The organism is Scandinavium sp. UTDF21-P1B, assembly GCF_040750395.1.
Classification (GTDB): Bacteria; Pseudomonadota; Gammaproteobacteria; order Enterobacterales; family Enterobacteriaceae; genus Scandinavium.
In genome coordinates, this window is the sequence record NZ_JBFLVD010000018.1 from 267,451 (window position 1) to 314,213 (window position 46,763).

At 55.5% G+C, this 46,763-nt stretch carries 49 protein-coding genes; 33 read left to right on the plus strand and 16 right to left on the minus strand.

Annotated features, from left to right (window positions below; genetic code table 11):
- Window positions 1-67 precede the first annotated feature (67 nt).
- The 4 genes from hslO to AB1287_RS16375 are packed head-to-tail and all read right to left on the minus strand — an operon-like array spanning window position 68 to window position 4,255.
- A complete protein-coding gene (gene hslO, locus AB1287_RS16360; RefSeq protein ID WP_312628420.1) occupies window positions 68-946 on the minus strand; it encodes an Hsp33 family molecular chaperone HslO in 879 nt (292 codons plus the stop codon).
- A 23-nt stretch (window positions 947-969) separates the two neighbouring features.
- A complete protein-coding gene (hslR, locus tag AB1287_RS16365) occupies window positions 970-1,371 on the minus strand; it encodes a ribosome-associated heat shock protein Hsp15 (protein ID WP_312628422.1) in 402 nt (133 codons plus the stop codon).
- 10 nt (window positions 1,372-1,381) lie between these two features.
- Window positions 1,382-2,050: a GMP/IMP nucleotidase gene (yrfG, locus tag AB1287_RS16370; RefSeq protein ID WP_435618446.1), complete on the minus strand. Its 669-nt coding sequence runs from the start codon at window positions 2,048-2,050 to the stop codon at window positions 1,382-1,384.
- Window positions 2,051-2,107: 57 nt separating this feature from the next.
- Complete coding sequence (locus tag AB1287_RS16375) at window positions 2,108-4,255, minus strand: intracellular growth attenuator family protein (RefSeq protein ID WP_435618447.1); 2,148 nt, start codon at window positions 4,253-4,255, stop codon at window positions 2,108-2,110.
- Window positions 4,256-4,591: 336 nt separating this feature from the next.
- Here AB1287_RS16375 and nudE point away from each other — a divergent pair, with 336 nt between their 5' ends.
- Window positions 4,592-5,152 carry an ADP compounds hydrolase NudE gene (gene nudE / locus AB1287_RS16380; protein ID WP_312628425.1) on the plus strand — a complete coding sequence of 187 codons (561 nt, stop codon included), beginning with the start codon at window positions 4,592-4,594 and terminating at the stop codon, window positions 5,150-5,152.
- A 105-nt stretch (window positions 5,153-5,257) separates the two neighbouring features.
- Here nudE and mrcA read toward each other — a convergent pair whose 3' ends face one another.
- Entirely contained in the window at window positions 5,258-7,810 is a 2,553-nt protein-coding gene (gene mrcA / locus AB1287_RS16385; RefSeq protein WP_435618448.1) for a peptidoglycan glycosyltransferase/peptidoglycan DD-transpeptidase MrcA, read from the minus strand.
- A gap of 118 nt (window positions 7,811-7,928) precedes the next feature.
- Between mrcA and AB1287_RS16390 the strand changes: the two genes are divergently transcribed.
- From AB1287_RS16390 to trpS, 12 genes are all read left to right on the plus strand, one after another.
- The gene (locus AB1287_RS16390; protein WP_435618449.1) at window positions 7,929-8,651 is read left to right on the plus strand and encodes a pilus assembly protein; all 723 of its coding nucleotides are present in this window, start codon (window positions 7,929-7,931) and stop codon (window positions 8,649-8,651) included.
- Between the two features lies 1 nt (window position 8,652).
- Window positions 8,653-9,192: a PilN domain-containing protein gene (locus tag AB1287_RS16395; RefSeq protein WP_435618450.1), complete on the plus strand. Its 540-nt coding sequence runs from the start codon at window positions 8,653-8,655 to the stop codon at window positions 9,190-9,192.
- A 49-nt stretch (window positions 9,193-9,241) separates the two neighbouring features.
- A complete protein-coding gene (locus AB1287_RS16400) occupies window positions 9,242-9,607 on the plus strand; it encodes a hypothetical protein (protein WP_312628431.1) in 366 nt (121 codons plus the stop codon).
- Window positions 9,600-9,998 carry a HofP DNA utilization family protein gene (locus tag AB1287_RS16405; protein ID WP_312628432.1) on the plus strand — a complete coding sequence of 133 codons (399 nt, stop codon included), beginning with the start codon at window positions 9,600-9,602 and terminating at the stop codon, window positions 9,996-9,998. Before AB1287_RS16400 ends, AB1287_RS16405 begins: the two co-directional genes overlap by 8 nt.
- Window positions 9,913-11,148: a DNA uptake porin HofQ gene (gene hofQ, locus AB1287_RS16410; protein WP_435618451.1), complete on the plus strand. Its 1,236-nt coding sequence runs from the start codon at window positions 9,913-9,915 to the stop codon at window positions 11,146-11,148. Before AB1287_RS16405 ends, hofQ begins: the two co-directional genes overlap by 86 nt.
- A 268-nt stretch (window positions 11,149-11,416) precedes the next feature.
- Window positions 11,417-11,938, plus strand: a complete 522-nt coding sequence (gene aroK / locus AB1287_RS16415) for a shikimate kinase AroK (protein ID WP_312628434.1) — start codon at window positions 11,417-11,419, stop codon at window positions 11,936-11,938.
- Window positions 11,939-12,107: 169 nt separating this feature from the next.
- A complete protein-coding gene (aroB, locus tag AB1287_RS16420; protein ID WP_312628435.1) occupies window positions 12,108-13,196 on the plus strand; it encodes a 3-dehydroquinate synthase in 1,089 nt (362 codons plus the stop codon).
- Window positions 13,197-13,285: 89 nt separating this feature from the next.
- Window positions 13,286-14,617, plus strand: coding sequence for a cell division protein DamX (damX, locus tag AB1287_RS16425; protein ID WP_435618452.1), 1,332 nt, complete (start codon window positions 13,286-13,288; stop codon window positions 14,615-14,617).
- A gap of 121 nt (window positions 14,618-14,738) precedes the next feature.
- A complete protein-coding gene (dam, locus tag AB1287_RS16430; protein WP_435618453.1) occupies window positions 14,739-15,560 on the plus strand; it encodes an adenine-specific DNA-methyltransferase in 822 nt (273 codons plus the stop codon).
- 21 nt (window positions 15,561-15,581) lie between these two features.
- A complete protein-coding gene (rpe, locus tag AB1287_RS16435) occupies window positions 15,582-16,259 on the plus strand; it encodes a ribulose-phosphate 3-epimerase (protein ID WP_312628438.1) in 678 nt (225 codons plus the stop codon).
- Entirely contained in the window at window positions 16,252-17,013 is a 762-nt protein-coding gene (gene gph, locus AB1287_RS16440) for a phosphoglycolate phosphatase (RefSeq protein ID WP_435618454.1), read from the plus strand. The genes rpe and gph overlap by 8 nt, the downstream gene beginning before the upstream one ends.
- Window positions 17,006-18,010 carry a tryptophan--tRNA ligase gene (gene trpS, locus AB1287_RS16445; protein WP_312628440.1) on the plus strand — a complete coding sequence of 335 codons (1,005 nt, stop codon included), beginning with the start codon at window positions 17,006-17,008 and terminating at the stop codon, window positions 18,008-18,010. The genes gph and trpS overlap by 8 nt, the downstream gene beginning before the upstream one ends.
- 155 nt (window positions 18,011-18,165) lie before the next feature.
- On the opposite strand, the gene cysG is transcribed toward trpS, so the two are convergent.
- The 3 genes from cysG to nirB all read right to left on the minus strand — a co-directional run bounded on the left by cysG (window position 18,166) and on the right by nirB (window position 22,467).
- Complete coding sequence (cysG, locus tag AB1287_RS16450; protein WP_435618455.1) at window positions 18,166-19,539, minus strand: siroheme synthase CysG; 1,374 nt, start codon at window positions 19,537-19,539, stop codon at window positions 18,166-18,168.
- A gap of 61 nt (window positions 19,540-19,600) precedes the next feature.
- Entirely contained in the window at window positions 19,601-19,927 is a 327-nt protein-coding gene (gene nirD, locus AB1287_RS16455) for a nitrite reductase small subunit NirD (protein ID WP_435618456.1), read from the minus strand.
- Window positions 19,924-22,467 carry a nitrite reductase large subunit NirB gene (nirB, locus tag AB1287_RS16460; protein WP_312628443.1) on the minus strand — a complete coding sequence of 848 codons (2,544 nt, stop codon included), beginning with the start codon at window positions 22,465-22,467 and terminating at the stop codon, window positions 19,924-19,926. The genes nirD and nirB overlap by 4 nt, the downstream gene beginning before the upstream one ends.
- A gap of 241 nt (window positions 22,468-22,708) precedes the next feature.
- Between nirB and AB1287_RS16465 the strand changes: the two genes are divergently transcribed.
- Window positions 22,709-24,025 (plus strand): cytosine deaminase, encoded by a 1,317-nt coding sequence (locus AB1287_RS16465; protein WP_312628444.1) that lies wholly within the window; start codon window positions 22,709-22,711, stop codon window positions 24,023-24,025.
- 9 nt (window positions 24,026-24,034) lie between these two features.
- Here AB1287_RS16465 and tsgA read toward each other — a convergent pair whose 3' ends face one another.
- Window positions 24,035-25,219, minus strand: coding sequence for an MFS transporter TsgA (gene tsgA, locus AB1287_RS16470; protein ID WP_435618457.1), 1,185 nt, complete (start codon window positions 25,217-25,219; stop codon window positions 24,035-24,037).
- Window positions 25,220-25,499: 280 nt separating this feature from the next.
- On the opposite strand from tsgA, the gene ppiA reads away from it, so the two are divergent.
- The 5 genes from ppiA to argD all read left to right on the plus strand — a co-directional run bounded on the left by ppiA (window position 25,500) and on the right by argD (window position 28,830).
- Window positions 25,500-26,072 (plus strand): peptidylprolyl isomerase A, encoded by a 573-nt coding sequence (ppiA, locus tag AB1287_RS16475; protein WP_312628446.1) that lies wholly within the window; start codon window positions 25,500-25,502, stop codon window positions 26,070-26,072.
- Window positions 26,073-26,178: 106 nt separating this feature from the next.
- Window positions 26,179-26,346, plus strand: a complete 168-nt coding sequence (locus tag AB1287_RS16480) for a YhfG family protein (protein WP_312628448.1) — start codon at window positions 26,179-26,181, stop codon at window positions 26,344-26,346.
- On the plus strand, window positions 26,336-26,938 hold the full coding sequence (locus AB1287_RS16485) for a putative adenosine monophosphate-protein transferase Fic (RefSeq protein WP_435618458.1): 603 nt from the start codon (window positions 26,336-26,338) through the stop codon (window positions 26,936-26,938). The genes AB1287_RS16480 and AB1287_RS16485 overlap by 11 nt, the downstream gene beginning before the upstream one ends.
- Before the next feature lie 31 nt (window positions 26,939-26,969).
- Window positions 26,970-27,533, plus strand: a complete 564-nt coding sequence (gene pabA / locus AB1287_RS16490) for an aminodeoxychorismate synthase component 2 (protein WP_435618459.1) — start codon at window positions 26,970-26,972, stop codon at window positions 27,531-27,533.
- 79 nt (window positions 27,534-27,612) lie between these two features.
- Window positions 27,613-28,830, plus strand: a complete 1,218-nt coding sequence (gene argD / locus AB1287_RS16495) for a bifunctional acetylornithine/succinyldiaminopimelate transaminase (RefSeq protein ID WP_435618460.1) — start codon at window positions 27,613-27,615, stop codon at window positions 28,828-28,830.
- 3 nt (window positions 28,831-28,833) lie between these two features.
- On the opposite strand, the gene AB1287_RS16500 is transcribed toward argD, so the two are convergent.
- Together AB1287_RS16500 and crp are read right to left on the minus strand one after the other, a co-directional pair.
- Complete coding sequence (locus tag AB1287_RS16500) at window positions 28,834-30,906, minus strand: YccS/YhfK family putative transporter (RefSeq protein WP_435618461.1); 2,073 nt, start codon at window positions 30,904-30,906, stop codon at window positions 28,834-28,836.
- A gap of 59 nt (window positions 30,907-30,965) precedes the next feature.
- The gene (gene crp / locus AB1287_RS16505; RefSeq protein WP_000242758.1) at window positions 30,966-31,598 is read right to left on the minus strand and encodes a cAMP-activated global transcriptional regulator CRP; all 633 of its coding nucleotides are present in this window, start codon (window positions 31,596-31,598) and stop codon (window positions 30,966-30,968) included.
- A gap of 306 nt (window positions 31,599-31,904) precedes the next feature.
- Between crp and AB1287_RS16510 the strand changes: the two genes are divergently transcribed.
- Window positions 31,905-32,309, plus strand: a complete 405-nt coding sequence (locus AB1287_RS16510) for an OsmC family protein (protein ID WP_097163476.1) — start codon at window positions 31,905-31,907, stop codon at window positions 32,307-32,309.
- 94 nt (window positions 32,310-32,403) lie between these two features.
- Here AB1287_RS16510 and AB1287_RS16515 read toward each other — a convergent pair whose 3' ends face one another.
- From AB1287_RS16515 to AB1287_RS16530, 4 genes are all read right to left on the minus strand, one after another.
- Complete coding sequence (locus tag AB1287_RS16515; RefSeq protein ID WP_312628454.1) at window positions 32,404-33,270, minus strand: phosphoribulokinase; 867 nt, start codon at window positions 33,268-33,270, stop codon at window positions 32,404-32,406.
- Between the two features lie 36 nt (window positions 33,271-33,306).
- Entirely contained in the window at window positions 33,307-33,525 is a 219-nt protein-coding gene (locus tag AB1287_RS16520; RefSeq protein ID WP_312628456.1) for a YheU family protein, read from the minus strand.
- Entirely contained in the window at window positions 33,522-34,544 is a 1,023-nt protein-coding gene (locus tag AB1287_RS16525) for a hydrolase (RefSeq protein ID WP_435618462.1), read from the minus strand. The genes AB1287_RS16520 and AB1287_RS16525 overlap by 4 nt, the downstream gene beginning before the upstream one ends.
- A gap of 98 nt (window positions 34,545-34,642) precedes the next feature.
- Window positions 34,643-36,547 carry an ABC transporter ATP-binding protein gene (locus tag AB1287_RS16530; RefSeq protein ID WP_435618463.1) on the minus strand — a complete coding sequence of 635 codons (1,905 nt, stop codon included), beginning with the start codon at window positions 36,545-36,547 and terminating at the stop codon, window positions 34,643-34,645.
- Window positions 36,548-36,727: 180 nt separating this feature from the next.
- Between AB1287_RS16530 and kefG the strand changes: the two genes are divergently transcribed.
- From kefG to slyD, 4 genes are all read left to right on the plus strand, one after another.
- Window positions 36,728-37,279, plus strand: coding sequence for a glutathione-regulated potassium-efflux system ancillary protein KefG (gene kefG / locus AB1287_RS16535; protein ID WP_312628511.1), 552 nt, complete (start codon window positions 36,728-36,730; stop codon window positions 37,277-37,279).
- A complete protein-coding gene (gene kefB, locus AB1287_RS16540; RefSeq protein ID WP_312628461.1) occupies window positions 37,279-39,084 on the plus strand; it encodes a glutathione-regulated potassium-efflux system protein KefB in 1,806 nt (601 codons plus the stop codon). The genes kefG and kefB overlap by 1 nt, the downstream gene beginning before the upstream one ends.
- An 11-nt stretch (window positions 39,085-39,095) precedes the next feature.
- Window positions 39,096-39,296 carry a YheV family putative zinc ribbon protein gene (locus AB1287_RS16545; RefSeq protein WP_312628462.1) on the plus strand — a complete coding sequence of 67 codons (201 nt, stop codon included), beginning with the start codon at window positions 39,096-39,098 and terminating at the stop codon, window positions 39,294-39,296.
- 94 nt (window positions 39,297-39,390) lie between these two features.
- Complete coding sequence (gene slyD / locus AB1287_RS16550; protein ID WP_312628464.1) at window positions 39,391-39,975, plus strand: peptidylprolyl isomerase; 585 nt, start codon at window positions 39,391-39,393, stop codon at window positions 39,973-39,975.
- Between the two features lie 65 nt (window positions 39,976-40,040).
- On the opposite strand, the gene AB1287_RS16555 is transcribed toward slyD, so the two are convergent.
- Complete coding sequence (locus AB1287_RS16555) at window positions 40,041-40,259, minus strand: protein SlyX (protein WP_312628466.1); 219 nt, start codon at window positions 40,257-40,259, stop codon at window positions 40,041-40,043.
- 215 nt (window positions 40,260-40,474) lie between these two features.
- On the opposite strand from AB1287_RS16555, the gene fkpA reads away from it, so the two are divergent.
- The 9 genes from fkpA to AB1287_RS16600 all read left to right on the plus strand — a co-directional run.
- On the plus strand, window positions 40,475-41,323 hold the full coding sequence (gene fkpA, locus AB1287_RS16560; RefSeq protein WP_312628468.1) for an FKBP-type peptidyl-prolyl cis-trans isomerase: 849 nt from the start codon (window positions 40,475-40,477) through the stop codon (window positions 41,321-41,323).
- A 170-nt stretch (window positions 41,324-41,493) separates the two neighbouring features.
- Entirely contained in the window at window positions 41,494-42,216 is a 723-nt protein-coding gene (locus AB1287_RS16565) for a helix-turn-helix transcriptional regulator (protein WP_312628470.1), read from the plus strand.
- A complete protein-coding gene (tusD, locus tag AB1287_RS16570; RefSeq protein ID WP_435618464.1) occupies window positions 42,216-42,602 on the plus strand; it encodes a sulfurtransferase complex subunit TusD in 387 nt (128 codons plus the stop codon). Before AB1287_RS16565 ends, tusD begins: the two co-directional genes overlap by 1 nt.
- On the plus strand, window positions 42,602-42,961 hold the full coding sequence (gene tusC / locus AB1287_RS16575; RefSeq protein ID WP_435618465.1) for a sulfurtransferase complex subunit TusC: 360 nt from the start codon (window positions 42,602-42,604) through the stop codon (window positions 42,959-42,961). The genes tusD and tusC overlap by 1 nt, the downstream gene beginning before the upstream one ends.
- Before the next feature lie 7 nt (window positions 42,962-42,968).
- A complete protein-coding gene (gene tusB, locus AB1287_RS16580; RefSeq protein ID WP_435618477.1) occupies window positions 42,969-43,256 on the plus strand; it encodes a sulfurtransferase complex subunit TusB in 288 nt (95 codons plus the stop codon).
- A 120-nt stretch (window positions 43,257-43,376) separates the two neighbouring features.
- Window positions 43,377-43,751, plus strand: a complete 375-nt coding sequence (gene rpsL, locus AB1287_RS16585) for a 30S ribosomal protein S12 (protein WP_435618466.1) — start codon at window positions 43,377-43,379, stop codon at window positions 43,749-43,751.
- 94 nt (window positions 43,752-43,845) lie between these two features.
- Window positions 43,846-44,316: a 30S ribosomal protein S7 gene (gene rpsG / locus AB1287_RS16590; RefSeq protein ID WP_008807044.1), complete on the plus strand. Its 471-nt coding sequence runs from the start codon at window positions 43,846-43,848 to the stop codon at window positions 44,314-44,316.
- Window positions 44,317-44,413: 97 nt separating this feature from the next.
- A complete protein-coding gene (fusA, locus tag AB1287_RS16595) occupies window positions 44,414-46,528 on the plus strand; it encodes an elongation factor G (RefSeq protein ID WP_312628476.1) in 2,115 nt (704 codons plus the stop codon).
- Between the two features lie 70 nt (window positions 46,529-46,598).
- On the plus strand, window positions 46,599-46,763 hold a 165-nt coding region (locus tag AB1287_RS16600; RefSeq protein ID WP_001326213.1), incomplete at its 3' end, for a GTP-binding protein.

Here is a 46,763-nt window from a genome sequence, read left to right on the forward strand (position 1 = left end):
ACTCCGGTTGTCGTTTTTAGTCTTTGCACCCTCACCCTGTGGGAGAGGATCGGCCTGACCGGACCTATCAGTGCACCTGAGGATCCGCCGGAGAAGCGTTGTTACGGATCTCGGCGATATCCATGGCGTTAAACACGTAATGGCTACCGCAGTAGTCGCAGTGCATGTCGATTTCGCCGTCGTCCGCCAGAATGCTGTCCACTTCTTCGTCCGGCAGGGTTTTCAGCGCACCGGCGCAGCGTTCACGTGAACAGGTGCATTTGAACTCGACCGCCTGAGGTTCATAGACCGTCACTTCTTCTTCGTGATAAAGACGCCACAGCACATCGTTTGCCGGCAGGCTGAACAGCTCTTCGCCTTTGATGGTGTCGGTCAGCGTGGCGAGATGCTCAAAGTCTTCGGCCTGCGCGTTCTGAGCAGGCATCACCTGCAGCAGGATCCCGCCTGCGGCCATTTTCCCTTCATGCTCGCCGGTACGAATGATAAGACGCGTCGGCAGCTGCTCTGAGCGCAGGAAGTAATCTTCCAGACAGGCGGCCAGCGTATCGCCTTCCAGGCCCACCACGCCCTGATAGCGCTCGCCTTCTTCCGGCGCAATGGTGATCACCAGATAGCCATTGCCGACCAGCGTTTTCAGATCGGCGTTTTCCGGGATATCGCCCTGAACGCGCGCCACACCGCGCAGCTGCTGATTGTTGTTGCCGTTGATAACCGCAAGCGACATTGGGCCGTCACCCTGAAGCTGCACGGTAATGTCGCCGGCAAACTTAAGCGTAGCGGTCAGCAGACTGGTGGCGACCAGCAGTTCGGCCAGCACGTTTTTCACCGGCTGCGGATAGTTGTGGTTAGCCAGCACCTGCTCCAGCGTCTCAGAGACGGTGACCAGTTCGCCGCGAACGGCCACGTTTTCAAACAGATAGCGGTGCATTTGATCGTGTTGAATCATCTTTTTCTCTCTTAAGGGAACCGTTACTCACTGTCCCCATGTTTAAATCTCATCAGGTCACGCCGCTCTTTTTTATCAGGGCGGCGATCCGGGTGTGGCATGGTCAGCGCGTTCAGCTTGCGGGCAAGGGCCACTTTTTCCCTTTTTTCGATGCTCTCAGCCGTTTCTTCATACAGCAAAACGGCTTCCGTGGCCGGGCGGCGCTGTTCGGTGATGCCTTTGATAATCACCGTGCGCTCATCGTTGCCCTGGCGTAGCGTCAGCGTGGCGTTCATCTCCACCACTTTGCTGGGTTTGCTGCGCTGTCCGTTGTAGTGCACCTTCCCGCCTTCCACCATTTCTCGTGCAACCGCACGGGTTTTGTAAAAGCGGGCCGCCCAGAGCCACTTATCCAGCCGGACGGCATCAGCGGGTTTCTCTTTCATGGCTTCTCCTTCACCGGATCCCGGGGATCAGGCGACGATAATCATTCAATGCCGGGTGGCGCTGGTACTGCTTTTCCGCGACGCCAGAATCTGGATTCGTAACGCCAAGGCAGTAACGAATCCCAAACAGCGCGGCGGCATCCAGGATCGGTTCGCTGTCATCAATAAACAGCGTCTTATGCGCATCAAGCGTGGTTTCTTCGGCAACGGCCTGCCACAGGCGCTGATCTTCTTTCGGATAACCAAATGTGTGGGTGGAAAGTAATAAATCAAGGTGCGAGGCCAGACCGGTGTGTTCCAGCTTCACCGCCAGGTTATGCGGATGCGCGTTGGTTAACAAAATACGGCGTTTGCCGCTGGCTTTGAGCGCATCCAGAAACGGCACGGTATCTTCGCGCAGCACGGCGCGGGGGCCTTGCTGGGTGGTCATGGCGCAAATATCCAGACCGAGCCGCTCGCTCCAGTAATCCAGACAGTACCAGTTTAGCGTATGCTGCACGGCGTGATATTCCTGACCGATACGCTCGCGAGCGTCCGCCAGGCTCAGGCCGTGCTGAGCGCCGTAGGTTTCCGGCACCAGCTGCTGCCAGAAATAGCTGTCGAAGGCGAGATCAAGAAGGGTGCCGTCCATATCCAGCAGAACGGTGTCTACTTCCTGCCAGGCGATATCAAAATGCATGCTGCGTCTCCAGCCAAAAGAATGCGCGTCAGGGTAGCACAGCGGGAGCCGGGCGACTTAGCGCTCTTCGGCATCCTGATGCAGCAGATCCTGAGACGTTAACAGGCTCGGGTTGAGGCTACTTTCGTAGTAGGCGTGGATTTCCGCCATGCGGATGCGATGGCGCTGATAGCGACGAATCGCCTGGATCCCGTTCCAGATAACGCACACCAGCATGGTCAACATGAGCAGCGTGGTGCTGATATAGCGCCAGAGTCCGGCGCTGTCCGGGATGCGGTGCAGATTGATATGTTTGGTGCCGTTGGCGTCGATGGTGAGGTTGGTGACGATGCCCTCAGCGGTAAACGGCGTGTGCATCAGCATGCCTGCCAGGCGCTGGAATTCACGCCACTGTTCGTGCGCCGGGAAATCATACAGGCTGACGGATGGCCACGGCTGCGTGACCAGATCGCTCCCTTCATCGCTGGCGATCAGGAAACCGCCCGGCGCCGGGCTGTTTAACGCCTGGGCGGCGCGAGCCGTTTCACGCATCACAAACGGTGCGGTGGATGTTGTCACCAGATTATCGAGTGATTCGGCACTCACCGGGCGCAGCAGCACGTTCACACCATCAAGTTTTCCGGAGCGGGCGCGCTTGGTCAGCGTTTCCCAGTCGCGGGTATTGCCGAGGTTGACCAGCGCCGTTTTCAGGCGTGAGCAGTCGTCTTCAGCAGAGCAGAGATCCTGCGTTTTCATCACGATATCGGCGAAATCATCCAGCAGAACCATCCCTGATTTTTGAATGGCTGAACGCAGCGCCGGACTGACGCGCGAGCTGTCGTCCGGGCTCGGGTGCAACTGACGGTTTACCGCCTGCATCAGCGCTGTGGCTTTCGTGACGATATCGGATTCCGGCAGCGGCAACGGTGGGGCGTCGTTCCAGATAATCTGCGAGCAGTCAAAGGGCGTGAACGGCGAACTATTCTGCGCGGTCCACGTGCCCTGCGAACGGATATTACACATGCCAGTGCCCGAAATGTGCAGCGTATCGCCGACACGCACGTTTGCCCGATCGAGCTGAGTCACCGTGGTGGCTTCGATAGTCTGCGCGCCCTGCAGCCAGGAAAGCGTAAATTTGAACGGCATGCTGAGCGGCACGCTAATCCACAGCATCGCGCCAATCAGCAGGGCGCCGATGGCAATAATGGCGCTGCGCAGCCAGTGCTGAAGCGGGAAATGTTTGACTTCGTTATGCAGCGATAAAAAGCGCCCCTGACGGACCACATGGCGATCGAGGTAGATATCAATGTCCGTTTGCTGGCCGAGATCCTGAGCGATAAACGGCTGCCAGTGGCGCGGATAAATCAGGTCGATAATGCCGAGCGAAATGTTGTTGATTTGCTCCTGGTCATTCTCGCCAAACAGCCCCCAGCGTTTCGGGGTTCCGCGCAGGCAGTGAATTTCCCGCAGCGAGGTTTTGGACGGCGGAGCAAACACGCCCCAAAGGCCAAACCCCAGCAGCAAAGTTGCGATACCGGTCACCCACGGGACAAAGACTTCGGGCGCCATTAATGCGCAGAAAAACAGGAAAAATGCGCCAACTATAAGCAGCGCTTCACGCAGACCGTCCGGGCGGCTTAATGCATATTCTTCGCGGCTTTCCTGACGAATGTTCAGCAGTTCGATCTGCTCGCTCTCTTCACCGCGAATAGACGCCTGCGTCGACGAGCGCTGCTCCAGGGCGTAGCCTTTCGCTTCCTGCCTGGCGTCACCCAGAGTGTGGCCGTTCAGGGAGATCACCAGCGGCAGAGAGTCCGTGTGGATCAGTTCGACTTCGTTTTCGTCATTGATGTACTGCTCCCAGAAGGGAGGCAGGTGAATTTCAACGGAATCCAGGAAGTAGCGCCACTTGTTCAGATCGTCGGTTGTGATGCCGTAGCGGGTAATCGACTGGGTGAAGCTATAGACGGTATTACTCTGGGCGTTTAGCGTGATGGCGCCAGGGGCGACAGAGGAGCCGGAAGCGGGCACTTCCAGAATGCGGGTCATGCCTTCCAGATAATGTTCAACGGCGGCACGTTCATCCTGGGTCAGTTTACGCGTGGTCGCACCGCTGAAGGCGTGCAGGAGGGGGAGTCGTCCATGCTGTCTGCGCTGTCGATAAAACCACCCTGCAAGCAATGCGCAGGCCAGCATAGCAGCGAAAAAAATCAAAAAGGTGCCCATGCTTTTCCCATCATACTTATTCTTACAGGTTTCGTCTTCTTACAGGTTTCGTCGGTTGCTCGTTAACCCAGAACGTGAGCCCGTAGTTAGCTATCGGCACGCATCATCAGGATCTTGAAAGATTTCTTACGTTCTGACGCAACTTTTGAGCATATCAGAGGTCAATGCAAGCGAATATCAGCAAATTCTCAAATCCATTGCAAGGTATTGACTTTTTATTCAAAAAAGTGGCTGATGCTGAAAGTTACGCAAATGTAAATACATGACGCCAGGAATTGCCTAAACTGTGCGGCATGTCGCACAATTACCCTGTTACCACAGCAAACACAGGTCATCATGGATAAACCATTAATAAAACCCATCATCCACAAAGTTGAAACGGTTGCCCGTTCGCGGCTGTTTAATGTGGAAAGTGTGGACCTGGAATTCAGCAATGGCGAGCGCCGCGTTTATGAAAGGATGCGTCCTTCCACGCGTGAGGCAGTGATGATTATCCCCATTGTTGACGATCATTTGATTCTGATCCGTGAATATGCCGTCGGCACCGAGTCCTATGAGCTCGGTTTTTCCAAAGGGCTCATCGATCCAGGCGAAAGCGTTTTCGAGGCCGCCAATCGCGAGCTGAAAGAAGAAGTGGGCTTTGGGGCCAATGACCTGACGTTCCTGAAGAAGCTCAGCATGGCCCCGTCATACTTTTCCAGCAGAATGAACATCGTGGTCGCAGAGAACCTTTATCCGGAATCTTTGCCTGGCGATGAGCCAGAACCGTTGCCTCAGGTACGCTGGCCGCTGGCGCAACTGATGGATTTACTCGAAGAGCCTGATTTCCATGAAGCACGCAACGTCAGCGCGCTGTTTCTGGTGCGGGAATGGTTGAAAGAGCAGGGGCGTCTGTAGCCCTCTGAGCGGAATACAAAAAAACGGCAACCCTGGGTTGCCGTTTTTTTGTGCCTTGCAGGCCGGGTCAGGCCATAGTCGCCACCCGGCACTTTTTCTTAATGGTCAGAACAGTTCGTGAGTTTCGCCGTTATCAATCAGCGTGGTGCCCACTTCATGCACTGCCTGCTGGGTCGGCTGCGTACCGTCGATGAAGTACTCTTCACGGCTGTTGCCGCCGTTCGCCAACTGACCGGTGCTCCGATCGATGTTGACGGTTACCACACCCGGCGGTGGCGTCAACGGCTGTTCAGGCACGCCGTCCAGCGCTATCTTCATGAACAAATCCCAGGCCGGCTGAGCGCTCTTGGCCCCGCCTTCATAACCAGAAATCTGATCTTTGATCGCGCCGGATGCGGTGGTGCGGCCAAGATCGCGGCGGTGATCGTCAAAGCCAATCCACACCGATGTCACCACGCCCGGGCCGTAACCCGAGAACCAGGCGTCCTTCGAGCTGTTGGTTGTGCCGGTTTTTCCGCCGATATCGTGGCGCTTCAGGTCGCGCCCTGCGCGCCAGCCTGTCCCCTGCCAGCCAGGCTCGCCGAAGACGTTGGTGTTCAGCGCACTTTTGATCAGGAAGGAAAGCGGCGTGCTGATCACGTGCGGGGCATATTCCTGGCCACCGCTACGGGCCACCAGCGCCTGGTTAGCCTGTTCAAGGCTTGGCATCGGCACGGTGGAGTTTTGCGGCTCCTGGGAGGTTGTGACGTTTTCAACGTCTTTATTTTCCAGCACGTTGGATTTTGGCGTATCGCCATAAATCACCGGAATGTCGCACTCAGCGCAGGCAATTTTAGGTTTGGCTTCAAAAAGCACGCCGCCGACATCGTTCTCGATCTTACTGATAAAGAACGGATCGATGAGGAAGCCACCGTTTGCCATGACGGAATACCCGCGTGCGACCTGTAAAGGCGTAAAGGAGGCGGAACCCAGCGCCAGCGATTCGGTGCGAACGATGTTTTCAGCCGGGAAACCGAAGCGTTGCAGATATTCTGCGGCGTAATCAACGCCCATTGCGCGCATGGCGCGAACCATCACCACGTTTTTCGACTGACCTAAACCCTGACGCAGACGAATCGGCCCCGCATATTGTGGTGGGGAGTTCTTTGGACTCCAGTCGGAGCCAGCACCTGCATCCCAACGCGAAATTGGCACGTCGTTCAGAATGCTTGCCAGCGTCAGACCTTTGTCCATTGCCGCGGTATAGAGGAACGGTTTGATGTTGGAACCAACCTGGCGCAGCGCCTGAGTCGCGCGGTTAAATTTGCTCTGATTGAAGTCGAATCCACCGACCAGCGCAATAATGGCCCCGTTTTGCGGATTAATAGACACCAGGGCGGAGTTCACGTCCGGCACCTGGGCCAGCCACCAGGATTCATTCACCTGACGCACCCAGATTTGCTGACCTGTTTGCACGACATCCGTCACTTTGCGTGGCGTTGGGCCTTGCTGAGTGTCCGAGCGATACGCACGCGCCCAGCGCATGCCGTCCATCGTCATGGAAACTGAGGTGCCGTCTGCCAGCATTGCCGTGGCTCCCTGCGGCGTGGCGGCCGTCACGACGGCTGGCACCAGAGGCCCGTAGGTTGGCAGGCTTTTCAGGGTATCGGTGATTTTTTTGCTGTCCCACGGGGTCTCACCAATTTTCCACAGCACGTTCGCCGGGCCGCGATAGCCGTGGCGCATATCGTAATCCATCACGTTAGTGCGCAGCGCCGTCTGAGCCGCCAACTGATCCTTACGGCTGATGGTGGTGTAAACGCGGTAACCATCTTCGTAGGCCTTATCGCCATAGCGGGTCACCATTTCCTGACGCACCATTTCCGTCAGGTACGGGGCGGAGAAGGCAATTTCCGGGGCATGGTAGCTGGCGTTGATGGGCTCGCGAATAGCTTCGTTGTACTGCGCCTGGGTGATGTCGTTTTCGCTCAGCATGCGGGACAGCACCACGTTGCGGCGTGCGGTCGCTCTGTCCATAGAATAAAGCGGGTTGAAGGTTGACGGCGCTTTTGGCAGGCCTGCGATGACCGCCATTTCACTCAACGTCAGCTGATCGACCGTTTTACCGAAGTAGACCTGCGCAGCGGCACCTACGCCGTAGGCGCGGTAGCCGAGGTAAATCTTGTTCAGATAGAGATCGAGAATTTCATCTTTGCTGAGCAGCTGCTCGATGCGGATAGCCAGGAAGACTTCTTTGATTTTGCGCGTCAGCGTCTTTTCCGGGCTCAGGAAGAAGTTACGTGCCAGCTGCTGGGTGATGGTACTTGCACCCTGAGAGGCGTGGCCGGAGAACAGCGCTACGCTAGCCGCACGGAAAATCCCCACCGGATCGATACCGTGGTGCTCGTAAAAACGGCTGTCTTCCGTGGCGATGAAGGCTTTGGTCAGCTCGGGCGGCATTTGGCTCAGGGTGACCGGAATCCGGCGTTTTTCCCCATATTGCGCAATCAGTTCGCCATCGGCGCTGTAAATTTGCATTGGGATCTGCAGGCGCACATCCCTGAGCGTGGCTACGTCAGGCAGCTGCGGCTCAATAAATTTGTAGAGGCCATAGATCGAGCCTGCTCCCAGCAGAATGCAACAGACTGCAAGGATGAATAAATACTTTACGAACTTCACCGGAGATTTCCCATTTAGTGGCGATTGGGCAGTTTATAAACAAGCGCGCGGTAGTATAAAGGCAACCCAATGGCATTGATATAGCTCGAATGGGTTGATGGATAAGGAGATCGTAAGAATGGCTTACAGTCAGTGGCTGGCAGGATTGCATTTTCAGCAGAATAGCCTCGTCTGCGTGGCGTTACAGAAAGCACGTTCAGGCTTCGCGCTTCGGCGCTGGTGGCAATTGCCGGTGGCAAGCGATGCCAGCGAAGAGGCCTTGATTGCGGTACTGCACCGCATCCAGCGAGAAATGCCGCGTTTCCATCGGCTTGCCGTGGCGCTTTCGGCAGCGGACACGCTGCAAAAAAACCTTCCGCCGCCGCAGATGGCGCTGCGAGAAAGCGAGTGCGCACAATGGGTAGCCAGTACTGTAGCAAAGCAGCTGGAGATGCCCGCCGATACCCTCACGTTCGATTACCAGAATGCCGAACAGAATGTTTACAGCGTCACGGCCGCCAGACGGCGGGATGTGGATCTTCTGCAAAAACGTCTGCATGCAGCGGGGCTGAACGTGGAGGCCATCACGCCGGATGCCAGCGCACTGCAACATTTTCTCCCGTGGATAGCGCAAGACGAGCAAGGCCTGTGCTGGTATGACGGCCAGCAATGGCTATGGGCTACGCGGGAGGCCTGGGGGAGCTGTGCGGAGCAACCAGAAGCGCTTTTGCTCTGTACCACGCAGCAGGCTGGCATGAAGAGCTTCAATCCCTGGTTTCCACTGATGCAGCTTCAGCCACCGCTGCCGGAAAACGGCGATGCGTTTGCTATCGCTTTGGCACTGGCGCTGGGAGTGCGCTGAAATGGCGCGTCCAGTGAATCTTCTGCGATGGCGTGAGAAGCGCCGCCGCGACTGTCTGCGTTTTTGGGCCTGGCTGTTTGTGGGAGCGTGGCTGATAGCCCTGATAGGGTTTGTGGCAAATCGGTCAGAGGGTGTGCATCAACATCAAAAACAGGTTTTATGGCAGGCGAGCGATAACGCGGTTTATCAGGCCCTGGTGCAGCGTGAACGGCAGTTCAAAGATGAACAGCAGCGCAGAATGCTCTGGCTGACGCATGAAAAAGAGCGGGAAGCCACCCGGCAGTGGCAATCACGGCTGCTGGCACTGGCAGAAAACATGCCGGAACAGGCCTGGCTCACCGCCCTGGAGTGGGAAGGTCATTCGCTGAGCTTTACCGGGCTGGCGAACCGTTTTCTCTCCTTGACCGAACTGGATGCCTCGGTGCGCCATATCGCAGGCTCTCAGATCGTCAATCCGGGCCCCGTCAGGCGGGATGCGCAAGGGCGCTGGGAGTTCAGTTACAGAATGCTGGCGGAGGTGGAAAATGTTGCTTCTCGCTGAACGATGGTGTGATTGCTCCCCACGTATTCGGTGTGGATTTTGGCTGAGCATGCTTTTGCTGCTGGTGCTGATGGTTAGTTTTGCCCGTAACACGCAGCCAGGTAGTGCATCGCCCATACCCCTTGCCGCGCAGTGGCAAAAAACACTACCGCTGCGTGGTCCGGTGATTCCGTTATCCGACATGATTTCGGCGCCTTTTTCTGCACTTGATTTTGACCGTCCGGAAAGCAGCCTGCTGAGCTGGCAGCCGTCAGGGCACGGCGGGGAGCTGGCGTTGTCGACTGACTGGGCGGCTATTCCCGCCCTGTTTGCACGGCTCGCAGAACGCCGTCAGGCCATACGGGGGTTTAGCATTAAACCGGAACAACAGCGTCTGACGCTGACGTTACAACTCGAGGCAATCGGCGATGACTGATCGGCACGGGCTCATCGTACTTTTGCTTCCTTTACTATTGGGGATGCGCGATCCCTTCCTGCCTGCGGAAGATCGCTGTAGCAGTGCGCAGATAACGCTCTGGCATTACCGTGGGATGGTGAGCCTTGGAGAGCAACGAACGGGTATCGTGCTCGATGCCAGTGGCAAATGGCAACGACTGACGCAGGGGCAGACGCTGAGTAACGGCTGGACGGTTGTCGCTGTTCAGCCCGACCGTATGGATATGACTGCCGGAACCGACTGCGAGCCTTCGCAGTGGCGCTGGATAAAAGAAGGAACGCAACATGATTCGAAGGATAGCGTTGGGGTTAATAATGATGGTCTTCGGCGCCCTGGCCAAAGAAAAAACCGTCTCGCTGATGGTGGATGACGTTCCGGTCACGCAGGTCATACAGACGCTTGCGACGCTCGGGGAACGCAATATCGTTATCGCCCCGGAAGTCAGTGGGCAGATTTCACTTCAGTTGAATGATGTCTCATGGAAGCAGGCGTTACAGACGGTGATGAGCAGTGCCGGTCTGGTGCTCGACACGCAGTCCAGCATCCTGTTTGTGCACACCAAAGCCTGGCTTGCAGAAAAGAGTGCGCTGAAGGATGCCGAGCGGCAGAAGCGTTCACAGGCTTTGCCGTTGCAGGGGAAGAGCGTCATTTTGCATTACGCCGATGCTGCTGAGCTGGCGAAAGCCGGGGAAAAGCTACTGAGCGCGCGAGGTGCGATGACGGTCGATAAACGTACTAATCGCCTGCTGGTGCGTGACGATAACCAGCACCTTGCCGATTTGCTCGCCTGGGCGCAGGAGATGGATATACCGGTAGGTCAGGTCGAGCTGAGGGCGCATATCGTCACTATAAATAAGAAGAGCCTGCGTGAGCTTGGGGTGAAATGGAGTCTGGCTGATGCTGAGAATGGTCAGGGATCCGGGAAGGTAGCGGCTATAAACAGCGATCTTTCTGCCGCTAATGCTACGACCTACGCCGGGTTTAACATCGGTAAAATCAGTGGGCGACTGCTGGAGCTGGAGCTTTCGGCACTGGAGCAAAAGCAGGAACTGGAGATCATCGCCAGTCCACATTTGCTGGCCTCGCATCTGCAGCCTGCAAGTATCAAGCAGGGAACAGAGATTCCTTATCAGGTCTCCAGCGGTGAGAGCGGGGCAACATCAGTGGAGTTTAAGGAGGCCGTGCTGGGTATGGAGGTGACGCCGACGGTGCTACAGAAAAACCGGGTGCGGCTTAAGCTAAAAATTACCGAAGACATGCCCGGGCAGGTATTGCAGCAGGCTGACGGCGAAGTGCTGGCAATTGATAAACAGGAAATTGAGACCCAGGTCGAGGTAAGAAGTGGCGAAACGCTGGCTCTGGGCGGCATCTTCTCACAGAAGAATAAGTCTGCCAGAAGCGGTATTCCGCTGCTGGGCGACATTCCCTGGCTTGGACGGCTGTTTCGCCATGATGGAAAAGACAGCGAGCGGCGTGAACTGGTCGTGTTCATCACCCCGCGTATTATTTCTGCACAATAAGCGTTTGACGGGCGACCTTTTCTTACTGAACACGTTTCAGGTGTTTGACGTGAGGCCGGATTTAGCATACAAGGAGTACCGATTTGAGAGTCGGTCCCCTGGACAGTCCGGTGATGATTAGAGTTGCCAAACCTGCCGGAGTATTGAGATAATTTTCGGTCTGACTCTCGCACTATCGCATATGAGGTTTCAGTTCATGCCTGGCGTCGCCGTGTGGTTCGCGTCGCGGGTTTATTATTAACGAAATAGTCTTAGTAGTACCGAAAAAATGGCAGAGAAACGCAATATCTTTCTGGTTGGGCCTATGGGTGCCGGCAAAAGCACTATTGGGCGCCAGTTAGCTCAACAGCTCAACATGGAATTCTACGATTCTGATCAAGAGATTGAGAAACGCACCGGCGCCGACGTGGGCTGGGTCTTCGATGTCGAAGGCGAAGAAGGTTTCCGTGATCGCGAAGAAAAAATCATCAACGAGTTAACGGAGAAACAGGGTATTGTGCTGGCGACTGGCGGCGGCTCTGTGAAATCTCGTGAAACGCGTAATCGTCTCTCCGCCCGCGGCGTCGTGGTGTATCTGGAAACGACGATTGAAAAACAGCTGGCGCGCACGCAGCGTGATAAAAAACGTCCCCTGCTGCAGGTTGAAACGCCACCTCGTGAAGTCCTGGAAGCGCTGGCAGGCGAGCGTAATCCTTTGTACGAAGAAATTGCCGATGTCACGATCCGCACTGACGACCAGAGCGCGAAAGTGGTGGCCAACCAGATTATTAATATGCTGGAAAGTAACTGATTCTGGTCAACGCTATACGACATCGTTCAAGCTGCATTCAGGCGGCAACGGCGTGAACTCTTGCAGGTCATCTCTGCAACCGGGCGCGAAAGCCGCCGACCAGTAAACAGCCTGAAGGATGGCGTGTACATCACCAGAGAATGCAAGTAACCAAGGTGGACGTCGCGTTATGGAGAGGCTTACAGTAACTCTCGGGGAACGTAGTTACCCGATTACCATCGCGGCTGGTTTGTTTAACGATCCAGCTTCCTTCCTGCCACTGAAGTCGGGCGACCAGGCCATGCTGGTCACCAACGAGACGCTGGCACCTGTTTATCTGGACAAAGTACGTCACGTGCTCGAACAGGCTGGCGTAAAAGTCGACAGCGTCATCCTTCCGGACGGTGAAAAGTACAAAACGCTGGCCGTGATGGACACCGTTTTCACCGCGTTACTGCAAAAACCTCACGGTCGTGACACGACGCTGATTGCCTTAGGCGGCGGTGTTGTTGGCGATCTTACCGGATTTGCGGCGGCGAGCTATCAGCGTGGCGTTCGCTTTATCCAGGTACCGACCACGTTATTATCACAGGTCGATTCTTCCGTTGGCGGCAAAACAGCCGTTAACCACCCGCTCGGTAAAAACATGATTGGCGCCTTCTGGCAGCCGGTGAATGTGGTTGTTGATCTGGACTGTCTGAAAACCCTGCCCGCGCGCGAACTCTCTTCCGGCCTGGCAGAGGTCATCAAATACGGCATCATCCTCGATGCAGAATTCTTCTCCTGGCTTGAAAACAACATTGATGCGCTGATGGCGCTTGATGAAAAAACCATGGCGTACTGCATTCGCCGTTGTTGTGAGCTGAAAGCCGAAGTTGTGGCGGCAGACGAGCGAGAATCCGGCTTACGTGCTTTACTGAATCTGGGACACACCTTTGGTCACGCTATCGAAGCTGAAATGGGCTACGGTAACTGGCTGCACGGCGAAGCCGTCGCCGCCGGTATGGTCATGGCGGCTCGTGCTTCAGAACGTCTTGGTCAGTTTGAGGCAAAGGATACTCAGCGGATTATTACCCTGTTAGAACGGGCGAAATTACCGGTTTCCGGTCCGCGTGAAATGTCTCCCGATGCGTACCTGCCGCATATGATGCGCGATAAAAAGGTGCTCGCCGGTGAGATGCGTTTGGTTTTGCCGCTTGCTATTGGAAAAAGTGAAGTGCGTGGCGGTGTTGCGCACGATGTGGTTCTTGGCGCTGTGGCTGATTGTCAGCAGGCGTAACTAATAAGAAAGGTCATGCCGCTCGCGCGGCGTTTAGCTTCAGGTGACGTGCAGGTGTCGTTAGCATAAGCCTTTTAGTGGGGTGTTAAATGGATGAATTCAAACCAGAAGACGAGCTGAAACCCGATCCCAGCGATCGTCGTGCTGGTCGTTCCCGTCAGTCTTCCGATCGTGAAAGCGATCCGCAGATCAACTTCGATGACGTCGACCTTGATGCCGATGAACGCCGCCCGGCGCGTGCCCGTAAAGTACGCGAAGAGCGCGAAGAAGAGTATGACGAAGAGGCGTATTACGAGTCTGAAGAAGACGAAGAGGTGCAAGAGCAGCCTGAACGTCGTCCACGCAAGCGCAAAAAAGCGCCGGCAAAACCGGCTTCCCGCCAGTACATCATGATGGGTGTTGGTATTCTGGTTCTGCTGCTGCTGATTGTGGGCATTGGCTCCGCGTTGAAAGCACCGTCTTCCTCCAGCGAGCAGGCCTCCAGCGATGTGAAGAACATCGACCTTTCCGGAGATAACAGCGCTTCAGCCGGCCAGAGCAACGGTCAGGCAACCGATCAGGCCAATGGTGCTCAGCCAGCGCCAGGTACGGCGCCTGCGAACCAGACTGCCACAAATCCGCAGCAGGATGTTTCTCTGCCACCGATTTCCTCTACCCCGACTCAGGGCCAAAACACCGTTGCGCCAGAAGGCCAGCAGCGTGTGGAAGTGCAGGGTGACCTGAACAATGCGCTGAACCAGCAGCAGGGCCAGATTGACGGCGCTGTCGCCAACTCAACGCTGCCAACTGAGCCGGCGACGGTTGCCCCTGTTCGCGGCGGGAGCACGCCTCGTCAGGCGACGACTCACACGGCGGAAAGTGCCCCAGCGGCAACAACTCGCCCGGAGCGTAAGCATGCAGTGATTGAGCCGAAGCCGCAGAGCAAACCGCAGGCGACGGTAAAAGCAAGTGAACCAAAAGCGGTTGCTCAGCCTAAGCGTACTGAAACGGCCGCTACTGCTGCGCCAGTCAAAACGACTGCACCGGCGGCAGAAACCGCGAAGCCTGCGGCCACCGCCAGCGCGGCGAAACCTGCGGCGACTACGGCTGCACCAGCCGCAACCGCTGCGGCAAGCTCCGCCGCCAAAGAAACGGGTGATGTCAGCTCGCTGAAATCTGCACCGGGCAGCCACTACACTCTGCAGCTCAGCAGCTCGTCAAACTATAACAACCTGAACAACTGGGCGAAGAAAGAGAACATCCAGAAGTACGTGGTCTATCAGACCACCCGCAACGGTCAGCCATGGTATGTGCTGGTCAGCGGTGTGTATGCGACGAAAGACGATGCGAAACGCGCCGTCACCGCGTTGCCTGCCGATGTCCAGGCGAAAAACCCTTGGGCGAAGCCGCTGCATCAGGTGCAGTCCGATCTGAAACAATAGCAGTACATGACACAGCGCCTTCAGTCTGCCAGTGCGGGCTGAAGGCGAATGTGTTTTTAAGCGCAGGATGCTGCAGGAGCGTTTTCTCCTCAGCCGGAGAAAGTGTAAGTTGCCAGACAGCATGAAAAAAAATCGCGCTTTTTTGAAATGGGCAGGGGGGAAATATCCTCTGCTGAACGATATTGAAAAACATCTGCCGAAAGGTGAATGTCTGATCGAGCCCTTCGTCGGGGCCGGTTCCGTATTTCTCAACACCCATTACGATCGCTATATCCTCGCGGATATCAACAGCGATCTGATTGATCTCTATAACATTGTCAAAACACGCACTGCCACCTATATCGAGCAGGCGAAGGCGATGTTTGTGCCTGCCAATAACAATGCTGAAATCTATTACCAGCTGCGGGCCGAATTCAATCAGTGCAGCGACAAGCTGCGCCGTGCGGTGCTGTTCCTCTATCTGAATCGTCATGGTTACAACGGCCTGTGTCGTTACAATCTGAAAGGCGAGTTCAACGTGCCGTTTGGCCGCTACAAAAAGCCTTACTTCCCGGAAGCCGAGCTGAATCATTTTGCGCAGAAGGCGCAGAGTGCCGAGTTCCTGTGCCTGTCTTACGAGGAGTGCATGGAGAAGGCCTGTCAGGATTCGGTGGTTTACTGCGATCCGCCTTACGCGCCACTCTCCGCGACGGCCAATTTTACCGCCTACCACACCAACAGCTTCACGCCAGATCAGCAAAAGCATCTGGCGGAAATGGCGGAAAAACTGGTCAGCAACCAAATTCCAGTGTTAATTTCGAACCATGACACGCCCGATACGCGTGCGTGGTATCACGCCGCCCAACATTTCAAAGTGAAAGTCCGGCGCAGCATTAGCAGCAACGGCGGCACGCGCAAAAAGGTGGATGAACTGCTGGCGCTGTATCGCCCGACCCCACCATAAATCGTTTTCAAGGAGATGCGGATGAAACAGTATTTGATTGCCCCTTCGATTCTGTCGGCCGACTTTGCCCGTCTGGGTGAAGATACTGCGAAAGCCCTGGCCGCAGGCGGCGATGTGGTTCACTTCGACGTGATGGACAACCACTACGTACCGAACCTGACGATGGGCCCGATGGTGCTGAAAGCGCTGCGCAAATACGGCATCACCGCCCCGATTGACGTGCATCTGATGGTCAAACCCGTTGACCGCATCATTCCTGATTTCGCGGCGGCGGGTGCCAGCATTATCACCTTCCACCCGGAAGCGTCTGAGCATGTTGATCGCTCCCTGCAGTTGATTAAAGAGCACGGCTGCAAAGCGGGGCTGGTGCTGAACCCGGCCACGCCGCTGAGCTACCTCGATCACGTAATGGATAAACTTGACGTGATCCTGCTGATGTCCGTCAACCCGGGCTTTGGTGGCCAGTCTTTCATTCCGCACACGCTTGAAAAGCTGCGTGAAGTTCGTCGTCGAATTGATGTGTCTGGTCTGGATATTCGCCTGGAGGTTGACGGCGGCGTGAAGGCGAACAACATCGGCGAAATTGCGGCGGCGGGTGCGGATATGTTCGTTGCCGGGTCGGCGATCTTCGATCAGCCAGACTACAAGAAAGTGATTGATGAAATGCGCAGTGAACTGGCAAAGGTAAGTCATGAGTAAATCAGAAACAATTCGGAGCGTAGCTTTCGACCTCGACGGTACGCTGGTCGACAGCGCGCCTGGATTAACCGCCGCGGTGGACAGCGCGCTGTACGCGCTCGAACTGCCCACCGCGGGCGAAGAACGCGTGATTACCTGGATTGGTAATGGTGCCGATGTGCTGATGGAGCGAGCGCTGAAGTGGGCTCGCCAGGAGCGTGCTACGCTGCGTAGTCAGCAGGGAAAACCTTCCGTCGATCATGCGGATATCCCACAGGAAGAGCAGCTGCGCGTGCTGCGCAAACTGTTTGACCGCTATTATGCTGAATTTGCCGAAGAGGGCAGTTATCTGTTCCCGGCAGTTGCCGAAACTCTGGCAGTGCTGCATGCGAAAGGTTTGCCGCTGGCGCTGGTGACGAATAAGCCATCACCGTTCGTGGCACCGATTCTTGAAGCATTAGATATCGCTAAATATTTCTCCGTTGTCGTCGGTGGCGATGACGTGCAGAACAAAAAGCCGCATCCGGAGCCGCTGCTGCTGGTGGCCAATAAGCTTGGCCTCACCCCGGAAGCGCTTCTGTTCGTTGGTGATTCGCGCAATGACATTCTTGCCGCCTCTGCGGCCGGTTGTTGTTCCGTAGGCCTGACATACGGCTACAACTACGGTGAAGCTATCGCCGACAGCAACCCCGACTTCGTATTTGACCATTTTAACGATTTGTTGCCCTTGCTCGGGCTCCCGCACAGTGAAACTCAGGAAGTGAAAAATGACTAAGCCCATCGTATTTAGTGGCGCACAGCCGTCCGGTGAATTGACCATTGGTAACTACATGGGTGCGCTGCGTCAGTGGGTGAACATGCAGGATGACTATCACTGCATCTACTGCATCGTTGACCTGCATGCCATCACCGCTCGTCAGGATCCGGAAAAGCTGCGTAAGGCAACGCTGGATACGCTGGCGCTCTATCTGGCCTGCGGTATCGACCCGCAAAAGAGCACTATTTTCGTTCAGTCTCACGTGCCGGAGCACGCACAGCTGGGCTGGGCGCTGAACTGCTACACCTACTTCGGTGAACTGAGCCGCATGACCCAGTTCAAGGATAAATCCGCACGTTACTCCGAAAACATCAACGCCGGTCTGTTTGACTACCCGGTGCTGATGGCCGCCGACATTCTGCTGTATCAGACTAACCAGGTACCAGTGGGTGAAGATCAGAAGCAGCATCTGGAGCTGAGCCGTGATATCGCCCAGCGCTTTAACGCCCTGTACGGTGACGTATTTAAAGTGCCTGAGCCGTTCATTCCGAAATCCGGCGCGCGCGTGATGTCGCTGCTGGAGCCGACCAAGAAAATGTCCAAGTCAGACGATAACCGCAACAACGTGATCGGCCTGCTGGAAGATCCGAAATCCGTGGTGAAGAAGATCAAGCGTGCAATGACCGACGGCGACGAACCGCCAGTAGTGCGCTACGACGTGCAGAACAAAGCAGGGGTTTCCAACCTGTTGGATATTCTCTCCGGCGTCACCGGGCAGAGCATTTCTGAGCTGGAGCAGCACTTCGAAGGGAAAATGTACGGTCACCTGAAGGGCGAAGTGGCCGAAGCGGTGTCCGGCATGCTGACTGAGCTGCAGGAGCGTTATCACCGCTTCCGCAACGACGAAGCGCTGCTGCAGCAGATCATGCGTGACGGTGCGCAGAAGGCGAGCGCGCAGGCTGCAGAAACGCTGAAAGCGGTGTATAAAGCGATTGGTTTTGTTGCGAAACCGTAACTGAGATTGCCCGGGGCACTTCGTCTGCACGGGCATTGCCGGATGGCGCTATGCTTATCCGGTCTACGTTTGATTGCGAAACCTAACTTCTATGACGGGCGTGCTTCAGCGCCATCCGGCAAGAAAAAAGGCAGGGAAACCTGCCTTTTTGCGTTTTAGTGGTGAGAGAACCAGTTCAGCTTTTCCCTGAGGGCCACCACGCGCCCGACGATAATCAATGCCGGACTGGCAACCTGCTGCGCCAGCTCGCTGAGCTGTGACAGTTCGCCGCTCACCACGCGCTGGCTGATGGCCGTTCCGTTTTCCACCAGGGCGACGGGCATATCCGACGGCATGCCATGCTCCAGCAGCTTTTGCTGAATGGTTGCCGCCTGATTCAGGCCCATATAGAACACCAGCGTCTGTTTTTCGGCGGCCAGGTTATTCCAGTCGAGCTCGGCCCCGGTTTTCAGGTGGCCGGTGACCAGCCGCACGCTTTGGGCGTAATCGCGGTGCGTCAGCGGAATGCCTGCATAGGCTGAACAGCCTGACGCGGCGGTGATCCCTGGCACCACAGAGAAAGGGATACCCGCGTTGCACAGCGTTTCCAGTTCTTCGCCGCCGCGGCCAAAGATAAACGGATCGCCACCCTTCAGGCGCACCACGCGTTTTCCTTTTTGCGCTTCACGCAGCAGGATCTGGTTAATTTCTTCCTGCGGCACGCAGTGATAGCCCGCGCGTTTGCCGACGAACACGCGATCGGCATCGCGGCGAACCAGGTTCATGATGTCATCGGAGACCAGGCGGTCGTAGACCACGATGTCCGCCTGCTGGATCTGCTGTAAGCCTTTGAGCGTCAGCAGTCCGGCATCTCCCGGTCCGGCGCCGACCAGCACCACCTCACCCCGGTTGTCCAGTGGTTCGCTGAGTAAACGCTCTGTGGTTTCAGCGATGGCCTGTTCGTCCTGATTTGCCAGCGATTGTGCCAGGCGATCGTTCACAAACAGCTTTTCCCAGAAGCGGCGACGCTCGCTCATGCCCGCAAACTGCTGTTTCACTCGCCCGCGCAGCTTACCTGCGTAGTGAGCAACCTGGCCAAGATGCTGAGGCAGGATCGCTTCGAGTTTTTCTCGCAGCAGGCGTGCCAGCACCGGCGATGTACCGCCGGAAGAGACGGCCACCATCAGCGGCGAACGGTCGATGATTGACGGCATGATAAAGCTCGCCTGCTTTGGCGCGTCGACCACGTTGCAGAAAATACGGCGTTTTTCGGCCTCTGCGCTGACGCAGGCGTTCACCGCATCGTCATCGGTCGCGGCAATCGCCAGCCAGCAAGGATCCAGCAGCGAGGAATCAAACTCCCCTTCGACCAGAGTCAGAAGGCCCGCTTCGGCCCACACGCGAAACTGGGGAACGAAGTCGAGTGCGTTTACCGTCAGGCGTGCGCCTGCATCCAGCAGCAGTCGGGCTTTGCGTTCCGCAACATCGCCACCGCCAACGAGCAGGCAGTCACGATCGCGCAGCTGGCAGAAAATGGGTAAGTGATCCATGGGAATCTCGCCGATAGAAGGGGAAAACAAATCCGGCGGCAGAGCGCCGCCGGAGGGGACATCAGGCTTTTAATTGTACCTGACCGTCTTTAACACGCACATCAAAATGCGCAACGGAGTGGCTTTCATCTTCCATGCACAGACCGTCGCTGAGGCGGAAGCGCTGTTTTTTCAGCGGGCTGGCTACCCACAGCTCACCGTTGTGTTCGGCGATCACCCCGCGGGAGAGGACGCTGGCGCGGAAGAACGGATCGATGTTGCTGATAGCGAAGATTTGCTCGTCATGATACGGGCGGAAAAGCGCCACCTGCTCGTGGCCAACCAGCGCACACACGCCGGTCTGCGGCAGGATGTCGTTGATGTGGCAAATGTTTACCCACTGGCTCATGCGTTTTCCTCCACCAGAGTGACCGGGATACGTTCGAACGGCGTGGCCGGACGATGCTGTTCGCGCTCAGGCACGATCTGCACGTTCGGGTCACGCTGCTTGCTGTTCACAAAGTGCTGGAAGCGAGTTTGCGCAGCCGGGCTGTTGACGGTTTCCGTCCACTCGCAGGCGAAAGCATCGCGCAGGCGCGCCAGCTCTTCTTCCAGATGGTCGTTCAGGCCGAGCTTGTCGTCGATGATGACCGCTTTCAGGTAGTCGATACCGCCTTCGAGGTTATCGAGCCATGGTGCGGTACGGGTCAGTTTGTCGGCGGTACGGATGTAGAACATCATGAAGCGGTCGAGATATTTGATCAGCGTTTCTTTATCGAGATCGGCCGCCAGCAGGTCTGCGTGGCGCGGTTTCATGCCACCGTTACCACAAACGTACAGGTTCCAGCCTTTTTCTGTCGCGATAACGCCGACGTCTTTGCCCTGGGCTTCCGCACATTCACGGGTACAGCCCGACACGCCAAACTTCATTTTGTGCGGGGTGCGGATGCCTTTATAGCGGTTTTCCAGCTCAACGCCGAAGCCGACGCTGTCGCCCACGCCGTAGCGGCACCAGGTGCTGCCGACGCAGGTTTTTGCCATGCGCAGCGCTTTTGCGTATGCGTGGCCGGTTTCGAAGCCCGCCTCAATCAGCTGACGCCAGATTTCCGGCAGGTCGTCCTTCTGGGCACCGAACAGGCCGATACGCTGGGAGCCGGTGATTTTGGTGTAGAGATTAAATTCCTGCGCGATACGGCCAACGACCATCAGGCCTTCTGGCGTAATTTCACCACCAGCGGAGCGTGGGATCACCGAGTAGGTGCCGTCTTTCTGGATGTTGGCGAGGAAGTTGTCGTTGGTGTCCTGCAGCGGCGTGTGCTGCGGTTTGAGGATGTACTCATTCCAGCAGGAAGCCAGCAGGGAACCAACGGTAGGCTTACAAACTTCGCAGCCGTAGCCTTTGCCGTATTTTTTCAGCAGTTCGTCGAAGGTTTTGATGCCTTCGACGCGGATCAGGTGGTACAGCTCCTGGCGGGAGAAAGCGAAGTGCTCGCAAAGGTTGTTATTAACTTCAATGCCTTGTTTCGCCAGTTCGGCGTTCAGCACCTGGGTAACCAGCGGAATACAACCACCACAGCCGGTGCCAGCTTTGGTTTCGGCTTTCAGCGCGGCAACGGTATGGCAGCCCTTGTTGATGGCGCTGACCAAATCGCCTTTGGTCACGTCGAAGCAGGAGCAAATCTGCGCGCTATCCGGCAGTTTGTCGACGCCGATAGCCGGCTTGCCGCTTGCGGCATGGGCGGGTAGGATCAGCGCATCCGGGTTTTCAGGCAGCTCAATGGCGTTCAGCACCAGCTGCAGCAGGTTGCCGAAGTCGCTGGTGTCGCCAACCAGCACCGCGCCGAGCAGGGTTTTGTTATCCGGGCTGACGATCAGGCGTTTGTAGACTTCTTTGCTTTCGTCGAGATAAACGTAGCTGCGTGCGCCCGGCGTGCGGCCATGCGCATCGCCGATACCGCCAACGTCCACGCCCAGCAGCTTCAGCTTGGCACTGAGGTCTGCGCCTTCAAAGGCATTTTCTTTGCCGAGAATGTGGTCGACTGCAACCTGAGCCATTTTGTAGCCCGGTGCCACCAGGCCGTAAACGCGGTTGTTCCAGCTGGCGCATTCGCCGATGGCATAGATATCCGGGTCGGAGGTTTGGCAGGTGTCATTCACCATGATCCCACCGCGCTGACCGGTTGCCAGGCCGCACTGGGTTGCCAGCTTGTCGCGTGGACGAATGCCGGTGGAGAAGACGATGAAGTCGATTTCGAGTTCGCTGCCGTCGGCGAAGCGCATGGTTTTACGCGCTTCCGTGCCTTCCTGCACGATCTCCTGAGTATTTTTGCCGGTATGGACCTTCACGCCCATGCTTTCGATTTTACGCTTCAGCTGGTCGCCGCCCATTGGGTCGAGCTGTTCTGCCATCAGCATCGGAGCAAATTCGATGACGTGGGTTTCAACACCGAGGTTTTTCAGGGCACCTGCGGCTTCGAGGCCTAGCAGGCCACCGCCGACGACCGCGCCGCGCTTGCTGCGACGGGCGCAGGCTTCAATGGCATTCAGATCTTCAATGGTGCGGTAAACGAAGCAATCCTGCGTTTCAGAGCCTTTGATCGGTGGGATCCACGGGTAAGAGCCGGTGGCCATGATCAGCTTGTCGTAAAACACGGTACGACCCGCACTTGAGTGAATCACCTTCTCCTGGCGGTTAATAGTGATGGCGCGTTCGCCCACCAGTACTTTTACGCCGTGCTTCTCATAAAACCCTTCACGTACCAACGAAAGTTCTTCCGCCGTGTGGTGAGAGAAGTAAGATGAAAGATGGACGCGGTCGTAGGCGATACGGGGTTCTTCACAGAAGACGGTAATCTCAAACTGATCGGCGGGGGCTTTATCGAGAAGATCCTCAATAAAGCGGTGGCCGACCATGCCGTTACCGATAATTGCGAGTCTGACTTTGCTCATTTTTGCCTCGATTTCTTTTCTATTACCGCCTACCTTAACGATTCAGCATGGTGACTTATTGATATACATCAATTACGCCTTTATCTACTCCTTAATGGGTAGTTTATTGATTTATCAGGATTTTTATAAGTTTCGGAAATGTCAGACTTTTCTGTTCTGGTGAAATAACAGACAAAAAGTGCGGGTTTTAACCTACGGCTGGATCAGAGCGTTCAGCGCGTCGATTCGCGGGAGAATAAAAATGGGTACAACACCGTTGTGGCTGATTGAAAACGTGCGTTTGCCGGGGCGCGAAGGATTGTGGCAGCTGGGGATTGAGGAGGGACGCTTCCACTCGATTATCCCGATGGGGGAAACCCGGCACGAAAGTTTAGAGGTCCTCAATGCCCGCGGCGGCCTGGCCATTCCACCGTTTATCGAGCCGCATATTCATCTGGATACAACGCAGACCGCCGGAGAGCCGAGCTGGAACCAGTCCGGGACGCTGTTTGAGGGCATTGAGCGCTGGGCGGAACGTAAGTCGATGCTCACCCACGAAGACGTAAAAGCGCGCGCCTGGAAAACCCTGAAGTGGCAAATCGCCAACGGTATCCAGTTTGTGCGCACGCATGTGGACGTATCCGATCCGACGCTGACGGCGCTCAAAGCGATGCTGGAAGTGAAGAAAGAAGTCGCGCCCTGGGTTGACGTGCAGATCGTCGCCTTCCCGCAGGAGGGGATTCTTTCCTATCCCGACGGCGCGGTGCTGCTGGAAAAAGCGCTTCAGCTTGGGGCGGATGTAGTCGGTGCTATCCCGCACTTTGAATTCACGCGCGAATACGGCGTGGAGTCGCTGCATATCGCGTTCGCACTGGCGAAAAAATACAACCGGCCGCTCGATATCCACTGCGATGAAATCGACGATGAGCAGTCGCGCTTTGTCGAAACGGTTGCCGCGCTGGCGCTGAAAGACGGCATTGGCCCACGCGTGACCGCCAGCCACACCACGGCGATGCATTCCTATAATGGCGCGTATACCTCGCGACTGTTCCGACTGCTGAAGATGTCGGGTATCAACTTTGTTGCCAACCCGCTGGTGAATATTCATCTGCAGGGCAGGTTTGACGATTACCCGAAACGCCGTGGCATCACTCGTGTGAAAGAGCTGCTTGCCGCGGGCATTAACGTCTGTTTCGGTCATGACGACGTATTTGACCCGTGGTATCCGCTCGGTACCGGCAACATGCTTCAGGTACTGCATATGGGGCTACACGTTTGCCAGATGATGGGGTATCAGCAAATCAACGATGGGCTGAACCTGATTACGCACAACAGCGCACGCACGTTTGGCCTTGCGGATTACGGCATCGAAGTGGGGAATACGGCGAACCTGATTATTTTACCTGCGGAAAATGGCTTTGAAGCGGTGCGCTGCCAGGTGCCGGTGCGCTGGTCGATTCGTCAGGGAAGAGTGATTGCGACGACGCAGCTGGCGCAAACCTGGGTGCAGATGGACAACGGCGGGGAAGAGGTGTTCTTTACGCGAAACAGCCCCTTCACGGAACGCAAAGGGGCGTAGGGTCTGACCTTAGTGGGTCGCTGCTGCCGTGTTGTGCTGGCGGTGGCGACTGACAAAGCCAAGAACGAAGCACATTACGAACACCACGGCGTAGAGGCCGTTGGCGGTGTGCAGGGCGGCCAGCGGGCCGCTATGGGCGACAATCGGGCCGGTGACCACGAAGGTCAGCATGGTGCCGATGGTGCCGCAGGTGAGGACGAAATTCACCAGTTTTGGCGAAGCCACTTTGGTCTGCAGGGAACCCAGCGTAATGATTGAGGTGTAAATCGCGCTGGAGAAGAAGCCCAGAGTCAGAATGAACCACGGCATGTTGTCCGGCGAACCATTAATGAACAGATACATCAGGACGGTAGCGAGGCCTGCCAGCAGGGTCAGAATGCGCTGCAGGTCGAAGAAGCGCAGGATAAAGCTGAACGCCCACATGCCGAACATATAAGACATCCAGAAGTCACTTACCAGCTTGCCCGCATCGCCGAGGCTCATGCCCAGACCTTTCGCATACTCAGGTACCCAGGAGATAAAGCCCAGCTGGCCGAGGATATAGCACAGGGCTGCAATCGACAGGAACAGCACGCCGATGCCCCATTTTTCTTTGGCGACAGGTTGTGCATTCTGTTCTGCTTTTTTCCCCAGCACCGGGAATTCACAGCCGAAGGTCAGGATGAAAATCGCCACGTAAACCAGTCCGATACAGGCATAAACCCAGTACCATTCGATGCTGCGCGCCAGCAGATAAGCGGCAACCATCGGGAAGATCATGCCCGCCATGCTGAAGAAGGAGTCAGTAAACAGCAGGCGTGCGCCACGCTGGCGGCCTTCATACATATGGGTAATCAGGAAGGTCCCGATCGACATGGTGATCCCGCTGACGAGTCCGAGCACGAACATCGAGGCAGAGAACAGCGCGAGGCTGTGGCTGGTCATCAGACCGGCGACGGCGAGCACCATCAGAATAAAGCCAAAGCGCAGCTGGGTTTTCAGCGGTACGATTTCCATCAGCCAGGCGTTGAGGAAGATAGAAATGAGAATACCGGCGTTCAGGAAGGTGAAGGTGTTGCTCATGCTGGAAACCGGCAGATGGAAATAATCTGCGATATTGCCCATCACCATTCCGGTGACGATCACCAGCGCCCCGGTCAGGGCGTAGGAGAAGAAGCTGATCCATGTGAGCTTGATGCGATTGCTGTTAGTCATGACTGGCCTGTGAATAGAACTGTAAGACGCATTGACAATGCGTGGGGTGGACAGATTTTATGCATAACAGTGACCGAGGCAAATGTTTATTATGAAATCGATGAAATAATTCCTAATGTTAAGTGACTTCTATCACATTCCTGCAGTGCAGGGGCTGCCGTCTGCCAGGTTACAACTGTTTCTGTTACGTAAACTTGAGTAAAAGGCTGGTCTGCGAGTCGAGAGCCTTTTAGAATCAAGCGATTCGCAGACTCTCTCGTTCCCGTTTTAAGGAATTCACATGCTCAAATCTACTCTGGCTGCCGTGGCGGCTGTATTTGCACTTTCGGCCGTTTCCTCTGTGGCACTGGCCGCAAAAGCCGACCCGCACGTCCTGCTGACAACGTCTGCCGGTAATATTGAGCTTGAGCTGAACAGCGAAAAAGCGCCTGTTTCCGTGGAAAACTTTGTGAACTACGTCAACAGCGGGTTTTACAGCAATACCACGTTCCACCGCGTGATCCCGGGCTTTATGATTCAGGGCGGCGGCTTTACCGAACAGATGCAGCAGAAGCAGCCGAACCCGCCGATTAAGAACGAAGCCGACAACGGCCTGCGTAATACCCGTGGCACCATCTCCATGGCGCGTACCGCCGACAAAGACAGCGCAACCAGCCAGTTTTTCATCAACGTGGCGGACAACGCTTTCCTCGATCACGGCCAGCGTGATTTCGGCTATGCGGTATTTGGTAAAGTTGTGAAAGGGATGGATGTGGCCGATAAGATTTCTCAGGTGCCTTCTCACGACGTTGGCCCGTACCAGAATGTGCCGACAAAACCTATAGTTATCCTCTCTGCAAAAGTTCTGCCGTAAATCTGTCCTGTGCGGGCTGCCGAGCCCGCTCTGTGCTGGCCTTTCTGCGTAACCTGAAATTGCTGCTTATACTTGTGGCAAAAGGGGAACCGTCAGGGAGGTCCAGATGAAAAAGCTTACCGATAAGCAAAAATCCCGCCTCTGGGAGAAGACCCGTAACGCTAATTTCCAGGCCAGTCGCCGTCTGGAAGGCGTTGACACGCCGTTAGTGACGCTGAGCAGCGACGAGGCGCTGGCGCGCATTGAGGAACTTCGGAGGCACTATGAGCGATAAAATCGGTGACGATCGCGATCCTTACCTCTATTCCGGCCTCAATGTTATGCGCAATCGTCTCGGTATTCATGAGGCGCACCGACTGGAACAGGCCGCCTACGAGTTAACATCGCTTCGTGCGGCAACACTGGGTCTTGGTCCAGCCACTCGTGGCCTGCCCTGGCTCTGCGCCATTCACCAGCAGCTCTATCAGGACGTGTTTGACTGGGCCGGGAAATATCGGGAAGTCGATATCTATCAGGGCGACACGCCGTTCTGCCATTTCGCCTGGATTGAAAAAGAGGGCAATGCGCTGATGCGTGACCTCGAAGAAGAGGCATATCTGACGGGGCTTGGGCGCGAGGAGTTTGTCGCCCGGCTGGCGCATTATTACTGCGAAATAAATGTTCTGCATCCGTTCCGTCTTGGGAATGGCCTGGCGCAACGCATCTTCTTTGAGCAACTGGCCATCCATGCCGGATACGTGCTGCACTGGGGCGATATCTCACCGGATGCCTGGAGCCAGGCGAACCAGAGCGGGGCGATGGGGGATTTGCAGCCGCTAATAACGCTGTTTGCTAAAGTGGTCAACGAAGCGCAGGAAACTGGGTAGAATAGCGCGGTTTGATGTCACCGGAGCCGCCATGATCCTGCTTATTGATAACTATGATTCGTTTACCTGGAACCTTTACCAGTATTTTTGTGAGCTCGGTGCAGAGGTGCTGGTCAGGCGTAACGATGACATCACGCTGGATGAAATAGCTGCGCTTGCTCCGACTAAAATCGTCATTTCTCCCGGCCCCTGCACGCCGGATGAATCCGGTATTTCGCTGGAGGTAATCCGCCACTATGCCGGCAAAACGCCCATTCTTGGCGTCTGTCTGGGTCATCAGGCCATTGCCCAGGTCTTTGGTGCCACCATCGTGCGCGCAGCAAAAGTTATGCACGGGAAAACCTCCCCGATTACGCACAGCGGCCAGGGCGTTTTCAGCGGACTGAATAACCCACTCACCGTCACGCGCTACCATTCTTTGGTCATCGATCCGCCAACTCTTCCACCTCTCTTTGACATCAGCGCCCGTAGCGACACCGGTGAAATTATGGGGATTCGCCATCGGGAATGGGACCTTGAGGGCGTTCAGTTCCATCCCGAAAGCATTCTCAGTGAGCAGGGGCACAGGCTGCTGGAAAACTTCCTCCTGCGATAATACGCCTTGCCATGGTGTGATTTATTATGCATATTTCGTGATTATATTTTCATAATCATTGCTGCGTAAGAGGATTGTCATGGCGACTGAACAAGCTGCAATTACCCGTGCCACGTTTGATGAAGTGATCCTGCCTATTTATGCCCCGGCAGAATTTATCCCGGTGAAGGGCAAAGGTAGCCGCATCTGGGATCAGCAGGGCAAAGAGTACGTTGATTTCGCCGGGGGAATTGCGGTGACCGCGCTGGGGCATTGTCATCCCGCGCTGGTCGAAGCGCTGAAAACTCAGGGCGAAACGCTGTGGCATACCAGCAATGTGTTCACCAATGAACCCGCATTGCGCCTGGGCCGTAAGCTTGTGGCTGCCACGTTTGCCGAACGCGTGGTGTTTATGAACTCCGGCACTGAAGCCAATGAAACGGCCTTCAAGCTGGCGCGCCATTATGCCTGCGTACGCCACAGCCCGTTCAAAACCAAAATCATTGCTTTCCACAACGCGTTCCATGGCCGCTCGCTGTTTACCGTGTCGGTTGGCGGACAGCCAAAATATTCTGACGGCTTTGGGCCGAAGCCCGCCGATATCATTCACGTGCCGTTCAACGATCTGCACGCGGTGAAAGCGGTGATGGATGACCATACCTGTGCGGTTGTTGTGGAGCCTATTCAGGGTGAAGGTGGCGTTATGGCGGCCACGCCGGAGTTCCTCAAAGGGCTGCGCGCGCTGTGCGACGAACATCAGGCTTTGCTGGTGTTTGATGAAGTGCAGTGCGGCATGGGGCGTACCGGCTCGTTGTTCGCTTATCAGCATTACGGCGTGACGCCGGACATCCTTACCAGTGCTAAAGCGCTGGGTGGCGGCTTCCCGGTTAGCGCAATGCTTACCACTGAAGAGATTGCCAGCGCATTCCATGTCGGCTCACATGGTTCGACCTACGGCGGTAATCCGCTGGCGTGCGCGGTGGCTGAAGCGGCGTTCGATATTATCAATACCCAGGACGTGCTGAACGGCGTGAATGCCAAACGCGAACTTTTTGTGAAGCATCTTCAGCAGATTGACGCTGAGCTGGACGTATTCAGCGACGTGCGCGGTATGGGCCTGCTGGTTGGCGCCGAGCTGAAGCCGCAGTACAAAGGGCGGGCGCGTGATTTTCTGCACGCTGCGGCGCATGAGGGCGTGATGGTGCTCAATGCTGGGCCGGATGTGATGCGCTTCGCGCCATCGCTGGTGGTGGATAACGCAGATATCGAAGAAGGGATGAAACGCTTTGCTGCGGCGGTTAAGAAGATAGTGGGATGATTTTTATGCCCGACGCTTCAACCAAATCCCATGATGTGGACGCTGGCGCCATGCCACCGACGAAATGGTGTGCATGGTGCTGAGGTGGCCCAGAATCCGCTGTAAATGCTGCTCCACGGTGCTTAACGGCCCGTGGGTCAGCACCTCCGCTGACTCCATGATGTTCGTATCTCCGCTACCGCCCGGCTCGTCATACTCCAGCCGCTGCTGACAGCGCTGCAGCGCAATTTCACAGGACTGTAAATAGCGCTCCGCCAGATCTTCCGTCAGCATGTTGTGCTCGCGCGCAAGCGTGGTCATCGCGTTGATGTGCTCAACGATGAACTGGCTGTGCGTCACCCACAGTTTCATATCTGCCAGATAGTGAGAGTTGAAGCCGGGCTCCTGCATCGCCTGATTTAGCGAGTTAAACAGCGCGTTGTGCGCCTGATTCACCCGCATACGTTGATACGCCAGCGCGGGTGCCTGCGGGTCGTTGCTGAGGATGAGGCGAATGGCTTCCTGATCCGCTTCCAGCGCCTGCTGGGCATTCTTTCGCAGCAATCCGCTTTGCCACTGCGGCCAGAGCCAGACCATGCCACCAAAGGCAATCAGGCAGCCTATCAGCGTGTCGATCAGGCGGGCGACAATGAACTGATCGCCATTCAGCGTCAGCAGCTGAATGGTATACACCGCGGTGACCGTAAAACCGACGGTCGCCCAGCCGTAGCTTTTACGGATAATCAAATAGCTCACCAGCGTAATAATCAGCATGGCCGCCAGCGCGTAGCCTTCAGGGGCATGAAAGTGCAATGTGATACCGGCGATGGTCAGCCCGGCAAGCGTGCCTGCTGCGCGGTGAAAAATTCGTACCCTCGTTGCGCCGTAGCCGTTCTGCGTGACCAGAAGAACCGTCATCAGGATCCAGTAAGGTTTGGGCAGGTGCAACGCGGACCCCATCAGGCTGGCGATGCTCAGCATGACGCTGATGCGCGCCGCATTGCGCAGTGCAGCTGATTTTAGTGACAGATAACTTTTCAGCGCGGCAAACAGCGGCAGGCGTCGCTCGTTATCAGCCATCAGGTTGCGTGGGTAGAGCGGTCTTTGCATGCGTAGTACCCGCGCAATGCGGCCAAAGTGCCAGACGCAAAACTGCCCGACGGGATTATCCGGATGCTGGCGGGCGATCTTTTCCAGCGCGCCGATCTGCTTATCCATGCTAAAGCGTAGCGGAAAGCGGTGATACAGAATGTCATCGGCCATCACCCGCAGACGTGCGGCGATGGTTTGTGCGTTCCAGCGGATCACCGCTTCGGCGTGGCTACGCTCGACCAGCTTTTGCACCTCGGCGGGCTGATGCAGGCTGACGGAGATGTGCTCCTGTAAATCGAGCCCCATCTGAAAGGCGCGCAGCAGGCGTTTATAATCGTGGTTTTTGTTAGCGGCGAGCATATGCAGCTGCTGATAGCACTGGGTAATGAGATCAACGGCCTTTTGCTGGCGAGTCAGCAGCGGTGGCAACGCTTTTTCCGGATCGGTGTGCTGGGTCAGCAGGCTGTATTTGGCTTCGCAGTAATCGGCCAGCTGGCGGTAAAGCAGGCTCAGGGACTCGCGCAGGGGCTGTTCGCGCCACATCCAGAACCAGAACCAGTTAAACAGCCCGTACCACAGCGTGCCCAGCGCGTAGATAAGCAGCGGCTGCCAGACAGGCATGTTACCCGCGAGGCTCAACGTAAAAATCGAGGCGATCAGCGATGCGGGCAGCAGACGCGCATGCAGCGAACTGATTTCGGCGGTAACGCCCAGGGTCATTGCCAGGACGGTCAGAATTAAGGGCAGCGGCACGGTGTGTGCCAGCAGCAGCTGTACCGCCAGGCTGCATCCGGCAAACAGCGAACCACCAACAATCAGGCGTTTAAAGAAGCGCTTGTGGGGCGTGTCGAGACCGGCAATGTTGCAGCAGGCCGGGACTAAGGAGAACAGCAGACCGTACTTGAGATACCCCAGCACCAGGCCGATAGCCACAGGGGTGCATAACACCAGGGTTTGCCGCAGTGCGTAGTTAATTTCCGGGTGATAAATTAGCCTGCGCCACATAGCAATAGCAGTAGAGACAAAAACGGCGTACTGCAGGAGCAATACGCCGTCAAGCGAACTTAGCGGGTGCCGTAAACGACGATGGTTTTGCCGTGCGCGGAGATCAGGTTCTGATCTTCCAGCATTTTCAGGATACGGCCAACGGTTTCACGGGAGCAGCCCACGATCTGACCGATTTCCTGACGGGTGATTTTGATTTGCATACCGTCCGGGTGGGTCATGGCATCGGGCTGTTTTGCCAGGTTCAACAGCGTCTGCGCGATACGACCGGTAACGTCGAGGAAGGCAAGGTTACCTACTTTTTCAGAAGTGACCTGCAGGCGACGTGCCATCTGAGAAGAGAGGCGCATCAGAATATCCGGATTCACCTGGATAAGCTGACGGAATTTTTTATAGGAAATTTCAGCCACTTCACAGGCGGTTTTCGCCCGGACCCATGCACTACGCTCCTGGCCTTCTTCGAACAGGCCAAGCTCACCGATGAAATCGCCCTGGTTGAGGTAAGAGAGAATCATCTCTTTGCCTTCTTCGTCCTTGATGAGTACTGCCACAGAGCCTTTCACGATGTAGTACAGCGTTTCTGCTTTTTCACCCTGGTGAATCAGCGTGCTCTTGGAGGGGTACTTATGAATATGGCAATGAGACAAGAACCATTCAAGGGTAGGGTCTGTTTGCGGTTTGCCAAGCACCATGCGCGGTTATCCTCTGTTATAAGCTGACTCCAGCGGCAGACACGACACTGCCACTGGCTTTGCATTCATATCCTTCCCTGTACCTGGGAAGTCGGCTGTCGGATTTGACTGCAGCCTGTTGTCTGATGTCCTCTGCATACATGCATTACTTCAATGTATTACTGTAGCATCCCGACTGTTTTAGCATAGCTTTTGCCGCGTGTCTCCTGGTGTCTCGCTTCAGCATGACGCACGTCGCCTTCCGTTGCGAGATTTGTTATGTGCGCGTAATCTGTCAGGAAAATTGCAACTCTGGAGTTAACAATTATGCAAGCGCGTGTGAAATGGGTTGAAGGCTTAACCTTCCTCGGTGAGTCAGCTTCTGGCCACCAGATCCTGATGGACGGCAACTCCGGGGATAAAGCGCCAAGCCCGATGGAAATGGTGCTGATGGCAGCAGGGGGGTGCAGTGCGATAGACGTTGTTTCCATCCTGCAAAAGGGCCGTCATGACGTGACGGACTGTGAAGTGAAGCTCACTTCAGAGCGTCGCGAGGAAGCGCCGCGCCTGTTTACCCACATCAACCTGCACTTCATCGTGACCGGTAAAGATCTGAAAGAAGCTGCGGTATCGCGTGCGGTGGATCTGTCTGCGGAAAAATACTGCTCTGTGGCGCTGATGCTGGAGAAAGCGGCGAAAATCACCCACTCGTTTGAAGTGGTGGAAGGGTAATGCCCTCTACGGCCTGATGCCCTCACCCCGATCCTCTCCCCGTGGGAGAGGGAGCAAACATTAAAAACCTTCTCTTCAGAGAAGGTTTTGCAATTTATATCGCCCGACCTTCTATTAACCGCTCGACCAGCGGCGTCATAATCAGCTCCATCGCCAGCCCCATCTTCCCGCCCGGCACCACCAATGTATTCATGTGAGAAATGAATGAGCCCTGCAGCATCGCCAGCAGCCAGGGGAAATCAATGTCGCCCAGGTTCTGGAAATGGATCACCACAAAGCTTTCATCCAGCGACGGGATGCTTTTGGCGGCAAACGGGTTTGAGGTATCTACTGTCGGTACGCGCTGGAAGTTGATATGCGTGCGGGAAAACTGTGGGGTAATGAAGTTGATGTAGTCTTCCATGGAGCGGACGACGGAATCCATTACCGCTTCACGCGAATGCCCGCGCTCGCTCATATCGCGGGTAAGTTTCTGGATCCACTCGAGGTTCACAATAGGCACGACGCCGACCAGCAAATCGACGTGTTTCGCCACATCATGTTGAGGCGTCACCACGCCGCCGTGCAGCCCTTCATAAAACAGCACGTCGGTGGGTTCTGGAAGCGGCTGCCACGGCGTAAAGGTGCCCGGTACCTGATTCCACGGTACGGCTTCGTCATAGGTGTGCAGATATTTTCGTGACTGGCCTCGCCCGCTCTGGCCGTAGGTGAGAAACGTCTGCTCCAGCAGGCCGAAGTCGTTAGCGTCCGGGCCGAAATAGCTGATGTGGCGACCCATATCGCGGGCTTTGCGGATGGCCATGTCCATTTCGGGGCGGGTATAGCGGTGAAAGCTGTCGCCTTCGACTTCCGCGGCCTTCAGGTTGAGCTGGGCGAAGATTTTACGGAAGGCGAGGCTGGTGGTGGTAGTTCCTGCGCCGCTGGAGCCCGTTACGGCGATCACCGGGTGTTTGGCAGACATGACGACTCCCTGAATCAGCAATAGTGATGAGTATAGTCAGCCGTGGAATTGAGTGCGGGGGAGGATATTCACCGTTTCGTGCAGTTCGGACCACACCAGAACGACGTCCCCACGCTGCAATTGTTGTTTTACATCGGCGACTTTATCTTCAAGCGAACGTTCATGTTCACCATAATCGGTGCCTTCGCGCAACACAAAGGTTTCAATCAGATTATCAAGCGTTTCGGGAGCCAGATCCTGCCAGGGGATAATCATGCCACTTTCCCCAGAAAGCGGCTCAGCCAGTCCGGAATGCGCTTTTCGAGCCACATTTCCGGGCGACGGATCGTGCCGCCAATAAACCCGACGTGGCCGCCGTATTCCGTCAGCTGATACAGAATATTCGGCGGAAGCTCTTCCTGCGCGGGGATGGAGTGGTGATCCATAAACGGATCGTCCTTGGCGTGAATGATCAGCGTCGGTTTCGTTATCTTGCTCAGTACAGGCATGGCACTGCACTGGCGGTAATAGTCGATCGCATCGGCGAAGCCGTGGATTTTCGAGGTGATTAAATCGTCAAACTCCCGGATGCGGCGTACGCTCTTCAGGCGTTTGAGATCCACCGGCAACGTACCGGGATAGGCTTTCAGCTTACGGGCGGCGTTTGCCTTCAGCAGGTTCAGTAGATAGCGCTGATACACACGTGAGAAGCCTTTATCGATGTGGTAGCTACAGGCTTCCAGCATAAAGGGGGCGGAAACGATAACGGCGGCATCCAGCGGCGTATTCTCACCTTCTTTCGCCAGCAGGCAGCCGAGCATGTTACCGCCGAGTGAATAGCCAACGGCGGCGGTTGGCACTTCGCCAAACTCCCGGCGTAGCCAGGAGAGGAACCAGGTGCCGTCTTCGGTTTCGCCGGAGTGATAGATGCGCTCTTTGCGGTTGGGCTCGCCGCTGCAGCCGCGAAAATGCATCACCACGCCGAGCCAGCCTCGCTGTTTAGCCGCGTTGATCAGACCGTGGGCGTAAGGGCTGTACAGGCTACCTTCCAGGCCATGAAACACCACAAGGCGTGGTTTGTGCCGTGCCTGATTGGGATCTTCACTCCAGGCCAGATCGACAAAATCCCCGTCCGGCAACTCCAGGCGCTGCCAGTGAGGCGTGAACAGCACTTTGCGGCGAAGAAGACGCGGCAGCATGGTCTGCAAATGGCAGTTGCTGACGCCTTTCATCGGCACAAAGGTGTCACTCTCTTGTGGAGGGACGTCGAACTCTATGGGGGTGATCTGAGCCATTACACCTACTACTGTCGTGAAAAAAACCTGTCTACTATACCGTCAGGAAGGTTTGATGTTTATGAAAATGAGCTTCAGTGTGCTTTTGTTGAGCTTATTCACTCTTCCTGAAGCATCTGTTCGAGCTGCTCGTGAGCCTCAAGCCATGCCATTTCACACTCTTCGAGCCCGGACTTCGCGCTGGCCTGCTGTTGGAGGCACTCGGTAAGTTCAGCTTTGCGGGCCTGATCGTACAGGCCGCTGTCGCCGAGTTTCTCTTCCGCTGCTGACAGCTTCGCGTTGAGTTTCTCCATCTCTTTTTCGAGGCGCGTAATCTCTTTACGCAGCGGCTGCGTCAGGGTGCGAAGTTCCGCTTCACGGCGCTTTTGATCCTTACGTGCCTGGGCGCTGTTGGCATTCTCTTTCGGTGCTTCGTCAGGCTGATTTTCCTGTTTCTGCACATCGCTCAGCCACTGCTGATAATCTTCCAGATCGCCATCGAAAGGTTCCACTTTTCCATCGTGAACCAGATACAGATCGTCGGTGGTGGAGCGCAGCAGATGGCGGTCGTGCGAGACAACAACCAGCGCGCCTTCGAATTCGATTAACGCTTCGGTCAGCGCCTGACGCATGTCGAGATCCAGGTGGTTCGTCGGTTCATCGAGCAGCAGCAGGTTCGGTCGCTGCCAGACAATCAAAGCCAGCACCAGACGGGCTTTCTCACCGCCGGAGAAACGACGCGTCTCTTCGCTGACTTTGTCACCCTGGAAGCCGAAGCCGCCGAGGTAATCACGCAGCTGTTGTTCCAGCACCTGCGGTGCCAGGCGCGCCAGATGCTGCAACGGTGATTCGTCGGCGCGTAAAAATTCCAGCTGATGCTGTGCGAAGTAGCCGAGCTTGATGCCTTTCGCCAGGCCAATCTCTCCGCTCTGTGCGGCCAGTTCGCCCGCCAGCAGTTTAATCAGCGTGGATTTACCGGCTCCATTTCGGCCTAACAGACCGATACGTGAACCTGGCACCAGGTTGAGCTTAATGGAGTCCAGAATGGTGCGGTCGCCATACCCGGCGCTCACTTTTTCCATTTTAAGCAGCGGGTTGGGCAGGCTTTCCGGCTGGCGGAAGCTGAAGTGGAACGGGTTATCGACGTGCGCCGGGGCAATCAGCTCCATGCGCTCCAGCATTTTCACGCGGCTTTGCGCCTGCTTGGCTTTTGAGGCTTTGGCCTTAAAGCGGTCGATAAAGCTTTGCAAATGCGCCACTTTTTGCTGCTGGCTTTCATACATCGACTGCTGCTGAGACAGTCGCGTGGCGCGCTGGATCTCAAACGAAGAGTAGTTGCCTGTGTACTCAAACATCGACTGCTGCTCGATGTGAATAATTTTGCCAACGACGGGATCGAGGAAATCGCGGTCGTGGGAAATCAGGATCAGCGTGCCCTGATAGCTCTTTAGCCATTTCTCCAGCCAGATAACCGCATCGAGATCGAGGTGGTTAGTAGGCTCATCAAGCAGCAGCAGATCGGAACGGCAAATCAGCGCCTGCGCCAGGTTCAGACGCATCCGCCAGCCGCCGGAGAAATCGCTGGTAGGGCGTTCCAGCTGCTCGTTGCTGAAGCCCAGTCCGTGCAGCAGGCTGGAAGCGCGGGCGCGAATCGTCCACGCATCGATGGCGTCCAGCTTGCCGTGCACGGTGGCGATGGCGTGGCCGTCGTTGCGCTCGTTGGCGGCATTCAGTTCGGCTTCCAGCTGACGATATTCGCGGTCGCCGTCTATCACATAGTCGAGCGCGGGCTGTGGCAATGCCGGCGTTTCCTGGTTGACCCAGGCCAGCTGCCAGTTGCCGGGATAGGTAAAACTCCCGCCATCGGCGCTAATCTCGTTCTTTAACAGCGACAGCAGCGTGGATTTGCCGCAGCCGTTTTTTCCCACCAGGCCTACTTTTTGCCCGGGGTTAATGGTGGCTGTGGCGTTATCCAGCAGGACACGCACGCCGCGACGAATTTGTAACGAGGAGAAAACAATCATAAGGCGCCGTATGTTCAGACTATGTTAAATTGTCATTATGATAATGTAGTGTGGTGACGCAGCGCGACACCGGGCGGCAATGGTAGCCCAAAACAACAACGTCAGACAAAAGTATTCAGGTCCACCCTGAGCAAGTTAGGGGGCAACGGACCTGATTGTTCTTATACCGGGAGGGGAATGATGTCAGAGACAGCAAAAGTATTGCTGCTGTATGCCCATCCGGAATCTCAGGACTCGGTGGCCAACCGGGTTTTGCTTAAGCCGGCTCAACAGCTTGAAAACGTGACCGTACACGATCTGTACGCGCACTATCCTGATTTTTTTATCGACATTCCGCGTGAGCAAAAGCTGCTTCAGGAACATGACGTCATCGTGTTCCAGCATCCGCTTTATACCTACAGCTGCCCGGCATTGCTGAAAGAGTGGCTCGATCGCGTGCTCAGCCGCGGATTTGCCAGCGGCCCGGGAGGGAATCAACTGGCGGGAAAGTACTGGCGCAGCGTCATTACTACCGGTGAGCCAGAAAGTGCCTGGCGTCATGACTCTCTGAACCGCTATTCAATGAACGACATTTTGCGCCCTTTTGAGCTTACGGCGGGGCTGTGCCGCATGCACTGGATGAATCCGATAATTATTTACTGGGCACGTCGTCAGCCGCCTGAAGAGCTGGCGAGCCATGCCAGAGCTTACGGCGACTGGCTGGCTAATCCTGTTGCGACGGGAGGACGCTGATGGAAGGTTCCGATCTGTTACTCGCCGGTGTGCTTTTCCTGTTTGCCGCTGTGGTCGCCGTACCGCTGGCTTCCCGCCTGGGCATTGGTCCGGTGCTGGGCTATCTGCTGGCGGGTATTGCTATTGGTCCGTGGGGCCTGGGTTTCATCAGCGACGTGGACGAAATTCTGCATTTTTCCGAGCTCGGCGTGGTGTTCCTGATGTTTATTATCGGGCTGGAGCTGAATCCGTCGAAGCTCTGGCAGCTGCGGCGCTCCATTTTCGGCATCGGTGCGGCGCAGGTTTTGCTAAGCGCGGCGGTGCTGGCGGGCCTGCTGATGCTGACGCAATTCTCCTGGCAGGCCGCGGTGATCGGCGGGATTGGTCTTGCTATGTCATCGACGGCGATGGCGCTTCAGCTGATGCGCGAGAAGGGCATGAACCGCAACGAGGGCGGTCAGCTCGGCTTTTCGGTGCTGCTGTTCCAGGATTTAGCGGTGATCCCCGCGTTGGCGCTGGTGCCGCTGCTGGCAGGGACCGGCGACGATCACCCTGACTGGGTTAAAATCGGCCTTAAGGTATTAGCGTTTGCCGGAATGCTCATCGGCGGCCGTTATTTGCTGCGCCCGGTGTTCCGCTTTATTGCCGGTTCGGGCGTACGTGAAGTGTTCACAGCGGCGACGCTGCTGCTGGTGCTGGGCTCCGCTTTGTTTATGGATGCGCTTGGCCTGTCGATGGCGCTCGGTACTTTTATCGCAGGCGTTCTGCTGGCAGAAAGCGAATATCGCCACGAGCTGGAAATCGCCATTGAGCCTTTCAAAGGGCTTTTGCTGGGGTTGTTCTTCATTTCAGTAGGGATGGCGCTGAATCTTGGGATCCTCTACACCCATCTGCTGCTGGTACTGGCGGGCGTGGTGGTGCTGGTAGCGGTGAAATATCTGGTGCTGTATCTGCTTGCGCGACTGTATGGCCTGCGCAGTTCTGAACGCACGCAGTTTGCCGGCGTCCTGAGCCAGGGCGGGGAATTTGCCTTTGTGTTGTTTTCCACGGCTTCGTCCCAGCGGCTGTTTCATCACGATCAAATGGCGCTGCTGCTGGTGACGGTCACGCTGTCGATGATGACCACGCCGCTGCTGATGAAAATCGTCGATAAAGTCTTGTCACGCCGCCTTAATGGCCCGGAAGAAGAAGATGAGGCCCCGTGGGTGGAGGACGACAAGCCGCAGGTGATCGTGGTCGGCTTCGGGCGTTTCGGTCAGGTGATTGGTCGTCTGCTGATGGCGAATAAGATGCGCATTACCGTACTGGAGCGGGATATCAGCGCGGTTAACCTGATGCGCAAGTATGGCTATAAAGTTTACTACGGGGACGCGACTCAGATTGAACTGCTGCGTTCGGCAGGAGCGGAAGAGGCGCAATCCATAGTGATCACCTGCAATGCGCCAGAAGACACTATGAAGCTGGTGGAGATTTGCCAGCAGCACTTCCCGCATCTGCACATTCTGGCCCGCGCCCGTGGGCGTGTGGAAGCTCACGAGCTTCTGCAGGTCGGCGTGAAGCAATTTTCACGTGAGACATTTTCCAGTGCGCTGGAGCTGGGGCGCAAGGCGCTCATTACGCTGGGCATGCATCCGCATCAGGCGCAGCGCGCTCAGCTGCATTTCCGCCGTCTGGATATGCGAATGCTACGGGAGCTGATGCCGGTGCACTCGGATACCCAACAAATCTCCCGTGTGCGGGAAGCCCGGCGCGAGCTGGAAGAGATTTTTCAACGCGAAATGCAGCAGGAACGACACCAGCTGGACGGCTGGGACGAATTTGAATAAGAAGGTGAGCAATGGCTATCCGAAAACGATTTATTGCCGGGGCGAAATGCCCGTCGTGTCAGGCGCAGGACACGCTGGCGATGTGGCGCGAGAATAATGTCGATATTGTTGAATGCGTTAAGTGCGGTCACCAGATGCGCGAGGCCGACAAGCAGGCCCGTGAGCACGTACGTAAAGACGAGCAAGTGATAGGCATTTTTCATCCCGAGTAGCGATCCGTGCTGTCTTTTTTTAAGCTTAGGGGTACACGGGTGCAGAATTCCGCTACAATCTGCGCCACTATTCTTCCCATGCTCAGGAGATATCATGAAAGTAGCAAAAGACCTGGTGGTCAGCCTGGCCTATCAGGTACGTACAGAAGACGGTGTGTTGGTTGATGAGTCTCCGGTAAGCGCGCCGCTCGACTACCTGCATGGTCACGGTTCCCTGATCTCCGGCCTGGAAAAAGCGCTGGAAGGTCACGAAGTTGGTGATAAATTCGACGTAGAAGTGGGCGCGAACGATGCCTACGGTCAGTACGACGAAAATCTGGTACAGCGCGTACCAAAAGACGTCTTCATGGGCGTTGACGAACTGCAGGTTGGCATGCGCTTCCTGGCAGAAACTGACCAGGGTCCTGTACCGGTTGAAATCACCGAAGTGGAAGACGATCACGTTGTTGTTGACGGCAACCACATGCTGGCTGGCCAGAACCTGAAATTCCACGTAGAAGTTGTTGCGATGCGTGAAGCAACCGAAGAAGAACTGGCTCATGGTCACGTTCACGGTGCTCACGACCATCACCACGATCACGACCATGACGGTTGCTGCGGTGGTCACGGCCACGATCACGGCGATCACGAACACGGTAAAGGTGGTTGTGGCGGTAACGGCGGCTGCGGTTGCCACTAATCTGTACCGCTTTCGGGCGTTCAGATTAATGATAAAAAAGCGGGAGAACCCGCTTTTTTTACGCCTCAATAATGCGGTGGCGGCGTTTCTTCTGCCTGAGACGCCATGTGCGATGGCTGGCTGGCTTTCAGCTTTTCGACCATCAGGCGCATGTTGTCGCGCATTTTTGCCATTTCCATCTCATGGGCGGTGACCGTCCGATTGAGGTCCTCAATGGTGATCTCCTGAAACGCCAGGCGGCTTTCCAGTTCTGCGAGACGCGCTTCCAGTGTTAATTCACTCATGATTCACCTCTTCTGTTATTGCGCGGCGGATTCTACTGGACTTTCAGGTGGCGTGCAGCCTTATCACGAATTGAACGAAACTAATTTACACAAAAATAGTCTTAAAAGATCTGCGATTACAGAGCGTTCGTATGTAGATTTCTTCTACAACGCTTTATAGTACGCTACTTGTTGACTAAACCCTGGGGTGAGATGCCCCGGCCCTGGAGAAATGGATGAAATCACTGTTTAAAGTAACGCTTCTGGCAACCACGATGGCCGTTGCACTGAATGCCCCAATGACTTTTGCTGCTGATGCTGCGGCAAAAACAGCCCCGGCGACCGACGCGGCCAAAGCTGCGCCAGCAGGCCTGAATGCTGCATTCAAAACCGACGACCAGCAGTCCGCTTATGCACTGGGTGCATCGCTGGGTCGTTACATGGAAAACTCCCTGAAAGAACAGGAAAAACTGGGCATCAAACTGGATAAAGCTCAGCTGATCGCAGGCGTTCAGGATGCGTTTGCCGATAAGAGCAAACTCTCCGATCAGGAAATCGAGCAGACTCTGCAGACTTTTGAAACCCGCGTGAAAACGGCTGCACAGCAGAAAATGGAAAAAGACGCGGCTGACAACGAAACCAAAGGTAAAGCCTACCGCGATACCTTCGCCAAAGAGAAAGGGGTTAAAACCTCTTCTACTGGCCTGATGTACAAAGTTGAGAAAGAAGGGACCGGCGATGCGCCAAAAGACAGCGACACCGTAGTGGTTAACTACAAAGGTACGCTGATCGACGGTAAAGAGTTCGATAACTCCTACACGCGTGGCGAGCCGCTGTCATTCCGCCTGGACGGTGTGATCCCAGGCTGGACTGAAGGCCTGAAAAACATCAAGAAAGGCGGGAAGATCAAGCTGGTCATTCCACCGGATCTGGCCTACGGCAAAACCGGCGTTCCGGGTATCCCGGCTAACTCCACGCTGGTGTTCGACGTTGAGCTGCTGGACATCAAACCAGCCGCGAAAGCAGACGCAGCACCTGCTGCTGCCGCAGACGACAAAGCTGCAGCAGCGACCAGCAAAAAATAAACCTCTGAAAACCGCCGTCCGAAAGGGCGGCGGTTTTTTATTGGGCGCAATATAATAAAGACTGGAAAGCGCCTGATGTGCGTATTACCTTAGATGCCTCAATTTTGATGATGATATGAGCCTGCCCTGACAACCTAACGACAGGCTCCTGAAAAGGAGTGCTTTTTTTCATGTCCAGGTCGCTTTTAACCAACGAAACCAGCGAACTTGATCTGCTGGATCAACGTCCTTTTGACCAGAGCGATTTCGATATTCTGAAATCCTACGAGGCGGTTGTGGACGGGTTAGCGATGCTCATTGGCTCCCATTGCGAAATCGTGCTGCACTCATTGCAGGATCTCAAATGTTCCGCCATCCGTATTGCCAACGGTGAACACACCGGCCGTAAAATCGGCTCTCCGATTACAGACTTAGCGCTGCGTATGCTCCACGACATGACCGGAGCAGACAGTAGCGTATCCAAATGCTATTTCACCCGTGCGAAAAGCGGCGTGCTAATGAAATCGCTGACAATCGCGATCCGTAACCGCGAACAGCGGGTGATCGGGCTGCTGTGCATCAACATGAACCTTGATGTGCCGTTCTCACAAATCATGGGCACCTTTATTCCGCCGGAAACGCCGGAAGCGGATTCTCAGGTGAACTTCGCCTCTTCCGTTGAAGATCTGGTCACTCAGACGCTGGAATTCACGATTGAAGAGGTCAACGCCGATCGTAACGTCTCGAATAACGCAAAAAACCGCCAGATCGTGCTTAACCTCTATGAGAAAGGGATCTTTGATATCAAGGATGCCATCAACCAGGTTGCCGATCGTCTGAACATCTCCAAACATACCGTCTACCTCTATATTCGCCAATTCAAAAGCGGCGACTTCCAGGGGCAAGATAAGTAATGCGTTTTGCCCTGATGGTGACGGGGCCGGCCTATGGCACCCAACAGTCCAGCAGCGCGTGGCAGTTCGCCAATGCTCTGTCGGCGGAAGGGCATGAGCTCGTCAGCGTGTTTTTCTACCGTGAGGGCGTCTACAACGCCAATCAGCTGACCGCGCCTGCGAATGATGAGTTCGATCTGGTGCGGGCCTGGCAGTCATTACATGATGAGCACGGCGTTGCGTTGCATATCTGTGTGGCAGCGGCCTTGCGTCGAGGCGTGACGGATGAAACCGAAGCGAAGCAACTGGGTCTTTCGGCTTTTAACCTGCAACCGGGCTTTACCCTGAGCGGGCTCGGTGCGCTGGCGGAAGCGTCGCTGACCTGCGATCGGATGGTGCAATTCTGATGAAACGCGTAGCTTTCGTCTTTATGACGCCTCCACACGGCAGCAGTTCGGGCAGGGAAGGGCTTGATGCGCTTCTGGCGACGTCAGCGCTGACGGAGGAGATTGGCGTCTTCTTCGTGGGCGACGGCGTGTTCCAGATCCTCAGTGCGCAAAAGCCTGAGGCAATTCTGATGCGCGACTACATTCCTGCGTTCAAACTGATGTCGCTCTATGACATTGAAAACTGCTGGACCTGCGCAGCGTCGTTACGCGAGCGCGGGCTGAGCGAGTCCTCTTCCTTTATTATTGAGTCAGCCATTGTGGAGCCAGATGCGCTTCGCCAGCAGCTTGATAACTATGACGTCGTCTTGCGCTTCTGAGGCCACCATGCTGCATACCCTGAGTCACTCACCCTGGCAATATGACATCAGCGCTCAGCTTCGCTTAGTGAAGGCGGGCGACGATCTTCTTCTTCTCTCCGATGGCGTGATTGCGGCACTGGAAGGGAGCCGTTTCCTTGATATTCTCCGCGCCGCCCCAATAACCTTGCATGCGCTGAACGAAGACATTGAGGCCCGCGGCCTGAGTGGTCAAATTTCGAGCGACGTCGTCAGGGTTAGCTATACTGACTTCGTCAGGCTCACGATCCAGCATGCCGGGCAACTCACCTGGTAGCAGATCGTTGTATATTTCTTGACACCCTTTCGGCGTGGCCCTAAAATTTCGCGTCCTCATATTATATGAGGCGATTTATTACGTGTTTACGAAGCAAAAGCTAAAACCAGGAGCTATTTAATGGCAACAGTTAACCAGCTGGTTCGCAAACCACGCGCACGCAAAGTTGAAAAAAGCAACGTGCCTGCGCTGGAAGCCTGCCCGCAGAAACGTGGCGTATGTACTCGCGTATATACCACCACTCCTAAGAAACCGAACTCCGCACTGCGTAAAGTTTGCCGTGTGCGTCTGACTAACGGTTTCGAAGTCACCTCCTACATCGGCGGTGAAGGTCACAACCTGCAGGAGCACTCCGTGATCCTGATCCGTGGCGGTCGTGTAAAAGACCTCCCGGGTGTTCGTTACCACACTGTTCGTGGTGCGCTTGACTGCTCCGGCGTTAAAGACCGTAAGCAAGCTCGCTCCAAGTATGGCGTGAAGCGTCCTAAGGCTTAATGGTTTCCGTTAAGTAAGGCCAAACGTTTTATATTAATGTCAAACTAAACTCTTTGAGTTTTGGACAATCCTGAATTAACAACGGAGTATTCCCATGCCACGTCGTCGCGTCATTGGTCAGCGTAAAATCCTTCCGGATCCTAAGTTCGGATCAGAACTGCTGGCTAAATTTGTCAACATCCTGATGGTAGATGGTAAAAAATCTACTGCAGAAGCAATCGTATACAGCGCGCTGGAGACCCTGGCTCAGCGTTCTGGTAAAAATGAACTGGAAGCATTCGAAGTCGCTCTGGACAACGTCCGTCCGACCGTCGAAGTTAAGTCCCGCCGCGTAGGTGGTTCTACTTATCAGGTTCCAGTTGAAGTTCGTCCGGTTCGTCGTAATGCCCTGGCAATGCGTTGGATCGTTGAAGCTGCTCGTAAACGCGGTGATAAATCCATGGCCCTGCGTCTGGCGAACGAACTCACTGATGCTGCAGACAACAAAGGTACTGCAGTTAAGAAACGTGAAGACGTTCACCGTATGGCAGAAGCCAACAAGGCGTTCGCTCACTACCGTTGGTAATCCCTTCGGAGTGTTAGTCCCCAGGCGGACGCTTCAGGTAAGCCGTCCGCTCTGGGTCACTTAAACTGAACGTCTAAAGAAACAAACGAGGAATCAAATGGCTCGTACAACACCCATCGCACGCTATCGTAACATCGGTATCAGTGCGCACATCGACGCCGGTAAAACCACGACTACCGAACGTATTCTGTTCTACACCGGTGTAAACCATAAAATCGGTGAAGTTCACGACGGCGCCGCAACCATGGACTGGATGGAGCAGGAGCAGGAGCGTGGTATTACCATCACCTCCGCAGCGACCACTGCATTCTGGTCTGGTATGGCGAAGCAGTATGAACCGCATCGCGTAAACATCATCGACACCCCGGGCCACGTTGACTTCACCATCGAAGTAGAACGTTCCATGCGTGTTCTTGACGGTGCGGTAATGGTTTACTGCGCAGTTGGTGGTGTTCAGCCACAGTCTGAAACCGTATGGCGTCAGGCGAACAAATATAAAGTTCCACGCATCGCGTTCGTTAACAAAATGGACCGTATGGGTGCTAACTTCCTGAAAGTTGTTGGTCAGATCAAATCCCGTCTGGGCGCGAACCCTGTTCCGCTGCAGCTGGCAATTGGTGCTGAAGAAGGCTTCACCGGCGTTATCGACCTGGTGAAAATGAAAGCCATCAACTGGAACGATGCCGATCAGGGCGTAACCTTCGAATACGAAGATATCCCGGCTGAGATGCAGGACCTGGCTGACGAATGGCACCAGAACCTGATCGAATCCGCTGCGGAAGCGTCTGAAGAGCTGATGGAAAAATACCTGGGCGGCGAAGAGCTGACCGAGGAAGAAATCAAGAAAGCTCTGCGTCAGCGCGTGCTGAACAACGAAATCATCCTGGTAACCTGTGGTTCTGCGTTCAAGAACAAAGGTGTTCAGGCGATGCTGGATGCGGTAATCGATTACCTGCCAGCACCAACTGACGTTCCAGCGATCAACGGTATGCTGGACGACGGTAAAGATACCCCGGCTGAGCGTCACGCAAGTGATGACGAGCCGTTCTCTGCGCTGGCGTTCAAAATCGCAACCGACCCGTTTGTTGGTAACCTGACCTTCTTCCGTGTGTACTCCGGTGTGGTTAACTCTGGTGATACCGTTCTGAACTCCGTGAAATCAGCACGTGAGCGTTTCGGCCGTATCGTACAGATGCACGCTAACAAACGTGAAGAGATCAAAGAAGTTCGCGCAGGTGACATCGCAGCAGCGATCGGCCTGAAAGACGTAACCACCGGTGACACCCTGTGTGACCCGGACCACGCGATCATTCTGGAGCGTATGGAATTCCCAGAGCCGGTAATTTCCATCGCTGTTGAACCAAAAACCAAAGCTGACCAGGAAAAAATGGGTCTGGCTCTGGGCCGTCTGGCGAAAGAAGACCCGTCATTCCGCGTTTGGACTGACGAAGAATCTAACCAGACCATTATCGCCGGTATGGGTGAGCTGCACCTCGACATCATCGTTGACCGCATGAAGCGTGAATTCAACGTTGAAGCGAACGTCGGTAAACCTCAGGTTGCTTACCGCGAAGCGATTCGCTCGAAAGTTACCGATATCGAAGGTAAACACGCCAAGCAGTCTGGTGGTCGTGGTCAGTACGGTCATGTTGTTATCGACATGTACCCACTGGAGCCGGGCTCAAATCCGAAAGGTTACGAGTTCATCAACGACATCAAAGGTGGTGTAATTCCTGGCGAATACATCCCTGCCGTTGATAAAGGCATCCAGGAGCAGCTGAAGGCAGGTCCTCTGGCTGGTTACCCGGTAGTTGATCTCGGCGTGCGTCTGCACTTCGGTTCTTACCATGACGTTGACTCCTCCGAGCTGGCGTTTAAACTGGCAGCTTCTATCGCCTTCAAAGATGGCTTTAAGAAAGCAAAACCAGTTCTGCTTGAGCCTATCATGAAGGTTGAAGTTGAGACTCCGGAAGAGAACACCGGTGACGTTATCGGTGACTTGAGCCGTCGTCGCGGTATGCTGCGTGGTCAGGAATCTGAAGTGACTGGCGTTAAGATCCACGCTGAAGTTCCACTGTCTGAAATGTTCGGATATGCAACTCAGCTGCGTTCTCTGACCAAAGGTCGTGCATCCTATACGATGGAATTCCTGAAGTATGACGATGCGCCGAACAACGTTGCTCAGGCCGTTATCGAAGCTCGCGGCAAATAAGTCGCAAGTTAACAACTAATGTCCCGTGCTCTCTCCTTGAGGGGAGAGCACTATAGTAAGGAATATAGCCGTGTCTAAAGAAAAATTTGAACGTACAAAACCGCACGTCAACGTAGGTACTATCGGCCACGTTGACCACGGTAAAACTACCCTGACTGCTGCAATCACTACCGTACTGGCTAAAACCTACGGCGGTGCTGCTCGTGCATTCGACCAGATCGATAACGCACCAGAA

What these genes read in the sequence shown, in the direction of transcription:
- AB1287_RS16465 (WP_312628444.1), top strand. Translation starts at nt 22,709, where the DNA reads ATGGGTACAACACCGTTGTGGCTGATTGAAAACGTGCGTTTGCCGGGG.
- AB1287_RS16520 (WP_312628456.1), bottom strand. Translation starts at nt 33,525, where the DNA reads ATGATTATCCCCTGGCAGGATCTGGCTCCCGAAACGCTTGATAATCTG.
- AB1287_RS16525 (WP_435618462.1), bottom strand. Translation starts at nt 34,544, where the DNA reads ATGGCTCAGATCACCCCCATAGAGTTCGACGTCCCTCCACAAGAGAGT.
- fkpA (WP_312628468.1), top strand. Translation starts at nt 40,475, where the DNA reads ATGAAATCACTGTTTAAAGTAACGCTTCTGGCAACCACGATGGCCGTT.
- dam (WP_435618453.1), top strand. Translation starts at nt 14,739, where the DNA reads ATGAAAAAAAATCGCGCTTTTTTGAAATGGGCAGGGGGGAAATATCCT.
- nirB (WP_312628443.1), bottom strand. Translation starts at nt 22,467, where the DNA reads ATGAGCAAAGTCAGACTCGCAATTATCGGTAACGGCATGGTCGGCCAC.
- trpS (WP_312628440.1), top strand. Translation starts at nt 17,006, where the DNA reads ATGACTAAGCCCATCGTATTTAGTGGCGCACAGCCGTCCGGTGAATTG.
- tusD (WP_435618464.1), top strand. Translation starts at nt 42,216, where the DNA reads ATGCGTTTTGCCCTGATGGTGACGGGGCCGGCCTATGGCACCCAACAG.
- yrfG (WP_435618446.1), bottom strand. Translation starts at nt 2,050, where the DNA reads ATGCATTTTGATATCGCCTGGCAGGAAGTAGACACCGTTCTGCTGGAT.
- aroB (WP_312628435.1), top strand. Translation starts at nt 12,108, where the DNA reads ATGGAGAGGCTTACAGTAACTCTCGGGGAACGTAGTTACCCGATTACC.
- AB1287_RS16530 (WP_435618463.1), bottom strand. Translation starts at nt 36,547, where the DNA reads ATGATTGTTTTCTCCTCGTTACAAATTCGTCGCGGCGTGCGTGTCCTG.
- AB1287_RS16485 (WP_435618458.1), top strand. Translation starts at nt 26,336, where the DNA reads ATGAGCGATAAAATCGGTGACGATCGCGATCCTTACCTCTATTCCGGC.
- AB1287_RS16565 (WP_312628470.1), top strand. Translation starts at nt 41,494, where the DNA reads ATGTCCAGGTCGCTTTTAACCAACGAAACCAGCGAACTTGATCTGCTG.
- tsgA (WP_435618457.1), bottom strand. Translation starts at nt 25,219, where the DNA reads ATGACTAACAGCAATCGCATCAAGCTCACATGGATCAGCTTCTTCTCC.
- hslR (WP_312628422.1), bottom strand. Translation starts at nt 1,371, where the DNA reads ATGAAAGAGAAACCCGCTGATGCCGTCCGGCTGGATAAGTGGCTCTGG.
- tusB (WP_435618477.1), top strand. Translation starts at nt 42,969, where the DNA reads ATGCTGCATACCCTGAGTCACTCACCCTGGCAATATGACATCAGCGCT.
- AB1287_RS16405 (WP_312628432.1), top strand. Translation starts at nt 9,600, where the DNA reads ATGACTGATCGGCACGGGCTCATCGTACTTTTGCTTCCTTTACTATTG.
- nudE (WP_312628425.1), top strand. Translation starts at nt 4,592, where the DNA reads ATGGATAAACCATTAATAAAACCCATCATCCACAAAGTTGAAACGGTT.
- rpsG (WP_008807044.1), top strand. Translation starts at nt 43,846, where the DNA reads ATGCCACGTCGTCGCGTCATTGGTCAGCGTAAAATCCTTCCGGATCCT.
- damX (WP_435618452.1), top strand. Translation starts at nt 13,286, where the DNA reads ATGGATGAATTCAAACCAGAAGACGAGCTGAAACCCGATCCCAGCGAT.
- aroK (WP_312628434.1), top strand. Translation starts at nt 11,417, where the DNA reads ATGGCAGAGAAACGCAATATCTTTCTGGTTGGGCCTATGGGTGCCGGC.
- gph (WP_435618454.1), top strand. Translation starts at nt 16,252, where the DNA reads ATGAGTAAATCAGAAACAATTCGGAGCGTAGCTTTCGACCTCGACGGT.
- AB1287_RS16400 (WP_312628431.1), top strand. Translation starts at nt 9,242, where the DNA reads ATGCTTTTGCTGCTGGTGCTGATGGTTAGTTTTGCCCGTAACACGCAG.
- hofQ (WP_435618451.1), top strand. Translation starts at nt 9,913, where the DNA reads ATGATTCGAAGGATAGCGTTGGGGTTAATAATGATGGTCTTCGGCGCC.
- pabA (WP_435618459.1), top strand. Translation starts at nt 26,970, where the DNA reads ATGATCCTGCTTATTGATAACTATGATTCGTTTACCTGGAACCTTTAC.
- AB1287_RS16510 (WP_097163476.1), top strand. Translation starts at nt 31,905, where the DNA reads ATGCAAGCGCGTGTGAAATGGGTTGAAGGCTTAACCTTCCTCGGTGAG.
- cysG (WP_435618455.1), bottom strand. Translation starts at nt 19,539, where the DNA reads ATGGATCACTTACCCATTTTCTGCCAGCTGCGCGATCGTGACTGCCTG.
- nirD (WP_435618456.1), bottom strand. Translation starts at nt 19,927, where the DNA reads ATGAGCCAGTGGGTAAACATTTGCCACATCAACGACATCCTGCCGCAG.
- AB1287_RS16375 (WP_435618447.1), bottom strand. Translation starts at nt 4,255, where the DNA reads ATGGGCACCTTTTTGATTTTTTTCGCTGCTATGCTGGCCTGCGCATTG.
- AB1287_RS16515 (WP_312628454.1), bottom strand. Translation starts at nt 33,270, where the DNA reads ATGTCTGCCAAACACCCGGTGATCGCCGTAACGGGCTCCAGCGGCGCA.
- rpsL (WP_435618466.1), top strand. Translation starts at nt 43,377, where the DNA reads ATGGCAACAGTTAACCAGCTGGTTCGCAAACCACGCGCACGCAAAGTT.
- hslO (WP_312628420.1), bottom strand. Translation starts at nt 946, where the DNA reads ATGATTCAACACGATCAAATGCACCGCTATCTGTTTGAAAACGTGGCC.
- crp (WP_000242758.1), bottom strand. Translation starts at nt 31,598, where the DNA reads ATGGTGCTTGGCAAACCGCAAACAGACCCTACCCTTGAATGGTTCTTG.
- AB1287_RS16480 (WP_312628448.1), top strand. Translation starts at nt 26,179, where the DNA reads ATGAAAAAGCTTACCGATAAGCAAAAATCCCGCCTCTGGGAGAAGACC.
- ppiA (WP_312628446.1), top strand. Translation starts at nt 25,500, where the DNA reads ATGCTCAAATCTACTCTGGCTGCCGTGGCGGCTGTATTTGCACTTTCG.
- AB1287_RS16395 (WP_435618450.1), top strand. Translation starts at nt 8,653, where the DNA reads ATGGCGCGTCCAGTGAATCTTCTGCGATGGCGTGAGAAGCGCCGCCGC.
- AB1287_RS16500 (WP_435618461.1), bottom strand. Translation starts at nt 30,906, where the DNA reads ATGTGGCGCAGGCTAATTTATCACCCGGAAATTAACTACGCACTGCGG.
- rpe (WP_312628438.1), top strand. Translation starts at nt 15,582, where the DNA reads ATGAAACAGTATTTGATTGCCCCTTCGATTCTGTCGGCCGACTTTGCC.
- slyD (WP_312628464.1), top strand. Translation starts at nt 39,391, where the DNA reads ATGAAAGTAGCAAAAGACCTGGTGGTCAGCCTGGCCTATCAGGTACGT.
- argD (WP_435618460.1), top strand. Translation starts at nt 27,613, where the DNA reads ATGGCGACTGAACAAGCTGCAATTACCCGTGCCACGTTTGATGAAGTG.
- kefB (WP_312628461.1), top strand. Translation starts at nt 37,279, where the DNA reads ATGGAAGGTTCCGATCTGTTACTCGCCGGTGTGCTTTTCCTGTTTGCC.
- AB1287_RS16390 (WP_435618449.1), top strand. Translation starts at nt 7,929, where the DNA reads ATGGCTTACAGTCAGTGGCTGGCAGGATTGCATTTTCAGCAGAATAGC.
- AB1287_RS16545 (WP_312628462.1), top strand. Translation starts at nt 39,096, where the DNA reads ATGGCTATCCGAAAACGATTTATTGCCGGGGCGAAATGCCCGTCGTGT.
- kefG (WP_312628511.1), top strand. Translation starts at nt 36,728, where the DNA reads ATGTCAGAGACAGCAAAAGTATTGCTGCTGTATGCCCATCCGGAATCT.
- fusA (WP_312628476.1), top strand. Translation starts at nt 44,414, where the DNA reads ATGGCTCGTACAACACCCATCGCACGCTATCGTAACATCGGTATCAGT.
- AB1287_RS16555 (WP_312628466.1), bottom strand. Translation starts at nt 40,259, where the DNA reads ATGAGTGAATTAACACTGGAAGCGCGTCTCGCAGAACTGGAAAGCCGC.
- tusC (WP_435618465.1), top strand. Translation starts at nt 42,602, where the DNA reads ATGAAACGCGTAGCTTTCGTCTTTATGACGCCTCCACACGGCAGCAGT.